This window comes from Rhizobium acidisoli, from assembly GCF_002531755.2.
GTDB lineage: Bacteria > Pseudomonadota > Alphaproteobacteria > Rhizobiales > Rhizobiaceae > Rhizobium > Rhizobium acidisoli.
Genome location: NZ_CP034998.1, coordinates 2597473 through 2655143, shown reverse-complemented (window position 1 = coordinate 2655143; position 57671 = coordinate 2597473). Strand labels below are relative to the sequence as shown.

General features: G+C 62.1%; 50 protein-coding genes and 1 pseudogene (2 of these 51 only partly in view). 36 read left to right on the top strand and 15 right to left on the bottom strand.

Annotated elements, in window-relative coordinates; genetic code table 11:
- Together murC and murB are read left to right on the top strand one after the other, a co-directional pair.
- A protein-coding gene (murC, locus tag CO657_RS13145) for a UDP-N-acetylmuramate--L-alanine ligase (RefSeq protein ID WP_054182686.1) crosses the window boundary here: on the top strand, positions 1 to 328 show its end. 1088 nt of this gene lie to the left of the window's left edge; the window shows 328 of its 1416 coding nt (coding positions 1089-1416); the start codon falls outside the window, past its left edge; the stop codon is at positions 326 to 328.
- Positions 325 to 1299 carry a UDP-N-acetylmuramate dehydrogenase gene (murB, locus tag CO657_RS13140; protein WP_003593364.1) on the top strand — a complete coding sequence of 325 codons (975 nt, stop codon included), beginning with the start codon at positions 325 to 327 and terminating at the stop codon, positions 1297 to 1299. Before murC ends, murB begins: the two co-directional genes overlap by 4 nt.
- A gap of 4 nt (positions 1300 to 1303) precedes the next feature.
- Here the strand turns inward: murB and CO657_RS13135 are convergent, their stop codons facing one another.
- Positions 1304 to 2233, bottom strand: a complete 930-nt coding sequence (locus CO657_RS13135; RefSeq protein WP_054182687.1) for a UDP-glucose 4-epimerase family protein — start codon at positions 2231 to 2233, stop codon at positions 1304 to 1306.
- Positions 2234 to 2439: 206 nt separating this feature from the next.
- On the opposite strand from CO657_RS13135, the gene aqpZ reads away from it, so the two are divergent.
- The 12 genes from aqpZ (at position 2440) to ligA (ending at position 16217) form a co-directional block, all read left to right on the top strand.
- Positions 2440 to 3126 (top strand): aquaporin Z, encoded by a 687-nt coding sequence (aqpZ, locus tag CO657_RS13130; RefSeq protein ID WP_003593367.1) that lies wholly within the window; start codon positions 2440 to 2442, stop codon positions 3124 to 3126.
- A 295-nt stretch (positions 3127 to 3421) separates the two neighbouring features.
- Positions 3422 to 4348, top strand: coding sequence for a D-alanine--D-alanine ligase (locus CO657_RS13125; protein ID WP_054182688.1), 927 nt, complete (start codon positions 3422 to 3424; stop codon positions 4346 to 4348).
- Positions 4336 to 5268 carry a cell division protein FtsQ/DivIB gene (locus CO657_RS13120; protein ID WP_054182689.1) on the top strand — a complete coding sequence of 311 codons (933 nt, stop codon included), beginning with the start codon at positions 4336 to 4338 and terminating at the stop codon, positions 5266 to 5268. The genes CO657_RS13125 and CO657_RS13120 overlap by 13 nt, the downstream gene beginning before the upstream one ends.
- On the top strand, positions 5265 to 6596 hold the full coding sequence (ftsA, locus tag CO657_RS13115) for a cell division protein FtsA (protein ID WP_003565034.1): 1332 nt from the start codon (positions 5265 to 5267) through the stop codon (positions 6594 to 6596). The genes CO657_RS13120 and ftsA overlap by 4 nt, the downstream gene beginning before the upstream one ends.
- 55 nt (positions 6597 to 6651) lie before the next feature.
- On the top strand, positions 6652 to 8367 hold the full coding sequence (ftsZ, locus tag CO657_RS13110; protein ID WP_012558365.1) for a cell division protein FtsZ: 1716 nt from the start codon (positions 6652 to 6654) through the stop codon (positions 8365 to 8367).
- Between the two features lie 260 nt (positions 8368 to 8627).
- A complete protein-coding gene (gene lpxC / locus CO657_RS13105) occupies positions 8628 to 9584 on the top strand; it encodes a UDP-3-O-acyl-N-acetylglucosamine deacetylase (RefSeq protein WP_054182690.1) in 957 nt (318 codons plus the stop codon).
- A gap of 244 nt (positions 9585 to 9828) precedes the next feature.
- Positions 9829 to 10698 (top strand): outer membrane protein assembly factor BamD, encoded by an 870-nt coding sequence (locus CO657_RS13100; protein WP_197283880.1) that lies wholly within the window; start codon positions 9829 to 9831, stop codon positions 10696 to 10698.
- Between the two features lie 5 nt (positions 10699 to 10703).
- Positions 10704 to 12377 carry a DNA repair protein RecN gene (recN, locus tag CO657_RS13095; RefSeq protein ID WP_003593378.1) on the top strand — a complete coding sequence of 558 codons (1674 nt, stop codon included), beginning with the start codon at positions 10704 to 10706 and terminating at the stop codon, positions 12375 to 12377.
- Positions 12378 to 12453: 76 nt separating this feature from the next.
- Positions 12454 to 12981 carry a DUF6886 family protein gene (locus CO657_RS13090; RefSeq protein ID WP_003593380.1) on the top strand — a complete coding sequence of 176 codons (528 nt, stop codon included), beginning with the start codon at positions 12454 to 12456 and terminating at the stop codon, positions 12979 to 12981.
- Between the two features lie 186 nt (positions 12982 to 13167).
- Positions 13168 to 13455 carry a type II toxin-antitoxin system TacA family antitoxin gene (locus CO657_RS13085; protein WP_003593382.1) on the top strand — a complete coding sequence of 96 codons (288 nt, stop codon included), beginning with the start codon at positions 13168 to 13170 and terminating at the stop codon, positions 13453 to 13455.
- A complete protein-coding gene (locus CO657_RS13080) occupies positions 13452 to 13952 on the top strand; it encodes a GNAT family N-acetyltransferase (protein ID WP_054182692.1) in 501 nt (166 codons plus the stop codon). Before CO657_RS13085 ends, CO657_RS13080 begins: the two co-directional genes overlap by 4 nt.
- A 108-nt stretch (positions 13953 to 14060) precedes the next feature.
- Entirely contained in the window at positions 14061 to 16217 is a 2157-nt protein-coding gene (gene ligA / locus CO657_RS13075; RefSeq protein WP_054182693.1) for an NAD-dependent DNA ligase LigA, read from the top strand.
- Positions 16218 to 16248: 31 nt separating this feature from the next.
- On the opposite strand, the gene CO657_RS13070 is transcribed toward ligA, so the two are convergent.
- Entirely contained in the window at positions 16249 to 16785 is a 537-nt protein-coding gene (locus CO657_RS13070; protein ID WP_054182694.1) for a GNAT family N-acetyltransferase, read from the bottom strand.
- Positions 16786 to 17070: 285 nt separating this feature from the next.
- On the opposite strand from CO657_RS13070, the gene CO657_RS13065 reads away from it, so the two are divergent.
- Positions 17071 to 17661 carry a 3'-5' exonuclease gene (locus tag CO657_RS13065; RefSeq protein ID WP_054182757.1) on the top strand — a complete coding sequence of 197 codons (591 nt, stop codon included), beginning with the start codon at positions 17071 to 17073 and terminating at the stop codon, positions 17659 to 17661.
- A 79-nt stretch (positions 17662 to 17740) separates the two neighbouring features.
- Positions 17741 to 18235 (top strand): CreA family protein, encoded by a 495-nt coding sequence (locus tag CO657_RS13060; RefSeq protein ID WP_054182758.1) that lies wholly within the window; start codon positions 17741 to 17743, stop codon positions 18233 to 18235.
- A gap of 285 nt (positions 18236 to 18520) precedes the next feature.
- Here the strand turns inward: CO657_RS13060 and CO657_RS13055 are convergent, their stop codons facing one another.
- A complete protein-coding gene (locus tag CO657_RS13055) occupies positions 18521 to 18991 on the bottom strand; it encodes a chemotaxis protein CheW (protein WP_003541378.1) in 471 nt (156 codons plus the stop codon).
- Positions 18992 to 19310: 319 nt separating this feature from the next.
- On the opposite strand from CO657_RS13055, the gene CO657_RS13050 reads away from it, so the two are divergent.
- The gene (locus CO657_RS13050; protein WP_012558357.1) at positions 19311 to 19913 is read left to right on the top strand and encodes an SCO family protein; all 603 of its coding nucleotides are present in this window, start codon (positions 19311 to 19313) and stop codon (positions 19911 to 19913) included.
- A gap of 68 nt (positions 19914 to 19981) precedes the next feature.
- The gene (locus tag CO657_RS13045) at positions 19982 to 20860 is read left to right on the top strand and encodes a 50S ribosomal protein L11 methyltransferase (protein ID WP_054182696.1); all 879 of its coding nucleotides are present in this window, start codon (positions 19982 to 19984) and stop codon (positions 20858 to 20860) included.
- 419 nt (positions 20861 to 21279) lie between these two features.
- On the opposite strand, the gene CO657_RS36735 is transcribed toward CO657_RS13045, so the two are convergent.
- Complete coding sequence (locus CO657_RS36735) at positions 21280 to 21453, bottom strand: hypothetical protein (RefSeq protein ID WP_003593393.1); 174 nt, start codon at positions 21451 to 21453, stop codon at positions 21280 to 21282.
- A 278-nt stretch (positions 21454 to 21731) separates the two neighbouring features.
- On the opposite strand from CO657_RS36735, the gene CO657_RS13040 reads away from it, so the two are divergent.
- Positions 21732 to 23567 carry an aminopeptidase P family protein gene (locus CO657_RS13040; RefSeq protein ID WP_054182759.1) on the top strand — a complete coding sequence of 612 codons (1836 nt, stop codon included), beginning with the start codon at positions 21732 to 21734 and terminating at the stop codon, positions 23565 to 23567.
- A gap of 23 nt (positions 23568 to 23590) precedes the next feature.
- Here the strand turns inward: CO657_RS13040 and CO657_RS13035 are convergent, their stop codons facing one another.
- Positions 23591 to 23899: an AzlD family protein gene (locus CO657_RS13035; protein ID WP_054182697.1), complete on the bottom strand. Its 309-nt coding sequence runs from the start codon at positions 23897 to 23899 to the stop codon at positions 23591 to 23593.
- A 3-nt stretch (positions 23900 to 23902) separates the two neighbouring features.
- Positions 23903 to 24634, bottom strand: a complete 732-nt coding sequence (locus tag CO657_RS13030) for an AzlC family ABC transporter permease (RefSeq protein ID WP_054182698.1) — start codon at positions 24632 to 24634, stop codon at positions 23903 to 23905.
- A gap of 133 nt (positions 24635 to 24767) precedes the next feature.
- On the opposite strand from CO657_RS13030, the gene CO657_RS13025 reads away from it, so the two are divergent.
- Positions 24768 to 25013: a DUF2164 domain-containing protein gene (locus tag CO657_RS13025; RefSeq protein WP_054182699.1), complete on the top strand. Its 246-nt coding sequence runs from the start codon at positions 24768 to 24770 to the stop codon at positions 25011 to 25013.
- A 39-nt stretch (positions 25014 to 25052) separates the two neighbouring features.
- Here CO657_RS13025 and CO657_RS37280 read toward each other — a convergent pair whose 3' ends face one another.
- Positions 25053 to 25307 (bottom strand): hypothetical protein, encoded by a 255-nt coding sequence (locus CO657_RS37280; RefSeq protein ID WP_245487154.1) that lies wholly within the window; start codon positions 25305 to 25307, stop codon positions 25053 to 25055.
- Here CO657_RS37280 and CO657_RS13020 point away from each other — a divergent pair.
- Complete coding sequence (locus tag CO657_RS13020; RefSeq protein ID WP_245487152.1) at positions 25188 to 26699, top strand: hypothetical protein; 1512 nt, start codon at positions 25188 to 25190, stop codon at positions 26697 to 26699. The two genes, CO657_RS37280 and CO657_RS13020, sit on opposite strands and share 120 nt — an antisense overlap.
- A 91-nt stretch (positions 26700 to 26790) precedes the next feature.
- On the opposite strand, the gene pncA is transcribed toward CO657_RS13020, so the two are convergent.
- Together pncA and CO657_RS13010 are read right to left on the bottom strand one after the other, a co-directional pair.
- Positions 26791 to 27417, bottom strand: coding sequence for a bifunctional nicotinamidase/pyrazinamidase (pncA, locus tag CO657_RS13015; protein ID WP_054182701.1), 627 nt, complete (start codon positions 27415 to 27417; stop codon positions 26791 to 26793).
- A gap of 250 nt (positions 27418 to 27667) precedes the next feature.
- Positions 27668 to 28171, bottom strand: a complete 504-nt coding sequence (locus CO657_RS13010) for an EF-hand domain-containing protein (RefSeq protein WP_054182702.1) — start codon at positions 28169 to 28171, stop codon at positions 27668 to 27670.
- A 371-nt stretch (positions 28172 to 28542) separates the two neighbouring features.
- Between CO657_RS13010 and CO657_RS13005 the strand changes: the two genes are divergently transcribed.
- Positions 28543 to 28890, top strand: coding sequence for a hypothetical protein (locus tag CO657_RS13005; protein ID WP_054182760.1), 348 nt, complete (start codon positions 28543 to 28545; stop codon positions 28888 to 28890).
- A 28-nt stretch (positions 28891 to 28918) separates the two neighbouring features.
- Here the strand turns inward: CO657_RS13005 and CO657_RS13000 are convergent, their stop codons facing one another.
- Positions 28919 to 31396, bottom strand: coding sequence for an ATP-dependent helicase (locus CO657_RS13000; protein WP_054182703.1), 2478 nt, complete (start codon positions 31394 to 31396; stop codon positions 28919 to 28921).
- A 229-nt stretch (positions 31397 to 31625) separates the two neighbouring features.
- Here CO657_RS13000 and CO657_RS12995 point away from each other — a divergent pair, with 229 nt between their 5' ends.
- The 9 genes from CO657_RS12995 to CO657_RS12950 all read left to right on the top strand — a co-directional run bounded on the left by CO657_RS12995 (position 31626) and on the right by CO657_RS12950 (position 45393).
- On the top strand, positions 31626 to 32102 hold the full coding sequence (locus CO657_RS12995) for a VOC family protein (protein ID WP_054182704.1): 477 nt from the start codon (positions 31626 to 31628) through the stop codon (positions 32100 to 32102).
- A 407-nt stretch (positions 32103 to 32509) separates the two neighbouring features.
- Positions 32510 to 34453 (top strand): PrkA family serine protein kinase, encoded by a 1944-nt coding sequence (locus tag CO657_RS12990; RefSeq protein WP_003593409.1) that lies wholly within the window; start codon positions 32510 to 32512, stop codon positions 34451 to 34453.
- A 12-nt stretch (positions 34454 to 34465) separates the two neighbouring features.
- Entirely contained in the window at positions 34466 to 35740 is a 1275-nt protein-coding gene (locus CO657_RS12985) for a YeaH/YhbH family protein (protein ID WP_003593411.1), read from the top strand.
- Positions 35737 to 37287, top strand: coding sequence for a SpoVR family protein (locus CO657_RS12980; RefSeq protein WP_054182705.1), 1551 nt, complete (start codon positions 35737 to 35739; stop codon positions 37285 to 37287). Before CO657_RS12985 ends, CO657_RS12980 begins: the two co-directional genes overlap by 4 nt.
- 169 nt (positions 37288 to 37456) lie before the next feature.
- On the top strand, positions 37457 to 38365 hold the full coding sequence (locus tag CO657_RS12975; RefSeq protein ID WP_054182706.1) for an adenylate/guanylate cyclase domain-containing protein: 909 nt from the start codon (positions 37457 to 37459) through the stop codon (positions 38363 to 38365).
- 266 nt (positions 38366 to 38631) lie between these two features.
- Positions 38632 to 39843, top strand: coding sequence for an efflux RND transporter periplasmic adaptor subunit (locus CO657_RS12970; protein ID WP_054182707.1), 1212 nt, complete (start codon positions 38632 to 38634; stop codon positions 39841 to 39843).
- Entirely contained in the window at positions 39840 to 42995 is a 3156-nt protein-coding gene (locus CO657_RS12965) for an efflux RND transporter permease subunit (protein WP_054182708.1), read from the top strand. The genes CO657_RS12970 and CO657_RS12965 overlap by 4 nt, the downstream gene beginning before the upstream one ends.
- Positions 42996 to 43272: 277 nt before the next feature.
- Positions 43273 to 44271, top strand: a complete 999-nt coding sequence (locus tag CO657_RS12960; RefSeq protein WP_003593421.1) for a flagellin N-terminal helical domain-containing protein — start codon at positions 43273 to 43275, stop codon at positions 44269 to 44271.
- 456 nt (positions 44272 to 44727) lie between these two features.
- Complete coding sequence (locus CO657_RS12950; RefSeq protein WP_003593423.1) at positions 44728 to 45393, top strand: YiaD family glycine zipper/OmpA-like lipoprotein; 666 nt, start codon at positions 44728 to 44730, stop codon at positions 45391 to 45393.
- Between the two features lie 49 nt (positions 45394 to 45442).
- On the opposite strand, the gene CO657_RS12945 is transcribed toward CO657_RS12950, so the two are convergent.
- A complete protein-coding gene (locus tag CO657_RS12945; RefSeq protein WP_012558342.1) occupies positions 45443 to 45850 on the bottom strand; it encodes a DUF2000 family protein in 408 nt (135 codons plus the stop codon).
- Positions 45851 to 45890: 40 nt separating this feature from the next.
- Between CO657_RS12945 and CO657_RS12940 the strand changes: the two genes are divergently transcribed.
- Positions 45891 to 46802 (top strand): AraC family transcriptional regulator, encoded by a 912-nt coding sequence (locus tag CO657_RS12940; protein WP_054182710.1) that lies wholly within the window; start codon positions 45891 to 45893, stop codon positions 46800 to 46802.
- Here CO657_RS12940 and CO657_RS12935 read toward each other — a convergent pair.
- Together CO657_RS12935 and CO657_RS12930 are read right to left on the bottom strand one after the other, a co-directional pair.
- Positions 46762 to 47856 (bottom strand): AbrB family transcriptional regulator, encoded by a 1095-nt coding sequence (locus tag CO657_RS12935; protein ID WP_054182761.1) that lies wholly within the window; start codon positions 47854 to 47856, stop codon positions 46762 to 46764. The genes CO657_RS12940 and CO657_RS12935 overlap by 41 nt on opposite strands.
- Positions 47857 to 48109: 253 nt before the next feature.
- Entirely contained in the window at positions 48110 to 49012 is a 903-nt protein-coding gene (locus CO657_RS12930) for a LysR family transcriptional regulator (RefSeq protein WP_054182711.1), read from the bottom strand.
- Between the two features lie 92 nt (positions 49013 to 49104).
- Here CO657_RS12930 and CO657_RS12925 point away from each other — a divergent pair, with 92 nt between their 5' ends.
- On the top strand, positions 49105 to 50139 hold the full coding sequence (locus CO657_RS12925) for an aldo/keto reductase (protein ID WP_054182712.1): 1035 nt from the start codon (positions 49105 to 49107) through the stop codon (positions 50137 to 50139).
- A 15-nt stretch (positions 50140 to 50154) separates the two neighbouring features.
- On the opposite strand, the gene CO657_RS12920 is transcribed toward CO657_RS12925, so the two are convergent.
- Positions 50155 to 51162, bottom strand: a complete 1008-nt coding sequence (locus CO657_RS12920) for a zinc-dependent alcohol dehydrogenase family protein (protein WP_003593434.1) — start codon at positions 51160 to 51162, stop codon at positions 50155 to 50157.
- Between the two features lie 95 nt (positions 51163 to 51257).
- Between CO657_RS12920 and CO657_RS12915 the strand changes: the two genes are divergently transcribed.
- The 3 genes and pseudogenes from CO657_RS12915 (at position 51258) to CO657_RS12905 (ending at position 57509) form a co-directional block, all read left to right on the top strand.
- Positions 51258 to 52184: a LysR family transcriptional regulator gene (locus tag CO657_RS12915; RefSeq protein WP_054182713.1), complete on the top strand. Its 927-nt coding sequence runs from the start codon at positions 51258 to 51260 to the stop codon at positions 52182 to 52184.
- Between the two features lie 119 nt (positions 52185 to 52303).
- Positions 52304 to 53716 (top strand): FAD-binding oxidoreductase, encoded by a 1413-nt coding sequence (locus CO657_RS12910; protein WP_054182714.1) that lies wholly within the window; start codon positions 52304 to 52306, stop codon positions 53714 to 53716.
- Positions 53717 to 53805: 89 nt separating this feature from the next.
- Positions 53806 to 57509, top strand: a pseudogene (locus CO657_RS12905) (AsmA family protein).
- A 17-nt stretch (positions 57510 to 57526) separates the two neighbouring features.
- Here CO657_RS12905 and CO657_RS12900 read toward each other — a convergent pair.
- On the bottom strand, positions 57527 to 57671 hold the 3' portion of the coding sequence (locus CO657_RS12900) for a ribbon-helix-helix domain-containing protein (protein WP_012558335.1). It continues 80 nt past the right edge of the window; 145 of the gene's 225 nt are visible here — the last part of the coding sequence; the start codon falls outside the window, past its right edge — the gene reads right to left on this strand; the stop codon is at positions 57527 to 57529.

Genomic DNA, 57671 nt, shown 5'->3' with positions numbered 1-57671 from the left:
CCAGCCGCACCGCTACAGCCGCCTGGCAAGCCTGTTCGAGGAATTCGCCGCCTGCTTCAACGATGCCGACAGCATTTTCCTGGCGCCGGTCTATGCGGCAGGTGAAGATCCGATCGCGGGGATCGATTCCGTGTCGCTGGTCTCGCGGATAAAATCCGGCGGCCATCGCGACGCCCGCTTTCTGAACTCGGCGGAGCTTCTGCCGCAGATGGTTGCGGAGGTTGCAAAGCCCGGCGATTTCGTGGTTCTGTTGGGGGCTGGGAGCATCACATCCTGGGCGGCGGCGCTGCCCAAGCAACTGGAAGGCCTATCGGGAAAGTCCGTATGAAACAGGTGAATGGGGAAAAGCTTCTCGCGTCTCTCGGAGACGGTGTAAAGGATATCCGCGGTCGCATCACGCCGGATGCCCCAATGGACCGCGTCACCTGGTTCAGGGCAGGCGGCCTCGCCGAGCTGATGTTCCAGCCGCATGATATCGACGATCTCGTCGCCTTCCTGAAAATCTTGCCGGAAGAGGTGCCGCTGACGGTGATCGGCGTCGGCTCCAACATCCTGGTGCGCGACGGCGGCATTCCCGGCGTCGTGCTGCGCCTGTCCGCCAAGGGCTTCGGCTTCGTCGAGCTTGCCGGCGAAAACCGCATTCTGGCCGGCAGCATCTGCCCCGATAAACATGTGGCGGCGATGGCGATGGATAACGGCATCGGCGGCTTTCATTTCTTCTACGGTATTCCGGGCAGCATCGGCGGCGCAGCGCGCATGAATGCCGGGGCCAATGGCGTGGAGACGCGCGAGCGGCTGATCGAGGTCAACGCGGTCGACCGCAAGGGCAACAAGCACGTGCTGTCCAATGCCGAGATGGGCTATTCCTATCGTCATTCGACCGCATCCAGCGAGCTGATCTTCACCTCCGTGCTGTTCGAAGGCTATCCGGAAGAGCGCGCCCAGATCCGCGCCGAGATGGACGCCGTGCGCAATCACCGCGAGACGGTGCAGCCGGTGCGCGAAAAGACCGGCGGCTCGACCTTCAAGAACCCTGCCGGCCATTCGGCCTGGAAGCTGATCGACGAGGCGGGCTGCCGCGGTCTCGTCATCGGCGGAGCGCAGATGTCGTCGCTTCACTGCAACTTCATGATCAATATGGGGCAGGCGACCGGTTACGATCTCGAATATCTCGGCGAACAGGTGCGCCGCGAGGTCTTCGAGAAAGAGGGCATCAAGCTCGAATGGGAAATCAAGCGGCTCGGCGTCTTCATGCCCGGCCGCGAAGTGCGCCCGTTCCACGGCGTCACCAGCGAATAGCTTTTTACTTCACGGCAAGCTTCAGACCTTCGCGCGGCGTGACGATGGGCGACCAGCCGAGCACGTCGCGGGCGTGGGATATGTCGACCTGCAGGGAACCGCAAAGACGCTGGTAGACGGCGTCTTTTCCCGTCAATTTTGCGCCCAGCTGCAGCAAGGCGGGGGGGAAGGGGAGCAGCATCGGTTTGAGACCCAAGCCTGCGGCAATGCCCTCGATGAGCCCGGGCGTGGAGAGATCTTCTCCGTCGCCTGCGAGAAAGGTTTGGCCGGTCGCATCCCGATGCGTCATGGCCGTGACGATCAGGTCGACGAGATTTGGAAGCGCAACCAGTGTGCGGTGGTTCTTCAGCGACGCGAAGGGGAGCGGTATCTTCTTCCGGACAAGTCCGACGAGCAGGGCGAAGTTGCCCCTGGCGCCAGGCCCGTAGACGAGGGGCGGGCGAATGACGACGACTTCCATGCCTGTTCGGGCTGAGATTTCATGCAGGCCGATTTCGCTTTCCAGCTTCGAAACGCCATAGGGATCGAGCGGCATCGGCGTATCGTCGTGGCGGAAGGGCCGTTCGGTTTCTTCACCATTGACTTTGATGCTGCTGATGAAAACGAACCTTTTTACCCCGGCGCGTGCGGCCTGCTCGGCGAGATTGAGCGTGGCGGCGGTGTTGATCCGGCGGAATTCCGTCAGAGGATCGGCCGCGCGGTCATTCATGATGTGCACCCGGGCGGCGAGATGGACAACGACGTCGACACCGTCGAGCGCGGCCGTCCAGTCCGTTTCGCTGGATATCTCGATGGGGAAATGCCGCATCTCTGCCGGAAAGCCGGCGGCTGCGGATCGCGTCGTCACCCGAACCTCCCACAGCCTCTCGCCATGCAGTCTTTCGACGAGAGGCCCGCCGACAAAGCCGGCCGCGCCGGTGATGAGGCATCGCATGATATGTTCCCCGCTTGACCTTGAGTGCTCCGGTTAGCCGGAAGTGCCGAGCGCATCAATAAAAAAGCCGCGCTGGCTGTGTTCCTCGGATACACAGTTTCTCGATCCTTGCGCGAAGCTTGCCGCAGCATTTGCAGCCAGCTTGACCGGACTCGAATTGTGGCAGATTCACTATGAACTCTCTGGTTGAGATATAGGAGGCGCGCATGCAAAAGAGTCTTGTTGCGGAGTTTCTCGGCACGTTCTGGCTTGTCTTTGGTGGATGCGGCAGCGCCGTCCTTGCCGCGGCCTATCCCGAATTGGGCATCGGTTTTGTCGGGGTGGCCTTTGCATTCGGCTTGACCGTGCTCACCATGGCCTATGCCGTGGGCGGTATTTCGGGCGGTCACTTCAACCCGGCCGTCTCCCTCGGCCTGACGGTCGCCGGACGGTTTCCTGCCGCACGCCTGCTTCCCTATATCGGCGTCCAGCTTGTCGGCGCCGTCGCCGCGGCCGCGCTGCTTTATCTCATTGCCAGCGGCAAGGCGGGTTTCGAACTCGGCGGCTTTGCCGCCAACGGCTATGGCGATCATTCCCCGGGCGGTTATTCGCTGCTTTCGGCACTGCTGATCGAAGTGCTGCTGACCATGTTCTTCCTGATCATCATCCTCGGATCGACCAGCAGCAGGGTGCCTGCGGGCTTCGCACCGCTTGCGATCGGCCTCGGGCTGACGCTGATCCATCTCATCTCCATCCCGGTGACAAATACCTCGGTCAATCCGGCGCGTTCCACCGGTCAGGCGCTTTTCGTCGGCGGCTGGGCATTGCAGCAGCTCTGGCTGTTCTGGATTGCACCGCTTGCTGGCGGGGCGCTCGGCGGCCTGGTGTGGAAGGTTCTCGACGACGCCGACTGACTGCAAGACTTGAGGTTATCTCTTTGAGCCCGCGTGGTTTTTCCATGCGGGCTTTTCTGATTTGACAGATCGGCTGGGGTGTCCGCCCTGACACTTCGAAGACGTGAAGCTTCGAAAAATCAAGTGCGCGGCACGGACAAATGCCGCGCCTGGGAAGAAGAAGTTAACGAAAGTAAACACTTCATTAACCATAATGATGCTCTAATGCATGCAGGTCGGACAAAGGCCCGAAACGGCGCAGACAGCTTCGCGCAAGCGTCGATTTCGACAATAAAAGTTATTTTTGGGGGTGTTGATGAGTCGCAAGCATGTCGCTGTCCTGATGGGCGGATTTTCCTCGGAACGGCCTGTCAGCCTTTCCTCGGGAAAGGCTTGCGCAGAAGCCCTCGAAGCGGAAGGCTTCGACGTGACGCGCATCGATGTGGCGCGCGATGTTTCGGAAAAGCTTGCCGCCTTGAAGCCCGACGTGGTCTTCAATGCGCTGCACGGCCCCTTCGGCGAGGACGGCACCATTCAGGGCATCCTCGAATATCTCGAGATCCCTTATACGCATTCGGGCGTGCTTGCCTCGGCGCTGGCAATGGACAAGGACAAGGCGAAGCTTGTTGCTGCCGCTGCCGGCATTCCGGTCGCCGAATCGCAGGTCATCAACCGTTTCGCCTTTCCCTCGACGCATCCGATGAAGCCGCCCTATGTGGTGAAGCCGGTGCGGGAAGGGTCGAGCTTCGGCGTCGTCATCGTTACGGAAGATCAGGCGCATCCGCCGCAAATCGTCAGCTCGTCCGAGTGGCGCTACGGCGAGGAAGTGCTTGTCGAGCGCTATGTCTACGGCCGCGAACTCACCTGCGGCGTCATGGGCGAGACTGCGCTCGGCGTCACCGAGGTGGTGCCGCAGGGACACAATTTTTATGATTACGATTCCAAGTATGCAGCGGGCGGTTCAAAACACGTCATCCCGGCAAAAATTTCACCGAATATTTACCAAAAAATACAAAGATTGGCCCTAAGGGCGCATCAGGCAATCGGTTGTCGCGGCGTCAGTCGGTCCGACTTTCGTTACGACGATCGTTTCACCGAAGACGGCGAAATCATCTGGCTGGAAGTCAATACCCAGCCAGGCATGACTCCAACCTCGCTTGTGCCCGAAATGGCCGGTCATGCCGGTTATTCCTTTGGTGAGTTTCTCCGGTGGATGGTGGAGGACGCGTCTTGTTTGCGTTGACAGTCAAGAGGATAGGGCGCCCCAGCCATCATGCCGTGCTTCCGGCCATGGAAGCCGAAGAGCGATTCGTCCTGCCGCGTCCGCTGCGCCGCGTTACCCGTTTCCTCATCAGCCTCGGCAGCGGCCGCATCTACATCCCGGCCCATGCCGGCACGATCTCGGCGCTGGCTTTCCTGGCCGCGACCGGGCTTTACGGCATGTCGCTCGGCGGCCACACCGAAGCCGTTGCGCAGGCGACGACGACGGCGGCGGGTTTTGCGATCGAGGACGTGAAGGTCTCCGGCAATTCGGAGACGTCTGAAATCGAGATCCTGCAACTGATCGGCCTCGACGGCACGACCTCGCTGGTCGCCCTCGACGTCGATGCCGCCCGCCGGAAGATCGCCCATCTTGCCTGGGTCGAAAGTGTCGAGGTTCGCAAGATCTATCCGAAGACGATCGAGGTGAAGCTCAAGGAGCGTCAGGCCTATGCGATCTGGCAGCACGGGCAGGAGCTTTCGCTGATCGAAAAGAACGGCAGCGTCATTGCGCCGCTGCGCGACAATAAATTTTCGTCGCTGCCGCTCGTTGTCGGCCGCGATGCGGAAACGGCAGCGGCGTCGCTCGACGAGGCCTTCTCGAAGTGGCCCGACGTCAAGGCTCGCGTGAAGGCCTATGTCTGGATATCAGGCCGTCGCTGGGACCTGCATATGGATAACGGCGTCGTCGTCAAATTGCCGGAAGACGGTATCGACCAGGCGCTGGCGACGCTTTCGAAGTTCGACAAGGAGCACCAGCTCCTGGAGCGGGACATTGCCGCGGTCGATCTCAGGCTGTCCGACAGAACCGCGATCCAGCTGACGCCGGAGGCGGCAGTCCGCCGTCAGACGGCTGTGACGGAGCGCACCAAGGAATTGAAGAAGGCGGGGCAGAATATATGAGCTTGTTCGGTTCATCCCATTTCGGATTGCCGCGCCTGAAGCCGCTTTCGTCGAAGCGGTCGCATGTCGTTTCGGTGCTCGACATCGGCTCGACCAAGGTCGTCTGCATGATCGGCCGGCTGACGCCGCGCGAGGAAAGCCAGATCCTGCCGGGCCGCACGCACAATATCGAGATCATCGGCATCGGGCACCAGCGGTCCCGCGGCATCAAGACCGGCGTGATCGCCGATCTCGACGCGCTGGAAGGCGTCATTCGCCTCGCCGTCGACGCGGCGGAGCGCATGGCCGGGCTGACTGTCGAGAGCCTGATCGTCAATCTGACGGCCGGCCGCCTCGGCAGCGACATTTACACAGCCACAATCGATCTCGGTGGCCAGGAAGTCGAACTCAACGATCTGAAGAAGGTGCTGTCGGCCGCCTGCCAGCAGTCGCTGCGCCAGGACCGTTCGGTGCTGCATTCGCTGGCAACCGGCTTTTCGCTCGACGGCGAGCGCGGCATTCGCGATCCGCTGGCAATGTATGGCGATGCGCTCGGCGTCGATATGCATGTGGTCACCGCCGAGCGCTCGGCGCTGAAGAACCTCGAGCTCAGCGTCAACCGCGCGCACCTGTCGGTCGAGGGCATCGTCGCGACGCCCTATGCATCGGGCCTCGCCGCTCTCGTCGATGACGAAGTCGAACTCGGCTGCGCGGCGATCGACATGGGCGGCGGCACCACGACGATCTCGGTCTTTGCCGAAGGCAAGCTCGTTCATACGGATGCCGTCGGCCTCGGCGGCCATCATGTGACCACCGATCTCGCGCGCGGCCTTTCGACCCGTATCGAGGATGCGGAGCGGCTGAAGGTCGTGCATGCCACGGCCCTTTCGAATTCCTCCGACGAGCGCGAGCTGATTTCGATTCCGCCGATCGGCGAGGATGATCGCGACCAGCCGTCGCAGGTGCCGCGGGCGCTGGTCTCGCGCATCGTTTCGGCCCGAATCGAAGAAACAATGGAACTGATCCGCGACCGCATTCAGCGCTCCGGCTTCAGCCCGATCGTCGGCAAGCGTGTCGTCCTGACCGGCGGCGCGAGCCAGCTGACCGGCCTTGCCGATGTGGCGCGGCGCATTCTTGCCCGCAACGTCCGCATCGGCCGCCCGATGGGCGTCTCGGGACTGCCGACGGCGGCCAAGGGCCCGGCCTTTTCGACGGCCGTCGGCCTGATGATCTATCCGCAAGTCGCGGACATGGAGACACATGCGTCACAGAGCGGTCTGCTCATGTCGCTGGGTGGAAATAACAGCCGCATAGCCCGGATGGGCCAGTGGCTGAAGGAAAGCTTCTGAAATTGAGTGATTGGCCGGCGTGGCGATGCGGCCAGAGAGAGAAGGAACAGGTACCATGACCATCAAGCTGCAAAAGCCTGACATCACAGAGCTGAAGCCGCGCATCACCGTATTCGGCGTTGGCGGCGGTGGCGGCAACGCCGTCAACAACATGATCACTGCCGGTCTCCAGGGCGTCGACTTCGTCGTCGCCAACACGGATGCCCAGGCGCTGACGATGACGAAGGCGGAGCGGGTCATCCAGCTCGGCGCCAACGTCACTGAAGGCCTCGGCGCCGGTTCGCAGCCGGAAGTCGGCCGCGCGGCCGCCGAAGAGTGCATCGACGAAATCATCGATCACCTGAACGGCACGCATATGTGCTTCGTCACCGCCGGCATGGGCGGCGGCACCGGCACGGGTGCAGCGCCCGTCGTCGCACAGGCCGCCCGCAACAAGGGCATCCTGACGGTCGGCGTCGTCACCAAGCCTTTCCATTTCGAAGGCGGGCGCCGCATGCGCCTGGCGGAGATGGGCATCCAGGAACTGCAGAAGTCTGTCGACACGCTGATCGTCATTCCGAACCAGAACCTCTTCCGCATTGCCAACGACAAGACCACCTTCGCCGACGCCTTCGCGATGGCCGACCAGGTTCTCTATTCGGGCGTTGCCTGCATCACCGACCTGATGGTGAAGGAAGGTCTCATCAACCTCGACTTCGCCGACGTCCGCTCGGTCATGCGCGAAATGGGTCGCGCGATGATGGGCACCGGCGAAGCCTCCGGCTCCGGCCGCGCGTTGCAGGCCGCCGAGGCCGCGATCGCCAACCCGCTGCTCGACGAAACCTCGATGAAGGGCGCCCAGGGCCTGCTGATCTCCATCACCGGCGGTCGCGACCTGACCCTCTTCGAAGTCGACGAAGCCGCGACCCGCATCCGCGAGGAAGTCGATCCCGACGCCAACATCATCCTCGGCGCCACCTTCGACGAATCGCTTGAAGGCATCATCCGCGTCTCGGTCGTCGCAACCGGCATCGATCGGGCGATCAGCGAAGCCGCCGAGCGCAACGTTCAGCCGGTCGCAAGGCCTGCTATCCGTCCCTCCGCGGCTGTTGCTCCGGCAGCGGCCGCAGTTCAGCCTGCCCCCGTGATGCAGGCACCGAAGGTGGTGGATCCGATCGCGCAGACCATCCGCGAAGCCGAGATGGAACGCGAACTCGAATTCCCGGCCCCGCGTGCCAGCGCCCCGGTACAGCAGCCTGTGGCACAGCAGGAAACCTTCCGTCCGCAGAGCAAGATCTTCGCGCCTGCGCCGGAAGCTCCCGTCATGCGTCCTCAGGTACAGCAGCAGGCTCCGGCGCCCGTGATGAGCCAGCCGGTGATGAGCCAGCCCGTCCAGCAGCAGCCGGTCCGGCAGGAGCCGATCATCCGCCAGGCGCCCGAGCCGATGCGCATGCCGAAGGTCGAGGATTTCCCGCCGGTCGTCCAGGCCGAACTCGACCACCGCACGCAGCCGGCTGCCGCGCATGCAGCGGAAGAGCGTGGTCCGATGGGCCTGCTCAAGCGAATCACCAATTCGCTCGGCCGCCGCGACGACGAAGCCGTTGCCGCCGACATGACTGCCGCACCGCCGGCCGCTTCGCAGCAGCGCCGTCCGCTGTCGCCTGAAGCAAGCCTCTACGCACCGCGTCGCGGCAACCTCGACGACCAGGGTCGGGCGGTTCCGCAGGCCCGGATGATGCAGGAAGACGACCAGCTGGAAATCCCGGCATTCCTGCGTCGCCAGTCGAATTGAGCGGCTGAATCAGCACCGTTCATGCCCGGGACCAAGGTCCCGGGCATTGCTGTTTTTCAGTCGGTGATTCGCAAGCGATTTCAATCGTGTGACTTCGTAACAAAGCGAAAGAAACAGTGATTTGGATTGGAGCGCCGGGGCACGTAAGTATGATGCAAGGAAACTGCCCCACGAGTCCTTCTAAAGGCTCGTTGTACAGAATGAACGATAACCGCGCCGATTGGGCAGACTGCCGGTGCGGAAGAATAAAGGCAGAATTTATGGCAATTGGCTTGCTGGGTTTTCAAACGACGGTATCGCGTCCCGTGACGCTTTCGGGCATCGGAGTCCATTCGGGCGCTAACGTCTCGATCACGCTGAACCCGGCCGAATCGGATACCGGCGTCATTTTCCAGCGCATGCATGCCAATGGCGATATCACCGAACTCAAGGCCGTCTCCTCGCAGGTCGGCAATACCGACCTCTGCACCGTGCTTGGCTTCTCGCCCGCCCATTCGGTCGCGACGATCGAGCATGTGATGGCGGCGATCTATGCGCTCGGCCTCGACAATGTGGTGATCGAGGTGCAGGGCTCCGAAATGCCGATCATGGACGGCAGTTCGCTGCCCTTCGTCGAGGCTATCGAGCAGGTTGGCCTGGTCTCGCTCGGCGTCAAGCGCCGCTATATCCGTATCACCAAGCCGGTGCGAATCGAGCATGGCGGCTCCTGGAGCGAATTCCGTCCCTATGACGGCACGCGCTTCGAAGTCGAGATCGATTTCGACTGCCCGCTGATCGGCCGGCAGAAGTGGGCCGGCGACATGACCGCGGCCGTCTTCAAGGCCGAGCTTTCCCGCGCCCGCACCTTCGGCTTCATGCGCGATGTCGAGCGTCTCTGGGCCTCGGGCCACGCGCTCGGCTCCTCGCTCGAAAATTCCGTCGTGATCTCGGACGACAATACCGTCATCAACGTCGAAGGGCTGCGTTACGCCAAGGACGAATTCGTCCGCCACAAGACGCTCGATGCTGTCGGCGATCTATCGCTTGCCGGCGCCCCGTTCATCGGCTGCTACCGTTCCTATCGCGGTGGCCATAAGATGAATGCCAATGCGCTGAAGGCGCTGCTCGCCGATCCCTCCGCCTATGAGGTTGTGGAGACGTCGACACCGCGCCAGCGCGTCGCCGCCCGCGAACTGATCGCGGTCAGCGCTTCGGAATTCGCTCCCTGGTCGGCATGACCTCCAGCACATTCTCAAGACCAGGCCGCCTCTTTCCCGGAGGCGGTTTTTTTATGTCCGCCTGGTCAGATGCTTTCCTGTCACAGGTCGGGGAAGAAGAGGAAAAGCCGGTCATTCCCCGGCCGCTGCCACAAAAATGCGTTAATGCCTTATCATTGCGTTGCTCTTGATGCACATTTATGGCTAGAAACGCCAGCGAGGCGTGGCTGCCGTGGAGCGAGCGGCGGCAGTGGGGTTCTTTCGAATGGGTTATGCAGGATCTGACGGTATGATGAAGACAGCGCGTGCTTTGTTCGCATCGCTTCTGGTGCTCAGCGCAGGCGCCTCGATATCCGGTTGCCAGTCGGATCCCGATATCGACATCACCAAGCTCGGCCTCGAAACCGATCCGCCGGATGTGCTCTACACCCAGGGCCTTGCCAACATGAAGGTCGGCAACATGGCGGAAGCGGCGCGCAAGTTCGACGCCATCGACCGCGAGAACCCGTTCTCCGAATGGGCGCGCAAGGCGCTTGTAATGAGCACCTTCGTCAAATACCGCCAGGGCCGCCTGGACGATGCGCTTACATCCGGCAACCGCTACATGTCGCAATATCCGAAATCGCAGGATGCGGCCTATGTGCAGTATCTCATCGGTCTCACCTATTCCAAGCAGATCGTCGACGTGACCCAGGATCAGCGCGCCTCGGCCAAGACGATCGAAGCGATGCAGGCCGTCATCGACAATTATCCGAACTCCGAATATGTCGACGACGCGCAGGCCAAGATCCGCTTTGCGCGCGACCAGCTCGCCGGCAAGGAAATGCAGATCGGCCGCTACTACATGGAGCGGAAGGAATATCTCGCCGCGATCTCGCGCTTCCGTATTGTCGTCGAGAAATATCCGAATACGAACCAGATCGAAGAGGCCTTGGCGCGTCTCGTCGAGGCTTATTACGCCATGGGCATCGTCGACGAGGCGCAGACGGCGGCTGCCGTCCTCGGTCACAATTATCCCGACAGCCAGTGGTACGCCGATTCCTACAAGCTGCTGCAGACCGGCGGTGCCGAGCCGCGTGAAAACAAGGGCTCGTGGATCGCTGCGGCAGGCAAGAAACTCCTGCTCGGTTCCTGAGGCCAATGCTGATCCAGCTTTCGATCCGCGATATCGTCCTGATCGAGCGGCTGGATCTTGCCTTCGAGACCGGCCTCTCCGTGCTGACCGGCGAGACCGGAGCGGGCAAATCCATCCTGCTCGACAGCCTGTCACTGGCGCTCGGTGGGCGCGGTGATGGCGACCTGGTGCGCCACGGCGAGGACAAGGGCCAGGTGACGGCGGTGTTCGACGTCGGCATGGACCACGGCGCCCGCAAGCTGCTGCGTGAAAACGGCATCGACGACGAGGGCGACCTGATCTTCCGGCGCCAGCAATCGGCGGACGGGCGCACCAAGGCCTATGTCAACGACCAGCCGGTCAGCGTGCAGCTGATGCGCCAGGCCGGCCAGATGCTGGTCGAAATTCACGGCCAGCACGACGACCGCGCCCTTGTCGACACCAATGCCCATCGTACTCTGCTCGATGCCTTCGCCGGTCTCACCGATGAGGTCTCGGAGGTTTCCCGGCTGTATCGTCTGTGGCGCGACAGCGAGCGGACGCTGAAGAAGCACCGCGAGAAGGTGGAAGGTGCGGCGCGCGAAGCCGACTACCTCCGCTCGTCCGTCGAGGAGCTCGAGAAGCTCTCGCCGCAGGATGGGGAGGAGGACGAACTCGCCGATCGCCGTCAAAAAATGATGAAGGCCGAGCGAATCGCCGGCGATATCGCAGAGGCGTCCGAGTTCCTCAACGGCAATGCCTCGCCAGTGCCTCATATCGCCTCGCTGGTGCGCCGGCTGGAGCGCAAGAGCCATGAGGCGCCGGGCCTGCTTGAAGACACCGTGACGCTGCTTGATGCCGCGCTCGACCAGCTTTCCAACGCGCAGATGGAAGTCGAGGCAGCGCTGCGCAAGACCGAATACGATCCGAGGGAACTGGAGCGGGTGGAGGAGCGGCTTTTCGCGCTCAGGGCGGCCTCGCGCAAATATTCCGTGCCCGTCACCGAACTGCCGGCTCTTGCGGTCCGCATGATCGCCGATCTTGCCGACCTCGACGCGGGCGAGGAGAGGCTCGCCCGGCTCGAAGCCGAAGTCGGCCTGGCGCACGAAAATTACGATGCGGCGGCGCGCTTGCTCTCCGACAAGCGCCATCACGCCGGCACCGCACTGGCTGCGGCCGTCATGACGGAGCTGCCGGCGCTGAAGCTCGAACGCGCCCGTTTCATGGTCGAGATCAGCACGGATGCGCAGGAGGCGCTCGCCGAAGGCATCGACGTCGTCGAGTTCCATGTTCAGACCAATCCTGGCACGCGGCCGGGCTCGATCATGAAGGTTGCCTCCGGCGGCGAGCTGTCGCGTTTCCTGCTGGCGCTGAAGGTGGCGCTCGCTGATCGGGGATCGGCCCCGACGCTCGTTTTCGACGAAATCGATACCGGCGTCGGCGGGGCCGTCGCCGATGCGATCGGCCAGCGGCTGAAGCGGCTGTCGGAGCGGGTGCAGGTGCTGTCGGTCACGCATGCGCCGCAGGTCGCCGCGAGAGCGGCGACGCATCTTCTGATCTCCAAGGGGCCGGCCGCCGAGGGATCCGAAAAGATCGCCACGCGGGTGGCGACGATGGCGCAGAAGGACCGCACCGAGGAGATCGCCCGGATGCTGGCCGGGGCTTCGGTGACCGAAGAGGCGAGGGCGGCGGCGAAGCGGCTGCTCGCCGGCAACGGCTGATTTTCCAGCCGCCGGCGGTGACAAAGATTCCGCTTCGCGTTATGCGCATCATTCCGAACATCGGCGATCCGGTGCCATGCGCCTTTTCCATTTCAGCGATGATCCCGATATTGCGGTGTTCGAGCCACGGCCAGTCCGTGTGCCCTCGATGCGCCCGGCAAGCCAGGAATGGCTGAACGGCCCGCTCGTCTGGGCGATCGATGGTGAACATGACTTCATGTATCTCTTTCCGCGTGATTGCCCGCGCATCCTGATATGGGCGACGCCCGAGACGCCGGAGACCGAGCGGCGGCAGTGGCTCCGAGATTTCCGGGCTGCGGCCTATGTCGAGCGCCATTGGCTGGAACGGCTCGAGGCGGAGACCATCCATCGTTATGAGATGCCGGCTGAGGACTTTGAGGATTTGGCTGATGCTGGCATGTGGGTCTCTCGCAGACGCGTCGTTCCGATGGAGAGGATCGCCATGGTCCGGCTCGATCGGGAGTTTGCGCTGCGCTGTGTGGAGTTGCGGGTTGTCGATAGCCTGCGGCCGCTGAAGAGCCTGTGGAACACTCGCCTGCATGTCAGCAGTATCCGGCTGCGCAATGCGACGGATTGGGATTAGAGCGGGCAGGGCGATCCGTTTGGCGCGAACGCTGACCCCACCCTCCCTCATTCCTGTGACAGGCACAGGAATGAGGGTGGAGAGGTGAATGCTCCAACAACGGTCCGAGAGAGGTTTCGTCCTTGGCATTTTCATCCTTGCCTTTGTCCGGCGTTTTACCGTACAATTCGAGAAAGGAGAAAATCCATGCCCCAGCAAAACAGCCGCACGACCCGATTGGAAGCCCGCATCAGTCCGGAGGCGTTGGCGGTCGTCAAGCGAGCTGCCGAGATGGAGGGGCGCAGCCTTAGCGATTTCGTTGTCTCTGCGGCACAGGACGCGGCGCGGCGGACGATCGAGGAAAACCAGCTTATCCGTCTGTCAATCGAGGATCAGTCGCGTTTCGTCGACATGCTGCTCAACCCGCCGGAGCCGACAGATGCGCTGAAACGCGCCAAAACGGCTCATGACGCCGTCATTCGGAAAGCGCAGTGACGGTGCAATTCACAATCGAGGGCTTGAATTCCGGGCATGACCGCAAAAGCTTTGTTTGCGGCGTATTCGTGCTGGACCGCTATTTGAAGGAGCGGGCAGGACAAGATATCAAACGCCGCGCCGCGCTTTGCTATGTCGCCTGTCCGGAGGGTTCAGCTCGCATCGCCGGATATTATACGCTTTCGGCCGGAGACGTGGCATTGAAGGATATTCCCGAAGACAAGGCTCGCCGCCTGCCGCCTTATCCGGCCATTCCCGTTGCACGCATCGGGCGGCTGGCGATCGACAAAGATTTCCAAGGCAGGCGACTTGGCGCAGCTTTGTTATGGGACGCCGCAAGCCGTGCCTTGCGTTCGGAACTGGGCGTTTTTGCTTTGGCCGTAGACGCGAAAGACGAGCAGGCTGCCGCTTTCTATCGGCATTTCGGATTTATTGCTTTCGACACGAAGCCCTTGCAGCTTTTTCTTCCGCTGGCGACCGTGGCGAAATTGATCTGATCTTTCGCGTCATCCCTGATGTTCGACTTCGGGCCTCTCTTTTCATCCGGCGATTTTGCTCTAAAAACAATCGAGATTTTCTGACCAGATTCTCTGGAGTCACGTTCCATGCCCACCGAAGGTTCCGCCGTCGACACGTTGACGATCGAAGAGGCTGCCGCCGAGCTTGAGCGGCTGGCAAAGGAGATCGCGCATCACGATGCGCTCTACCATGGCAAGGACCGGCCGGAGATTTCGGATGCGGATTACGACGCGCTGAAGCGCCGCAACGACGCACTGGAAGTGCAGTTTCCCGAGCTGATCCGAGAGGATAGCCCGTCGCGGCGGGTGGGTGCTGCGCCCTCCGTCACCTTTTCGCCCGTCGTCCATGCGCGACCGATGCTGTCGCTCGACAACACGTTTTCGCAGGAGGACGTGCAGGATTTCGTCGCCAGCGTCTATCGCTTCCTCGGCCGCCTGCCGGACCAGTCGATCGCCTTTACCGCCGAGCCGAAGATCGACGGTCTGTCGATGTCGATCCGTTACGAGAACGGCAGGCTGGTGACGGCAGCGACGCGCGGTGACGGCACGACGGGGGAGAATGTCACCGCCAACATTCGCACTATTGCCGAAATCCCCAACGAGCTGCCAAAGGGCGTGCCCGCGGTGGTGGAGATCCGCGGCGAGGTCTATATGGCCAAGAGCGACTTTCTGGCGCTGAACCGCCAGATGGAGGCGGAGGGCAAACAGACCTATGTCAATCCGCGCAATACCGCCGCCGGGTCGCTGCGCCAGCTCGACGCCAAGGTGACGGCCAGCCGCAAGCTGAAATTCTTCGCTTATGCCTGGGGTGAAATGTCGGAAATGCCCGCCGACACCCAGTTCGGGATGGTGCAGGCTTTCAAGGATTGGGGTTTTCCGGTGAACCCGCTGATGAAGCGGCTGAATTCGGTTGCCGACATTCTGGCGCATTACGACGAGATCGGTCTGGAACGCCCGGATCTCGACTACGACATCGACGGCGTCGTCTACAAGGTCGACAGCCTCGAGCTGCAGGCCCGTCTCGGCTTCCGTTCGCGTTCGCCGCGCTGGGCGACGGCGCACAAATTTCCGGCCGAACAGGCCTTCACCGAGGTCGAGAAAATCGAGATCCAGGTCGGCCGCACCGGCGCGCTGACGCCGGTGGCGCGACTGAAGCCGATCACCGTCGGCGGCGTCGTCGTCACCAATGCGACGCTGCATAACGAGGACTACATCAAGGGTATCGGCAATAGCGGCGAGCGCATTCGGCCTGAAGATCACGATATCCGCGAAGGCGATACCGTCATCGTCCAGCGTGCCGGCGACGTCATTCCGCAGATCCTCGACGTGGTGATGGAGAAACGCACGGCCGACGCCCGGTCGTACGAATTTCCGAAAACCTGCCCGGTCTGCGGTTCGCATGCGGTGCGCGAGGTCAACGAGAAGACCGGCAAGATGGATTCTGTGCGCCGATGCACCGGCGGCTTCATCTGCCGGGCACAGGCGACCGAGCATCTGAAGCACTTCGTCTCGCGCAACGCCTTCGATATCGAGGGGCTTGGATCGAAGCAGATCGACTTTTTCTTCGAACACGAGGATGCGTCGCTGCAGATCCGCACCGCGCCCGAAATCTTCACGCTGGAGAAGCGCCAGCAGGCTTCGCTGACCAAGCTGGAAAATATCGACGGCTTCGGCAAGGTCAGCGTCGGCAAGCTTTATGCGGCGATCGACGAACGGCGCAGCATTGCACTCCACCGCTTCATCTACGCGCTCGGCATCCGTCATGTCGGCGAGACCACGGCAAAGCTGCTGGCGCGCTCCTATGGCACTTACGAAGCCTTTGCGATGGCGATGAAGGAGGCGGCACCGCTTTCCGGCGACGCCTGGAACGATCTCAACGCCATCGAGGGCATCGGCGAGGTGGTGGCGCGCGCCATGGTCGAATTCTACAAGGAGCCGCGCAATGTCGAGGTGATCACCCGGCTCATCGAGGAAGTGACGCCCCAGCAGGCCGAACAGCCGGTAACGACCGGCAGTCCGGTGGCCGGCAAGACCGTGGTCTTTACCGGCTCGCTGGAAAAATTCACCCGCGACGAGGCGAAGGCGAGGGCGGAAAGCCTCGGCGCCAAGGTGGCGGGATCGGTCTCCAAGAAGACCGACATCGTCGTCGCCGGCCCCGGCGCTGGCTCCAAGCTCGATAAGGCGCGCGAACTCGGCGTGCAGACGATGGACGAGGACGAGTGGCTGGCGCTGATCAGCGGGTGAGGGCTGACGGCAAGCCGCCAGCCTCGTTTGCTCATAGCCTGAGCCGGGCCATCGTATAGGCGTCGACATACTCTCCCGATCGAAAACCGAAGGCCCTCAGCAGGCCTTCGCGCTCGAAGCCGAATTTCTCGTAGAGGCCGATGGCGGCATCGTTGTCGGTGTAGACGGTCAGTTCCAGCCGTTTGACATCCAGCCAGTCGTCGGCGGCATCGACCATGGCGCCGAGCAGGATGCGGCCGAACCCGCGGCCGGTGAAATCGTCATGTACGCCCATGCCGAGGCTGGCTGCGTGTTGCCTGCGGCCGGAGAGACGGTTGAGGCCGCAATTGCCGACGATCTTGCCATCCAGGGTAACGACGAGGTTCAGCGCACCCGGCGCTGGGTTTTCCAGGTATTTGCGGACCTCTTCGATCCTCTGGTACGGCGGCCTCAAGGTGCCGGCCCGATAGCCCGGCAGATTTATCAGATCGGTGATTTCCTCCGCATCGGAAAGGCGCACGGCGCGCACGAGGATGCCCTCCGGCAGGCGCGACCGGCGGCTCGGTTCATTCTCTTCGTTTTCGGACATTGGCTGCTCTCCGTTGGTTTCAAAAGGAGAGCCGAGTTTTTCTGAAAACCCTGCTCGCCTCGGCAGGGTTTTCGGGATGATCGGATCGCTGCTAACGCGCCATCGCTCCCGCGCACCCTTCAAGGGTCGTGGTGTGATGGATAAGCGCTGCTATGGTCACGGAGCCGATCATGACGGCAAGTTTCGATATGCGGGGTGAAATGTCAACCGTGCGTCGTATCGAATTTGCGCGGCCGGGAGCGGGACGGTATTTCTGTTTCGGAAAGAAACGATTCGGGTGCCGATTTGAAGACCATCGCGATTGACTTCGAGACGGCGAACGAACAGCGCGGCAGCGCCTGTTCCGTCGGCCTTGCCTGGATCGAGGAGGGCAGGGTCACGCGCGTCGAGGAGCGGCTGATCCGGCCGCGGGACATGCGTTTTGCCGGGATGAACATAGCGATCCACGGCATCCGGCCTGAGCATGTCGAGGATGCGCCTGAGTTTCCCGAGGTGATGGACGAGTTTCACGAGGATATCAGCGGCGCGACGATGATCGCCCATAATGCCGCCTTCGATTTCAGCGTCTGGCGGGCGAGCCTCGATCTCTACCGGCAATCCTATCCGGAGCTGACCTATCTCTGCAGCCTGAAGATGGCGCAGCGGATCTGGCCGCACTTCCTCTCGCATCGGCTGAACCTGATCGCCGAGCACCTCGGCCTGCGTTTCGTGCACCACAACGCCGCCGAGGACGCCGTCGTCTGCGCGGCTGCGGCCATCGAAATGGCAAAAGCGGTCAAGGCCAATGCCGTCCACGCCATACCGGCGCTGATCGGCATGAGGCCCGGCCGGCTAACGGCGGGGGCCTACGAGCCCTGCACCTGCCGGAAAGGCTGATCGTTTCCCTGCAGACGGCCATTTCTTGCAAAGAATGGGGGCGCACTTATCTAAAATGCGGATCATTCAGGGAGCCGCCATGTCCAAGCCTCGCAATCTTCTCCTCGCCGCCTTCTCCTTCGCCGCCCTTTCCGCCGGCGCCGCCTCGGCCGAGGTCGTCGGCAAGGTCGGGGTCGACTGGATCGGCAACGACATCATCGTCGAGGCGGTCTCCGATCCGGAGGTCAAGGGCGTCACCTGCCACGTCACCTATTTCGACCGTAGCCTGATCGACCGGTTCAAGAACGGCAACTGGTTCGAAGACCCGTCGAACAATTCTATCGCCTGCCGGCAGACGGGGCCGATCGAGATCGGCAATATCGACCTGTCCAAGGATGGCAGCGAAGTGTTCCGGCAGGGCATGTCGCTGATCTGGAAAACACTGGTCGTCAATCGCATCTACGACAAGGCCAACGACACGCTGATCTATCTCGCCCATTCCAGGGAACTGACGGATGGCTCTGCGAAGATGTCGATCTCGACGATTCCGCTCTATGGGCAGAATGTCACGTGGAAGAATGGGAAGCCCCAATAAGCTGCAGGTTTGTGTGCGACGCACGTTTCATCTCGAGTAGTGCATCTCTCCGAGCTCCCTCATGCCTGTGCTTGTCACAGGCATCCAGCGCGCCCAAGTCCTTGGGCGCGGGAGACCCCATTTGACAAGCAAGTCATTCACCGCGCTGACGCGCGGTGGCTGGATCTCTGTGACGAGCACAGAGATGAGGGAGGAGAGGATGGAGAGATCGGCGACGAGTCGGTCTTTTTCAAACGAAAAAGGCCCGGACGAGCCGGGCCTTCGCATTCCGTTTTGCGATAAATATCAAGCCGCCTGCGTCAGTTCGTCGGCAATAACCGTATCGAGGTTCAGGAAGCAGACCATGGTCTTTTCGAGCGCGACGATGCCGCGGCAGAAGGCGCGCTGGGCTTCCGGGATGATTTCCGGCGGCGGCTGCAGGTCTTCGCTCTTGATGGTCATCATATCGGATACCTGCTCGACCAGCAGGCCGACGAGCTTGCCGGCGATGTCGGTGACGATGATCGCCGAGCGCTCCGAGGGCTCGGTCATCTTCATGCCGAGGCGGCAGGCCATGTCGATGACGGGGATAACCGCGCCGCGCAGGTTGATGAGGCCGAGCACGTAGGGTGGGGTGTGCGGCATCGGCGTCACCGGCGCCCAGCCGCGGATTTCGCGGATGGCCATGATGTCGATGCAGAATTCCTGGTCGCCCAGGTGGAACGAGACGATTTCGAGATAAGCGCCCGACTGCTTGATGGCGTTGTTGTTGTTCATGGTCAGAATTCTTCCCAGTTATCCCCGGCGGAGTAGCGATGCAGAACCGCCGTTAAATATAGATGTGACGGCTTAAGTCTTTCCTAACGATATGTATTTTGGGATTGCCCGTCGCTCTGAAGGCAAGCTATTCACAAACATCGCTTTTTTTGATCCGTGCTGATTTCCGGGGCTGATTTCCGATTGGGGACGGCCGCGGCCGATGAGACAATTAATCACGGGTCAGAAAACATATTGTTGAGTTGCGCGCCTTCGGTCGAGACTATAATCACGCCGGCAGAGGCGGGCGACGCATCCGCCTGGATCGAGGATCTCGCCAATGAAGACATTTCGCATCGCCGTCTGGGTCGGTGTCCTGATACTTGCCGGGGTTCTCGGGTTCTTCAGGTGGTATCCTTTAAAATCGGGGGATGTGGCGGTGGAGGCGCCCTTCGGTGTTCCATTTACCCTGGTCTCGCAGAGCGGACGGCCGATTACCGAAGAAGCGTTACGCGGCAAGCCGACGGCGCTGTTTTTCGGCTTTACCCATTGCCCAGAGGTCTGCCCGACGACGCTTTTCGAGTTGAACGGCTGGATGGAGAAGGTCGATCCGAAGGGTGACAAGCTGCAAGCCTATTTCGTGACCGTCGATCCGGAGCGCGACACGCCCGAGATCATGAACGAATACGTCTCCAACGTTTCTAAGCGCATCACCGGCATCTCGGGTCCGCCCGACAAGATCGCCGAAGTCATCAAGGGCTTCCGCGTCTACGCCAAGAAAGTGCCGGTCGATGAGAAGGATCCGAACGGCGATTACACGATGGATCACACCGCCTCGGTTTTCCTGCTCGATTCTGCGGGACGGTTTGCCGGAACGATCGCCTATGGCGAAAACCCGGACACGGCGGTAAAGAAGCTGGAGAATCTCGTCAACAAGGGGTGATGGTTTCAGCGTGATGGGGCGTTGGCTCGACCGGTGGCGGGCAACGGAAACGGGAAAGACCGCCTATCGTGAGTGAAATCCGCCTTTACGTGACGACGACCGAGAGCAAGGCCGAAGAGATCCTCGATCTGCTGAGCTCGGTCTTCGGCGAAGAAGACTTTGCCATCGGGACCACCGAGATCGATGAGAAGAAAGACATCTGGGAAGCCTCGATCTATATGATGGCCGAGGACGAGGCCGAGGTGCATTCCCGCGTCGAGGACGCATTGAAGGCCTCTTTCCCCGATGCCCGGCTGGAGCGGGAAGTCATCCCCGATGTCGACTGGGTGGTGAAATCGCTGGAGGGGCTGAAGCCTGTCAGGGCGGGGCGCTTCCTGGTGCATGGCTCGCATGACCGCGACAAGGTCCGCCCCGGCGATATCGACATCGAGATCGATGCCGGCCAGGCCTTCGGAACCGGCCATCACGGCACGACCGCCGGCTGCCTCGAGGCGATCGACGCCGTGGTGCGTTCGCGCCGGGTCCGCAATGCACTCGATCTCGGCACCGGCAGCGGCGTGCTGGCGATTGCGGTGCGCAAGCTCAAGAACATACCGGTGCTGGCAACCGACATCGATCCGATCGCGACGCGGGTTGCGGCAGAAAATGTGTGCCGCAATGGCATCGCCTCGGGCATCGTCACCAGGACCGCGCCGGGCTTTCATTCGACGGCCTTTTCCGAGCATGGTCCTTTCGATCTGATCATCGCCAACATTCTCGCCCGGCCGCTGATCCGCATGGCACCGAAGCTTGCGACGCATCTGGCACCCGGCGGCTCGGTCATCCTTTCGGGCATTCTCGCCGCGCAGCGCTGGAAGGTGATCGCCGCCTATAGCGGCGCGAGGCTTCGGCATGTCCGGACGATTTGGCGGAACGGCTGGGTGACGATTCATTTCGATCGGCCGTGATTCTTCGAGACGCTGAGCAGGCAAGTGCCTGTCTGATGGCGCATCCGACGCGGTGTTTCGCTGCGCCGGCGGCGCGTTTGGCGAGATCGTCACCTCACTCTCCGTCTTCCTCGGCCTTGAGCCGAGGAACCATGCCACTGCTGCTGATGGATGCCGCGTGGATGCTCGGCTGAAGGCCGAGCATGACGGAGCGTGGGGTCGGCGGGAGGAGCCATTCACCGTACAGGCAACCGTATCAGGAACCCTGTCCGCCAGCTAAACCCTACCGACGACAAAGAAAAAGGCGGTGCCGATGGCACCGCCTTGGACCGGTCTATCCGGCCAATGCCCGCGAGCTCAAAGGGGAGGAGCGCTCGAGCGGGCTCTACTGCATTCCAATAGGCCGGTCCGGGAGGGAGGAGACGGACGGGCTTTCAGATTTAGAACGCGTAGCTGGGGGCGCCGTTGTGGCGCGTGGCGCGCTGGCCGGCGCCGAGCAGCTTGAGGCTGTCGTCGTTCTGCGGCCGGCGGGCGCCGATGACGTGACGTACGGTCTGGCGTTCGCCAGCCTGCACCGGGCTGCTATATGCGAAGCGCGAGAGAGAGGCGGTCATTTCAAAAATTCCTTAGTTGCAGGTTCATCGCGAACCGTTCGATGCCGCCTATATAGCTATTCTGAAAGGCGGAGGCAGAGGGTTTCGCTCATGGGAGCCATGCGGCTAATGCATAAAGCGTGCCAAATTAACTTTTCGCGTCACAGTTCTGTCAAAATATTGGGCGGCACCCAGGGTTTCGACTCGTTTCGTCGCTTTTTCTCCCCATCGATTGAAATTTCGCTAACATGGCCGGCATCCTATTTACCGTATTCGTTTCAACCATTCGGGTTTCCAGCATGTTCCAGTCCTTCGAAGTCACCTCCACGCCCCAATTCGGCAGGGATCGGGTATCGGCGCTGCGCGCTGCTTTCGATTCGCTCGGGATCGACGCCTTCCTCGTGCCGCGCGCCGACGACTTCAACGGCGAATATGTTCCGGCATGTTCGGAGCGCCTGGCGTGGCTGACGGGCTTCACCGGCTCTGCAGGCATTGCAATGGTTCTGCGCACGCAAGCGATCGTCTTCGTCGACGGGCGTTATGTGACGCAGCTTGCCGAACAGGTCGACGGTTCGGTCTTCTCGGGCGGCGATCTCGTCAACGAGCCGCCGCATCTCTGGCTGGCGGCAAACGGCGCCAAGGGGCTTCGGCTCGGCATCGATCCCTGGCTGCATGCCGGTGCCGAGGTGCGCCGTCTGGAACGAGCGCTTTCGCAGATCGGCGGCACGCTCACCTTTCTGCCGCACAATCCGCTCGACAGGCTCTGGAGCGACCGGCCGGCCGAGCCGCTCGGCGCGGTCAGCATCCAGAATGTCGCGCAGGCCGGCGTGCTTGCCAGGGATAAAATCGCGACGATCGCCGCCGACCTTTCGAAGAAGGCCCTGGCGGCAGTGCTGATCGCCGATCCCTCCTCGGTCGCCTGGACCTTCAACATTCGCGGCGCCGACGTGTCGCATACGCCGCATCCGCTGGCGCGCGCCATCGTCTATGCCGACGGGCGGGCCGATCTTTTCCTCGACAAGCGCAAGACCGGCATCGAGCCGGAGGCCTATCTCGCGCAGATCTGCACACAGCTGCCGCCCTCGGCGCTGGAGGAGAGGCTCGCTGCCGTTTCAAGGGATGGCGGCCGTGTGCTGATCGACCCGGATATCGCTTCCTATGCGCTGGCCGAGATCATCCGCAAGGCGGGCGGCGAAGTGGTGGAGGGGACTGATCCCGCCAAGATGCCGCGCGCGGTGAAGAACGACGTCGAGATCAACGGCTCGGCCGCCGCGCATCTGCAGGATGGCGCGGCGATGGTGGAATTCCTCTATTGGCTGTCGCAGACAAAACCCGGCACGGTGAGCGAAATTGCTGCCGCCGAGCATCTCGAAGCGGTGCGCGCCCGCGTCGGCCAGAGCATGCAGAACCCGCTGAAGGACATTTCCTTCGACACGATTTCCGGCGCCGGCGAACATGCGGCGATCATGCATTACCGCGTGACGACCGAGACCAACCGGATGATCGAAGGCGGCGAACTCTTCCTGATCGATTCCGGCGCGCAATATATCAACGGCACGACCGACATTACCCGTACCGTTGGCATCGGGGCGGTTTCAGAAGAGCATCGCCGCTTTTTCACACTGGTGCTGAAGGGGATGATCCAGATCAGCACGGCGCGTTTTCCGAAAGGCACACGCGGCTGCGACCTCGACCCGCTGGCGCGCATCGCGCTGTGGCGGGCAGGGGCCGATTTCGCCCACGGCACGGGCCATGGTGTCGGCTCCTATCTCTCGGTGCATGAAGGGCCGCAGCGCATCTCCAGGCTTTCGACGCAGGAACTGCTGCCCGGCATGATCCTGTCCAACGAGCCGGGCTATTACCGGCCCGGCAGCTTCGGCATCCGTATCGAAAACCTGATCTATGTGCGCGCAGCCGAGGAGATCGACGGCGGCGACGCGGCGATGCTCGGCTTCGAGACGCTGACCTTCTGCCCGATCGACCGCAGCCTCGTCATTCCGGAACTTCTGACCCATGACGAGTTGCATTGGTTCAACGACTATCACCGCCGCACACGCGAGGCGCTGATGCCGCTGATCCATGAACACGATGTCCGGGCGTGGCTCGAAAACGCGACGCTGCCGCTGGAATATTAAAGTGATGGCGCTGAACGCCGGCGTTAAACGCCGGCGGTATGGCGCCAGATCATTACGACGATCCAGGCAGCGACCAGCATCCATGTATGGGTGAAACGCAGGCCGACGAAGAGGGCGACGATCAGCGCCAGCTTCGAATCCCAGCCGCCGATGAAGAAGGCAGGTGCGACCAGCGTCGTCAGCACGGCTGCCGGCACGGCATTCAGCGCCGCCTCCATGCGCGGCGGGATGCTTTTCATCCGGGTGATGAGGATGTAGCCGCCGATGCGGGTGGCGAAGGTGGCGGCTGCGGCAGCGAGGATGACGAGCGCCATGTTAAGATCGAATTCCATGGCTCAGACCTCATGCACTTCGGATTGAAGGGCGTCGGCTTCGAGGTCGGGCTCCTGCGGCGGTAATGGCAGCAGGGCGGCGAGCACGATGCCGGCAGCGGCGCCGAGGCTGACATGCCAGGGCGAGCCGACATAACGATAGGCGAGCACGGACGCCACAGCGCTGACGAGCGCCACGGGCAGGAAATTGGCACGCTTCCGGAAGCCGAGGACGATGCCGAGGAAATAGGCCGGCAGCAGGATATCAAGGCCGATCGCCTTCGGATCGCCGATGAAGCCGCCGAGCATGCCGCCGATGACGCTGATCAGCACCCAGGGGATATAGATGATGATGCCGAAGCCGAAATACCAGGCGAAGGTCAGCGGTTTGCCGGCCTCGCTGCGCTTCACCGCCTCGGCAAATTGCGGATCGACGAGCAGGAAGAAGGTGAAAAATTTCTGCATCGGCGTGAAGTGGCCGATATAGCGCGCCAAGGCCGCCGAATAGAGCACGTGGCGGAAATTGACGGCGAGGATCGACAGCACGATCAGCCAGGCATGGACATTGTGGCCGAAGAGTTCGATGCCGACCATCTGGCTGGCGCCGGCATAGACCGTGGCGCTCATGAAGGCAGCTTCGGAAAGCGACATGCCGTTTTCGACTGCGAGCGCACCGAACAGGGCGGCAAAGGGCGCCGATGCCAGCGCAACGGCGGAGCCACCCCGCAAACCTTCAACAAAGTCGGCGCGATTCATATGGGTGATCCTGTTGGAAATTCAGCTTTCCCTTATGGTCTAAGGGTTGCCGCGGCAATTGAATTTCGTTGATTGACCAATCGATTTCGCTGAAGCATCAACGTGCTGATCGCATCCGGCAAAGAGAGAGCCCATGAAGAAGATCGAATTTTCGAAGGAAGAAAAGGCTGAGATCGTTTCGCGCATCCGCGCCTATTTCGACCAGGAACTCGATCCGATCGGCGCCTTGCCGGCCGAGTTCCTGCTTGACTTTTTCGCCACGGAGATCGGTCCATACCTTTACAATCGAGGGCTGAGAGATGCTCAAGCGGCCCTATTGAAGAGGATGGAAGACTTGAGCGAGGACATCCATCTTCTCGAGAGGGAGAGCAAAAGCTAGCGCCTGAGAATCAAATGAGAGCCTTCATTTAACGCCAAATTATGTCACGGCCGATATGGTCGTCACGCTGTCATTCACCGGGTTGCGTGTCATTTGGCCTCGATTGTCTCTGTTGTTGATGAACCGCGTTTCGCCAAGCTCGGCAAGCCGTTGATCTTTTTGATCTGGCTTGCGCTGGCGTCTGCTCTTTGCTGGTCCGAAACCGTTTGGCGTGACGAGGTTCGTGCATTGTCGCTGGCCCTTCAGGGGGACAATTTCGCCGATATGCTTCGCCAGCTGCATGGCGAGGGTCATCCTGCTCTCTGGTATATCCTGCTGCGCGCCGCCTATGTCGTGGTCGGCTCACCCGTCGTCCTGAAGGTCGTGGCGCTGGTGGTTGCAGCGGCAGCAACCTATCTTCTTGTTTTCAGGCTGAAACTGCCGCTTCCCATCATGATGCTGTCGCTGTTCGGCAGCTTTTCGATTTTCGAATACGCTGCGATGTCGCGAAATTACGGCATCAGCATGCTGGTGACTTTCCTGATCGTCCTGACCTGGGAGAAAGGAGCGCGCAACGGACTATGGATCGGCCTGTTGTTTGCCTTGCTGGCGAATACCAACGTCCATTCGGTCGTGCTTGTCGGCGGCTTCCTGGCTTATTGGTTTTTTGATTTGGTTCTGGCGCGGCCAAGGCCTCCTTTGAGGGAGTATCGAGCCTTGGTGACAGCCGCTGCCATCGCCACGGTTGGAATTGTTACATGTTTCCTGACGGTCTATCCGACCTTCAATGATACGGGCCAGAACAATCTCAGCGGCGAGAATTTCGCTTTGCTCGCCCTTCGTGCTCTTGCCCTGCCCAGTTCGTATTTTATGTCGTTCTATCCCGACAGTATCCTTGAACTGATGGTGGCCTGTCCGTTGGCGTTTCGCATCTTCGCCGCGTTGATGTCCGTACTCATCTACGGCAGCCTGTTTGCGTTGGCGAACCGACGGCCGGCAATGATCGCGGCCGCACTGGTGCTTTTGGGGCTGTCGCTGCTTTTTACGCTTGTCTACCCCGGCGGATACAGACATCAGGCGCTCTGGCTGGTTTTCATGATCGCGATGACCGCCTTGACCGCACAGTTCCAGCGTGAAGGGGCGGGCGTTGCCGGCATGGAAGCTGCCGGCGGCGGCGTAAAGTTCGGGCGTCTCTGCTTCCTGATATTGCTGGCGCTGCAAGTCGTGTCCGGTATCGAAAAGGTCAATCGCGCCTTCGTGGCCCAAATACCCTTCAGCCGAAGCAAGGATTTCGGTGCGTTCATGCAGTCGCGCCCCGATCTCAAGGATGCGATCATCATGGCCGATCCCGACTATCTCGTGGAAGCGCTGCCTTATTATGTTTCCAATCGCACTTATCTTCCGCGCGAGGAGCGGTTCGGCGCCATCGTGCGATATACCCGCAACGCGCGGCTTTCGCTCAGCCTTGCCGATATGCTGCAAACGGCACGTGGATTACAGCAGAGTGAGCAGGTGCCTGTCGTCATTCTGCTTTCGCAGCGGCTCGACCAGATTACGGCACCCGTCTCCCTGCGTGAAAGCTACGTTTGGCGGTTGTCGCTGACGCCGGAGGATATGTCGGCTTTCCAGAATGCGACAGAGCTCGTCAAACGCTTCGGCCCGACTGCCGGGAGCGATGAGAGCTACGACGCCTACGTACTGAAATAGGACGCCGGACAGCAGCCCCTCTTGTTGTTCAGAGCCATGGACTGATGGGCGTGCGCCAATCCGATATTTCCCACATTGTCTTTGGCGTGAATCAGCCGGCCAGCACCTCAGCGCTGTCGACGATCGCGATGCCACGCGAACGCATCTCCTCGATGGCGGCGGCGACGCCTTCGGGGGTGATGCCGCGGCTTGCATCCTCGATGAAGCGGACGCGGACACCGGGGATCATTTCCAACGCGTCGAGCGCGGAGAACTTGACACAATAGTCGGTCGCCAGCCCGCAGACGTCGAGATCGGTGACACTCTGGCCCTCGAGGAATTCGGCAAGGCCGGTCGAGGCATCGCGGTCGTTGTCGCGGAAGGCGGAATAGCTGTCGATGTCGGGATCCTCGCCCTTCTGCTGGATCAGGTCGATCTCTTCGGATTTCAGCGCGGGATGCAGTTCGGCATCGAGCGTGCCCTGAATGCAGTGGTCGGGCCACATCATCTGCGGCTTGCCCGACAGTTCGCCCATCTCGAAAGGTGCCGCACCCGGATGGGCGGAGGCGAAACTGCCATGGCCCGACGGGTGCCAATCCTGGGAGGCGACGATCAGATCGTATTTGCCGCTGTCGATCAGGCTGTTTGCGATAGGAACCACCTTATCGCCATCCGGGACCGGCAGATTGCCGCCCGGGCAGAAGCCATTCTGAATGTCGACGAGCAGCAGCGCTTTCATCAAGGCCAATCCCTTCGCTTATTCCAGTGTAAAGACGCCAAGCATATTGAACGCATCAACTAGTGGATTTCCAGGCGCCGACGCGCAAGTGTTAAATCTGGTGCTAGCGGTAGTAAGTGGCTGAAAAAGAATACGCTAATGCAATCAGCTCGAGAGTTGGCGACGACTCTCGTGTCGAAATGGAAGGGAAGGCGGAAGAGGCTTTTGCGTCTGGCGGATCGAGGCTCCCCCGGCGGAGCCTCATGCCGAACTATGCCGCGGTCATGCCTTCGGCTGCGGAATCACTTGCCGCGGGGGATGCGCCGTAGGTATTGCGATGGGCTTGGAGGGCCGTCTGCATGTCGCTCAGCACTTTGGTGAGCAGCGGATCGCTGTCGCCTGAGGTGCTGATCTTGTTCGGATCGGCGGCGAGGAATTCGGCCTCGGTCAACTTGCCGTCGCCATTGGTATCCATCGCGGCAAAGACGCCCTTGGAGGTGTCGTCGCTTTGATCGCTGTCGTCGCTCTGATCGTCGCTGCCGTCGGTCTTCTGAAGGGACAGCATCAGCGACAGTATGTCGGCGGTGATTTTCTTGACGATATCGGCACTGCTGTCGTCGCTATCGGCGGTGGTCGCAGCCGCGCCGGATGATGAAGACTGCGATGCGGCGGCGAGTTCGTCCGCCGAAACGACGCCGTCGCCATTCTTGTCGAGGCTGGAAAGCGGAGACTGGTACTGGGATAATGTGCTGCCGAGAGATGAAACACTGGTCACTTGAACCTCCTTCGAAAAGTTCGTCGTGAAGCCCGCCTTTCATGGACGGGCAGGTTCCGGGCTAAGCTGATTTGCGCAAAGCGTCAAAGCGACGTTTTGACACGTTAACTTCTTGGTTGCCAAAGATATCCTATTGGAATTATTGTATTTTCATAGTCGCTGAGTTCAGCCGAACGGCGCTCCGCGCCGATGATCGCATGAGATCGCGCCACCACGGCGTTTCGGTCGCGTCCCGGAGCGTGATACTGGAACAGGCGTTGGTGATGTTGCCCGAAAACCGCTCGCACTTTTCGGCATCAGGCTTTGGGCCGACCTTGCTCCCGGCCGCGATTTCTGCCTTTCTTGCTCAGACACAAGCCGGAAGCGAAACCATGTCCGAGGCAGAGCCGAACGAGAAGATCGATGCGACGTTCCGCAACGGATCGCTGACGGCGACCGGGATCATCCTCGGTTTCTCGCTCAATTTCATCAGCCTCTGGGTTTCCAATCCCAATGACTGGAGCCGCGTCGATCTGCTGCCGATGTCGTTCCTGATGGTCGGCATCGCCATTCAGGTGAAGGTGTTTGCCGATCTCTTGGCGCGGGACTCGCTGCTTGCCGTCAAATACGACCGGTCGCGCCGGCTCTTCCTGATCGGATTGTCGATCGTCGCCGTCGGGATGGGGATCGCCCTGATGAACGATATCCTCGGGCTCGGCAGCATGCGGATGCTCGGGTAAAGGGTCTCGTGTCGCGCCGAGGTGATTATCACACGCGCTCGACGAACCCGTCCAGCACCCGCTTCTGCCCGGCCCGGTCGAACTCGATCGTCAGTTTGTTGCCTTCGATGCCGGTGATATTGCCGTTGCCGAATTTCAGATGGAACACGCGGTCGCCAAGGGTGAAGCGTGAAGGCTCCGACGAGGTGGATTTTGCCACCAGCTCGCCTTCGATCGTCCGTCCCTTCGGGCCGCTTTCGCCATAGCCGATGCGTTCGACGGCGTGGCCGGAGCGGGAACCCCAATTGTCGCGCGTGGCATCGGTCTTGTTGGCCTGGGCGCGTTTCCAGCCGGGGGTAGAATAGGAATTGGCAAACGGCTCGGCCTTGTCGAAGCGGGACTGGCCGTAGCCGCCGCGGCCGTAGCCACCATAGCTCTGCTCCATTTCGGCAACCTCGACATGGGTTTCCGGCAGCTCGTCGAGGAAACGCGAGGGCAGGGTCGATTGCCATAGCCCATGGATGCGGCGGTTGGAGACGAACCAGATGTGGCAGCGGTGCTTGGCGCGAGTGATGCCGACATAGGCCAGCCGACGTTCCTCCTCCAGGCCGGCGCGGCCGCTTTCATCGAGCGAGCGCTGATGCGGAAAGAGGCCTTCCTCCCAGCCGGGCAGGAAGACGGTGTCGAATTCCAGGCCCTTGGCCGAATGCAGCGTCATGATCGAGACGGCATCGAGGTTCTCGTTGGTCTCGGCATCCATGACGAGAGAGACGTGCTCGAGAAAGCCGCGCATCGACTCGAAGCTTTCCATCGAGCGGATCAGTTCCTTGAGGTTCTCAAGGCGCCCGGGCGCTTCGGCGCTCTTGTCGTTCTTCCACATGTCGGTATAGCCGGACTCTTCGAGGATCTGCTCGGCAAGTTCGGTATGCGGTGTGTTTTCAAGCAGTTCCTGCCATCGGCGGAAGGATTGAATCACGTCGAAGAGGGCTTTTCGCGCCTTCGGCTTCAGCTCGTCCGTTTCGATGATGTCGGCGGCGGCCGCCAGCATCGGGATATCGCGGGCTCGCGCGTAGTCGTGCAGCGCGCGCACCGTCGTGTCGCCGAGGCCGCGCTTCGGCGTGTTGATGATGCGCTCGAAGGCGAGGTCGTCGGAGGCTTGAGCGACCAGGCGGAAATAGGCCATGGCATCGCGGATCTCCAGGCGCTCGTAGAAGCGCGGGCCGCCGATGACGCGATAGTTGAGGCCAAGGGTGACGAAGCGGTCTTCGAATTCGCGCATCTGGAAGGAGGCGCGCACGAGGATCGCTATGTCGTTGAGCAGATGTTTGCCGCGCTGAAGCTGCTCGATCTCTTCGCCGATGGCGCGGGCTTCCTCCTCCGAATCCCAGGAGGCGTGCACCTGCACCTTGACGTCGTCAGGATCGGAGCGGTCGGTGAACAGCGTCTTGCCGAGCCGCCCTTCATTATGGGCAATCAGATGGGCAGCGGCACCGAGGATATGTTCTGTCGAGCGGTAGTTGCGCTCGAGCTTGATGACCTTGGCGCCGGGGAAATCCTTTTCGAAGCGCAGGATGTTGTCGACCTCGGCGCCGCGCCAGCCATAGATCGACTGGTCGTCGTCGCCGACGCAGCAGACGTTCTGCGGCTCGCCCTTGGCGCGCTGGGCGAGGAGCCGGAGCCACATGTATTGAGCGGTGTTGGTGTCCTGGTACTCGTCGACGAGGATATAGCGGAAGCGGCCGTGATATTCCTTCAGGAGATCCGGGTTCTTGCGGAAGATCGCGATCGGATGCATCAGCAGGTCGCCGAAATCGCAGGCGTTCAGCGTCGTCAGGCGCGCCTGATAGGCGAAATAAAGGTCGCGGCCGCGGCCGTTGGCAAAGGCGCGGGCGTCGCCCTCGGGGATATCGGCCGGACCGAGCCCCTTGTTCTTCCAGGTGTCGATCATGCCGGCGAACTGCTTGGCCGGCCAGCGCTTGTCGTCGAGACCTTCGGCCTGGATCAGCTGCTTGATCAGGCGGACGACGTCGTCAGTGTCGAGAATGGTGAAATCGGAGCGCAGGCCGACCAGCTCGCCATGGCGGCGCAGAAGTTTGACGCCGATCGAGTGGAAGGTGCCGAGCCAGGGCATGCCTTCGACGGCGCCGCCGACCAGTAGCGCGATGCGCTCCTTCATCTCGCGGGCCGCCTTGTTGGTGAAGGTGACGGCGAGGATCTGTGAGGGGAAGGCGCGGCCGGTATTGAGGATATGGGCAATGCGGGTTGTCAGCACGCGCGTCTTGCCGGTGCCGGCGCCGGCAAGCACGAGGACAGGGCCTTCCAGGGTTTCGACGGCTTCCGTCTGCTCGGGGTTCAGCCCGGCGAGATAATCCGGCCGGCTGCCGCCGTCGCGGGCGGCCATGGCGCGGGCGGCAATGCCGCCGGTGGCGGGCGCCCTTCCGGCGGGCGCGGCAGGCGGCTGCGGCTTGCGCGCCATCTCGCCCGGCTCTTCGTCGAAGAAGGGAATATCGTCGAAACTATTGCTCATGGCGCGTAATGTAGTGATTCGGGAAGGAAAGACCAGAAAAGATGTTCTGCTTTCATTCCCGAACCGCCGCTATCCCAAGGGGTTTGCGCATGGCGGCAGCGGCGCCGCGCGCGACGGCTACTCCATGACGGAAAAATTTCGGCAGCACTCTGTCGGAACCCGCGCCGGCGGGGCGTCCTTGGATCGTCGGACAGGGGTCCGGGTCAACCGTCAGCAAGGAGGCTGTATCATGGCGAAGGTCGTTTCAAATCTCTGGTTCGCGGAGGAAGCACGCGAAGCCGTCGAATTCTATGTGTCCATCATCCCGGATTCCAGGGTCGGCCGCACCACCATCCTTCCGGCGGAAACGCCGAGCGGGCCTCCCGGCAGCGTCGAGCTGATCGAGTTCACGCTTGGCGATCAGGCCTTCCTGGCGATGAAGGCCGGCCCGCTCGACAGCTTCAACCATTCCTTCTCGATCGCGATCCTGCTGGAAAACCAAGCCGAGATCGATCGGGTCTGGGAAGCATTCCTCGCCAAGGGCGGCACGCCGGAGGCCTGCGGCTGGCTGAAAGACCGTTGGGGACTTTCCTGGCAGATCGTGCCGCGCATGCTTTCCGAGATGATTGCCGACAACGACCGCGAGCGGGCCAAGCGCGTGACCGAGGTAATGCTTGGTATGGTCAAGATCGATGTCGCCGCGCTGGAGAAGGCATTCAACGGCTGAATTTTGCCGGCGGCGAATGATTCGAACGATTGGCTCGCGGCCGGCATGCGGCCGTTTCCACCACCTCGGGCGTCGATCGGCACATGCTGTCCAGCATCGACTCTGCGCAGATTTGGCTGCCAATCGTCGATTTTTCCGGAACTCGAATCACGGGCGACATTGCACACCCTTTTCATCTTTCTGTCACGTCGCGAAATGTGCTGATACCGCACGGGTGCTTTTTTCAACTATAATGAGAAACAGTTTCGTAGAGTAAAAATAACCGGTGCATGCACGTTTTTGTGCGTTGCAAGAAACAGCCGGTGAGCGTCGAATATACCTACGAAATTATTGATTCTTAGGAACGTCGTAGCCATCTCGATGGTTATACGACTTTGAGCCTGCGGCATAACCTTACTGGAGGGCCCATGCTGAACGAATCCGTATTCGATGCGTTTACGCGCAGTTACGAAGCGCGCCGCGAAACCGATATGTCGGTGGCCGAGTATCTCGATCTCTGCAAAAAAGACCCGATCGCCTATGCCAATGCGACCGAGCGCCTGCTCGCCGCCATCGGCGAGCCGCAGATGGTCGACACTGCGAGAGATGCGCGGCTCGGCCGAATCTTCATGAACAGGACCATCCGGATCTATCCGGCCTTTGCCGGCTTCCACGGCATGGAAGAGACGATCGAACGCATCGTTTCCTTCTTCCGGCACGCCGCGCAGGGGCTCGAAGAGCGCAAGCAGATTCTCTACCTCCTCGGCCCGGTCGGCGGCGGCAAGTCGTCCCTGGCGGAACGGCTGAAGCTGCTGATGGAGGTTCATCCGATCTATGTGCTGAAGGCGGGCGACGAAATCAGCCCTGTTTTCGAAAGCCCGCTCAACCTCTTCGATCCGGAGACGATGGGGTCGCTGCTCCAGGAGCAATACGGCATCCCGCTGCGGCGCCTGAACGGGCTGATGAGCCCGTGGTGCCTGAAGCGGCTCGACGACTTCGGCGGCGACATTTCCCGCTTCCGCGTCGTCAGAATTCAGCCTTCGCGGTTGCGCCAGATCGCCATCGCCAAGACCGAGCCCGGTGACGAGAACAATCAGGATATCTCGTCGCTGGTCGGCAAGGTCGACATTCGCAAGCTGGAAACTTACTCTCAGAACGATCCCGATGCTTACAGCTATTCGGGCGGGCTCAACCGGGCCAATCAGGGCGTGCTTGAATTCGTCGAAATGTTCAAGGCACCGATCAAGATGCTGCATCCGCTGCTGACGGCGACGCAGGAGGGGAATTATATCGGCTCCGAGAATATCGGCGCCATCCCCTTCTCGGGCATCGTCCTTGCCCATTCGAACGAAGCGGAATGGCAGACCTTCAAGGCCAACAAGAACAACGAGGCCTTCATCGACCGCATCTGCGTGATCAAGGTGCCCTATTGCCTTCGGGTAATGGAGGAGCAGAAGATCTACGAGAAACTGATCGAAGGATCGGAGCTGGCGGATACCCCGTGCGCTCCGGCAACGCTCGAAATGCTGGCCCGTTTTTCGGTGCTGTCACGCCTGCGCAAGCACGAGAACTCGACGTTCTTCTCGAAGATGCGCACCTATGACGGCGAGAGCCTGAAGGAAACCGACCCGCGCGCCCGCAGCGTTCAGGAATATCGGGATGCGGCCGGCATCGACGAGGGCATGGACGGCATATCGACCCGCTTCGCCTTCAAGGTGCTCGCCTCCACCTTCAATCACGACACCACGGATATCGGCGCCGACCCTGTGCATCTGATGTATGTGCTGGAACAAGCGATCCGCCGCGAGCAGTTTTCCGACGATGTCGAGAAGCGCTATTTGGAATTCATCAAGGCCGATCTTGCGCCGCGCTACGCAGAGTTCATTGGCAACGAGATTCAGAAGGCTTATCTTGAATCCTATGCGGACTACGGACAGAATCTGTTCGACCGCTACGTCGACTATGCCGATGCCTGGATCGAAGACGTGGACTTCAAGGATCCCGATACCGGCCAGCTTCTCGACCGCGAGCTCCTCAACCAGGAACTGACGAAAATCGAAAAGCCGGCGGGAATTGCCAATCCGAAGGATTTCCGCAACGAAATCGTCAAATTCTCGTTGAGGTCGCGGGCAGCTAACGGCGGAAAAAATCCGTCTTGGACGAGCTACGAGAAGATCCGGGAAGTGATCGAGAAGCGTATGTTCTCGCAGGTCGAGGATCTTTTGCCGGTCATTTCCTTCGGATCGAAGAAGGATTCGGAAACAGAAAAGAAGCACAGCGAATTCGTCTCGCGCATGGCCGCGCGGGGTTACACGGAGAGGCAGGTTCGGCGCCTCGTCGAATGGTACATGCGCGTCAAACAGGCAAGTTAATGCGGAGCCACCATGCACATTGTCGACCGTCGGCTAAATCCGCGCGGTAAAAGTCTGGAAAATCGGCAACGGTTTCTTCGGCGCATGAAAGGCGCCGTGCAGCAGGCGGTCAAACGTTCTCTGCAAAACCGCAACATCCGCGATGTACTCGACGGCGGGGAGATCAGCCTGCCGATCGACGGAATGGCCGAACCGAGCCTTCGCAAAGGCGAAGGCGGCACCGCAGATCACATCCTGCCGGGAAACAGAGCCTTCGTCGAAGGCGATATCATTCCGCGCCCGCCGGGGGGCAGGGGTGGAAAGCCAAAGGATGCGGGCGAGGGCGACGGTGAGGACGGTTTCCGTTTCGTGCTGACGCGCGAGGAATTCCTCGATGTCTTTCTCGACGACCTGGAACTGCCCGATCTTGCCAAACGGCGTCTAGCCGAAACCGAAGAGGAAACGCCGCTGCGGGCCGGCTATTCGGTGTCCGGATCGCCGTCCAACATCGCCGTCGGCCGCACGACAAGGTTGGCGATGATGCGCCGCGTCGCACTTCACCGTCCGCGCCGCGAAGAGATCGAAGCCCTGCAGCGGCAGATCGAGGAATGCGAGGACGACGAGAGCCGCCTGGCGCTCGAGGCGAAACTCAAATCGCTGACGGAAAAAAGCCGCCGCATTCCCTATATCGATCCGCTCGACGTGCGGTACCGCCGTTTTGAAAACGAGCCGAAACCCGTGGCCAAGGCCGTGATGTTCTGCCTTATGGACGTCTCCGGCTCGATGTCGGAACACATGAAGGACCTCGCGAAGCGGTTCTACCTGCTGCTCTATCTCTTCCTGTCGAAGCGCTACAAGAAGGTGGAGATCGTCTTCATCCGCCATACCGACAAGGCCGAGGAAGTCGACGAGGAAACCTTCTTCTACGGCCCGGCAACCGGCGGCACGCTGGTGTCCAGCGCCCTTGCGGCCATGCGCGGGATCATCGCGGCGCGTTTCGATCCGGCAGAGTGGAACATCTATGGCGCCCAGGCCTCGGACGGCGACAACGCCCATTCGGACGGAAACCTGAGCGGACAGCTGCTGCGCGAGATTTTGCCGCTCTGCCAGTATTTTGCCTATATCGAGGTCGGCGAAGAGGGCGGCGACTCGTCGGTATCGCGTTCACCGCTTTGGATGCTCTATGACGGGATCCGCTCCGAGCTGCTGCCGCTTTCGATGCGCAAGGTCTGCCGGCGAAGCGAAATATTCCCGGTTTTCCACGATCTCTTCCAGAAGCGTGACGCACAGTCGAGGGTGACGCCATGAACACGACGATGAGGCCAAGAGAGCGGCTGTTGTTCGAGGGGGCCGACTGGGACTTTTCGACGCTCCAACGCATCCACGACGCCTGCGAGGAAATCGCGCTCGGCGAACTCGGCCTCGACGTCTATCCGAACCAGATCGAAGTCATCACCTCGGAGCAGATGCTGGATGCCTATTCCTCGACCGGCATGCCGCTGTTTTACCGCCATTGGTCCTTCGGCAAACATTTCGCGCATCATGAAGCCTTCTACCGCCGCGGTATGCGCGACCTCGCCTATGAGATCGTCATCAACAGCTCTCCCTGCATCTCCTACCTGATGGAGGAGAATACGGCGACGATGCAAACGCTCGTCACCGCGCACGCGGCCTTCGGCCACAACCATTTCTTCAAGAACAATTATCTCTTCAAACTTTGGACCGATGCGGAAGGAATCCTCGATTACCTCGATTTTGCCAAAGGTTATATCACCCGCTGCGAAGAGCGTTATGGCGAAACGGCCGTCGAGCGGACGCTCGATGCGGCGCATGCGCTGATGTCGCACGGAGTGCATCGCTACGCGGGCAAGACCACCATCGACCTTCGCCAGGAGGAGAAGCGGCAGCAGGAGCGCCGCGCCCACGAAGAGCAGATGTTCAACGATCTGTGGCGCACGGTTCCGGTCGGCAAGGCCAAAAAGGCAAGCGACGGCGGCCTGGAAAAGCGCCGCGCCGCACTTGGTCTGCCTCAGGACAACATCCTCTATTTTCTCGAGAAAACTGCGCCGCGGCTGCAGCCATGGCAACGTGAGATCCTTCGCATCGTCCGCCATGTCGCCCAATATTTCCATCCCCAGCGGCAGACCAAGGTGATGAATGAGGGGACCGCGACCTTCGTCCACTATCAGATCATGAACCGGCTCCACGAGCGGGGGCAGATCAGCGACGGCAACTTCCTCGAATTCTTGAAGTCGCACTCCAACGTGGTGTTCCAGCCGAGCTACGACGATCGGCGGTTCTCGGGCTTCAACCCCTATGCGCTCGGTTTTGCAATGATGCAGGATATCGAGAGGATCGTCACGCAGCCGACGGAAGAAGACCGCACATGGTTTCCCGATATCGCCGGCCGCGGTGATGCGATGGCCGTGCTGCGCGATATCTGGGCCAATTACCGGGACGAAAGTTTCATCAGCCAATTCCTCAGCCCGAACCTGATCCGCCAGTTGCGGCTGTTCCATCTCTACGACGACCCGGAACAGACCGAGGGTGTGCTGGTTTCGGCGATCCACAACGAGCGCGGATATCTGCGCATCCGCCGCCAGCTTTCCCGCGAATACGATATCGGCTGGACCGATCCGGCAATCGACATCGTCGATGTCGACCTCGCTGGTGACCGCCGCCTGCTGCTGCAACATATCATGATGAGCGGCAGCTATCTTCAGGAGGCCGACACGAGGGCTGTCCTGCAGCACCTCGCCGATCTCTGGGGCTACGACGTGCTGCTTCAGGAAATCGATAGTTCGAACAGCGTGGCGAGGGAGCACACGGCGAGCCCGCGCAAGATCGTTCAATGATCCCCGATCTTTCTCCAAGCCGCATTCGTTACCATCGATAGTTTGCAATTATCGATGGTAACGAAGACAAAGGCTTAGTAACTTACCGCCGCTGCAATCGCCGATCACTCACCCACATTCCACGTTTGCAGCGACCTTGCGGGAGCAGACAGCGCGGAGACGAGAGACCATGAGTGAAACGCGGCGCAAGCTGACGACGATCTTCTGTGCTGACGTGCAGGACTATACCCGGCTGATGGGGGCCGACGAGGAGGGGACGCTTGCGGCGCTGAAGCGCTGCCGGGAGGCGATGGGGCGCTTGATCGAAAGCCATGGCGGCCGTGTCGTCAACACCTGGGGCGATGGGCTGATCGCCGATTTCCCGAGCGTGGTCGAGGCGGTGCGCGCCGCCGTCGATACCCAGAACGAACTTGCCGGTTTCAACGCCCGCCGCCCGGAAGACGGACGCATGCTGTTCCGCATCGGCATCAATCTCGGCGATGTGATCGTCGAAGACGACGACATCTACGGCGACGGCGTCAACATCGCCGCACGGCTGCAGGCTTCGGCTTCGGCCGGCGGCATCGTCATCTCAAGCACTGTCTACGACCAGGTCCGCAACAAGGTCGCGGTCGGGTTTGAGTTTCTCGGGCCGCTGATGGTGAAGAACGTCGATGAAGGCGTGCCGAGCTACGCGGTGAAGATCGGCGATGCCAAGGACGAGACGCCGCCGCCCCAACGACCAGCGCCCGCGCAACCGCAGCCGGCGGCTCAAATTGCCGACGCAAGCGCGCACCCTGGCAGACGCAGACTGTTCGCTGTGCTCGGCGTCATCGCGGCGGTGCTGATCGGCATCAATCTTCTATCGTGGCAGGGCGTTTTCTGGGCGCGCTTTCCGGTGCTTGCGCTTGCCGTCGTCGCGGCCTTCGCCTGGAATCGCAATCAGACCCTGTTCAACCGGAAGATCACCTCGCTGGCGATCGTGGCGCTCGGCATTGTCGGCATCAACCTCTTCACCTGGACGGGGCAGTTCTGGGCGGTGTGGCCGATATTGGGAATTGCAGCCGTCATGGGCTTGCGATGGTCGATGAGGCGATAGACATTTAGGCCGCATCGGCAGAGATATTGCATGGCGTCTCGCCCGCCAATCGGCGGTGTCAAAGACACGGCGAGTGTTCGTTCAAGCAAAAGTGAGCGGTCGGGTTATTCCCATTCTTTGCTGATATTACAAATCGGTAATGCCGGCTGCTTATGCTTGCCGGTAAACTGTAAACGCGCGATATTGTCGCATCAGACGGGACCGTCATCCCGCAGCGCCTCTTTCGACCGACCCTGGTCCAACCTCGAGTCCCTCCGGAGACGTGAATGGCCTTTTGGAAGCAGTTTATACTTTCGCTCATCGTCATTGTTGCCGGCTTTGCCGCGTGGGTTTTCTTTGTCCCGGGCGCCGGCGACATGATGCGCGATGCGGGTATTCCAGACGGCATCGTTTCCAGGATCGCGCCGAAGGCTGAGCGGACGGCGGATGCCGACGCTCCCGCGCGGGCGCAAGGCCAACAGCGTGGCGAGGGGCAGGGACAAGGCCAGAACCGCCGCAATGGCGGCGGGCGCAACGGCGCCATTCTCGTCGCAACGCAGGCGGTCGTCCAGGGCGTCGTCAACGACCGGCTGAACGCCATCGGCACGGGGGATGCGATCCGCTCGGTCGCGGTCACGCCGCAGGCATCGGGTACGATCCGCGAAATCCTCATCAAGTCGGGCGACAGGGTGAAGGCCGGCCAGGTGCTCGCCAAGCTCGACAGCGAGGAGCAGGTGATTGCCCGCGGCCAGGCTGACGTGGCGGTCAAGGCCGCCGTCGAGAAATCCAATCTCTATCACAACATCAAATCAAGCGTATCGCGCATGGACGTGTTCGATTCCGAGATCGCCGAGCAGGGCGCGCGGCTGCAGCTGCAAGTCGCCGAGCTCAATCTCGCACGACGCAACATTGTTGCGCCGATCGATGGCATCGTCGGCATCGTGCCGGTCAATATCGGCGACAATGTCACGACGAGCATTCCGATCGTCACACTCGACGACCGTTCGGAAATCCTCGTCGACTTCTGGGTGCCGGAGCGCTTCGCCAACACAGTGTCGGTCGGCCAGCCGGTCGAGGCGATGTCGGTCGCAAAGCCGGGGCAGGTGTTTTCCGGGGAAGTCGAAGCTGTCGACAACCGCATCGACGCGGCAAGCCGTACGCTTCGACTGCGCGCCCGCATCGACAACGCTTCCGACGAGCTGCGCGCCGGCATGTCCTTCAGCGTCAGCATGAAATTCCCTGGGGACAAATATCCGGCGGTCGATCCGCAGTCCGTGCAGTGGGATTCGCAAGGGTCCTTCGTCTGGCTGGTCAACGACGACAAGTCGCATAAGGTGCGGGTCAGCGTCGTGCAGCGCAACCCGGATTTCGTCCTCGTCAAAGCCGATCTCAAGGACGGGGACAAGATCGTGACGCAAGGCCTGCAGCGCGTGCGCGAGGGTGGAGCGGTGCGCGTTTCCGCCGACGTGGCCGCGAATGGCGAGGTCGCCACGCAATGAGTGTGACCGAGATTCATCAGGACAGGGCCTCGGGCAAGCAGAGCTTCACCGCGCTTTTCGTTCGCCGGCCAATCCTGGCACTGGTGTTCAATACGCTGATGGTTGTCGCCGGCCTTGCGGCTTACGTTGGCGTCGAGGTGCGCGAACTGCCGGATGTCGACCGTCCCGTCGTCACGGTGCGCACGACCTTCGACGGCGCATCGCCGCAGACCATCGACCAGGAACTGACCAAGGTGATCGAGGGCGCCGTCGCGCGCGTCAGCGGCCTGAAATCGATCTCGTCCACCTCTTCCTTCGGCCAGAGCCGGGTGACGCTTGAATTCTCGGATGCGATCGATCTTGCGGTCGCCGCCAACGACGTGCGCGACGCGATCGGCCGCATCACCCAGAATCTGCCTGATGAGGCGGATGCACCGCAGATCGTCAAGGCGGATTCGGACTCCTCGGCGATCATGCGCCTTGCCGTCACCTCCACCAGGCTCAACATGGACGATCTGACGCAGCTCGTCGAAAACGAGGTGATCGATCGCCTCGCCTCCGTCGACGGTGTCGCCGACGTCGAGGAATATGGCGACCAGGAGAAGGTCTTCCGCGTCGATGTCGACCAAGGCGCGCTGGCAAGCCGCGGGCTGACCATCGGCGACCTGACCAAGGCGCTCGACAATGCCGCACTCGACGTGCCGGCGGGATCGCTGAAGAGTAACACGCAGGATATCGTGGTGCGTGCCACTGCAAACTTGCAGACGCCGGCGGATTTTTCCAAGGTCATGCTGCAGGACCGCGTCCGGCTCGGTGACGTCGCGACGGTGACGCTGGGCCCACGCGACGGCGAAACGGCGCTGCGATCGAACGGTAAGCCGGGCATCGGCCTCGGCATCATCCGCCAGGCGCAATCCAACACGCTGAACATTTCGACCGGCATCAAGGCCGCCGTCGAGCAATTGTCGAAGACGCTGCCCGAGGGCACGACGATCGCGATCACCAGCGACGACGCCGTCTTCATCCAGGGGGCGATCCATGAGGTGGTGCTGGCGCTGCTGCTCGCCGCCGTCATCGTTACCGCGGTCATCTATCTCTTCCTGCGCGACTGGCGGGCGACGCTGATCCCGGCGGTCAGCATGCCGGTGGCGCTGATCGGCACGCTGGCGGCAATCTACATGGTCGGTTTCTCGATCAACATCCTGACGCTGCTGGCGATCGTGCTGGCGACCGGCCTCGTCGTCGACGACGCGATCGTGGTGCTCGAAAACATCGTGCGGCGCCGCGCCGAGGGCATGGGGCCGCGGGCGGCCGCCGTGCTTGGAACGCGCGAGGTGTTCTTTGCTGTTGTCGCGACGACCGCGACGCTCGCGGCGGTGTTCATCCCGCTCTCCTTCCTGCCGGGACAGGTCGGCGGCCTTTTCCGTGAATTCGGCTTCGTGCTCGCCTTCTCCGTCGGCCTGTCGTCGATCGTGGCGCTGACGCTCTGCCCGATGCTGGCCTCGCGCATGCTGACGAAGCCGATGATCGAGGATCACGGCGCGCTCGGCCGTTTCGGCGGAGCGCTTGCCCGGCTCTATAAATGGGCGCTGCACGGCTGCCTCAACGCCCCCTTTGTCGTTATTCTCTTTTCGGTGATCTTCGCCGGCGCGGCGCTCGTCGCCTTTTCCACAGTCAAGAGCGAGCTGACGCCCGAAGAGGATCGGTCGATGGTGATGATGCGGCTGACGACGCCGCAAGGATCGAGCCTCGAATACACCCGCGACAAGATGCAGCTCGTCGAGGAGAATCTACAGCCGCTCGTAGACAGCGGCGACATCCGCAACGTCTTCTCGATCTCCGGCCAGGGCGGTTCGCTGGATAGCGGCTTCATGGTGCTGACGCTTGCGCCCTGGGGAGAGCGCCACCGGACGCAGGCGGAGATCGTCGGCGACATCAACCAGGCGGCAGCAAGGGTGCCGGCGCTGCGCGGCAACGCCATCTCCTCCAACAGCCTGCGCATCCGCGGCGCCGGCAGCGGCGTGCAGATGGCGCTGATCGGCAATGATCACGAGGCGCTGACGGCGGCCGCCGCCAAGCTGGTGCAGGCACTCGACGCCACCGGCCAATACGATACGCCGCGCCTGACCAACGAGCCGAGCCAGGCGCAGGTCTCGGTGGCGATCGACCGCGAACGTGCCTCCGATCTCGGCATCGATATTACGGGGCTTTCGACGGCGATCCAGTCGCTGCTCGAAGGGCGCTCGGTGGTCGACGTGTTTGTCGACGGCGAGTCCTATCCCGTGCTTTTGACCTCGACGACGCGGCCGATCGACGATCCGACCGACCTCGAAAACGTCTTCCTGAAAACCGGCGATGGCAAGATCGTGCCGATGTCGGTCATCGCCACGATGAAGGAAGGTTCGGTTGCGCCGCAGCTCAACCGCGAGCAGCAGCTTGCCTCTGTCGCGATCACCGCCGGCCTGAAGAACGGCATGTCGCTCGGCGATGCGGTCAAGCAGGTAACGCAGCTTGCGCAGCCGCTGCTGCCGGCAGGCGCACGCCTGCTGCCGCTTGCCGAAGCCGCGACGCTGGAGGAGAATTCAAGCGGTATGGCGCTGACCTTCGGCTTCGCCATTGTCATCATCTTCCTGGTGCTGGCGGCGCAGTTCGAAAGCGTGCTGTCCTCGCTGATCATCATGTCGACGGTGCCGCTCGGCCTTGCCTGCGCCGTCTTCGCGCTCATCATCACCGGCTCCAGCCTCAATATCTACAGCCAGATCGGCCTGGTGCTGTTGGTCGGCGTCATGGCGAAGAACGGTATTCTGATCGTCGAATTCGCCAATCAGCTGCGCGATCGGGGCGAGGACGTGCGCTCGTCGATCGAAAAGGCCTGCGCGCTGCGCCTTCGCCCTGTGATGATGACGATGATCGCCACCATTCTTGGCGGCGTGCCGCTGGTCTTTGCCCATGGCGCCGGCGCCGAAGCGCGCGTGGCACTCGGCTGGGTGATCGTCGGCGGTCTCGGCTTCGCGACGCTGGTGACACTGTTCATCACCCCGGTCGCCTATCTGCTGCTTGCCCGCTTCGGCAAGCCGCACGCCCATGAGGAAGCGCGGCTGCACGAGGAGATGGCGGTTGCCACGCGTCCACGCGCCGTGCCGGACGATGAGCAGTTGCAGGCTGCCGAATAGACTTTTTATCCGAATTGACCACGCCGCCGGATCGCCATTCGGCGGCGTTTCTTATGGTGTATGAAACCTTGCGAAATAAGATAAATTACTTCTGAAGTTTAGCCGTTTGTTAAGCATAAACGGCAATGATCGTGACCAGCAACCGGCTGGTCTTCTTCGTTTCTTGAAGGCTGCAACGCGCTGGAGTCTCCAGCGACCCCGGACATGAATGTCCGCGCGGCAACGGTTCATTTCTTGTGCAGTTTGCGTTCTGTTTGCGTTTTGGAGTTTAGTTCCCGTGAGTATTTATCAGCGCGTCTCCGTGGACGCGGCGCTTCATGTGCTGCGCGATATCAACCGGAATATGACGGTCACCCAAAACCACATCACCACCGGCATGCGTGTCGCAAAAGCCGCCGACAACGGCGTCTATTGGTCGGTCGCCACCACCGCGCGCACCGACAACAAGGCGGTTTCGGCGATCCAGGATGCGCTCGGCATGGCGGCGGCGACGATGGGCACAGCCTATACCGGCGTCGAGAACGTCATCGACGTCGTCTCCGAGATCAAGGCCAAGCTGGTTGCCGCGACCGAAGACGGAATCGACAAGAACAAGGTCAACGAAGAGATCAAACAGTTGCAGGAGCAGCTGCGCAGCGTTTCGGAATCGGCGACCTTCAACAGCGACAATTGGGTGATCCTCAACAATGACGCGACGCCGACGCAGCCGCGCCAGATCCCGGCCTCCTTTATCCGCAATGCGGACGGCACGGTCTCGGTCGGCATGCTGAGCTATCACATCGACAACACGCCGGTGGGAGCGACGAGCTCCAAGGACGCGCGCTATTTGATCGACGACCGCGCCACCGGCTCTGGCGAATACGGCGTGCTGACATCGGCCTATTTCGCCACCGAGCTCGGCGCCTCGCAGAATTATGTGCTGATGGAAAGCAAGAACGGCACCACCACCGGGCAGGTGGTGATCTCGCTTTCGGACGCCACGACGAAGGGACAGATCGGCGAAATGATCAGTGTCGTCGATGCCGCGCTGACGCAGCTGACGACGGTCGGTTCGGCCTTTGGCGCGCTGGAGAAACGCATCAACCTGCAGAACGATTTCGCCTCGAAACTGCACGACAATAACACCGCCGGAATCGGCCGGCTCGTCGATGCCGACATGGAGGAAGAGTCGAGCAAGCTCAAGGCGCTGCAGACACAGCAGCAGCTCGGCCTGCAATCGTTGAACATCGCCAATGCCACGTATGATACGGTCAGGCAGTTGTTCCAGAATTTCTAAAGGTGCGATTGTATGCTGAGAGCGGCGTTGCACTGCCTATCCCATTATTGATCTCCCGAGATATCGGCGGTCGATTTTGGGGCGGTGCTATCCCACTCTCCCTCATTCCTGTGCTTGTCACAGGAATCCAGTGCGCCCAAGTCTTTGGGCGCGAGAGACTTTTCTATTGTCGTATCGAGCTATTCACCGCGCAGAAGCGCGGTGGCTGGATTCCTGTGACGAGCACAGGAATGAGGGAGGAGAAAGTGGGCGCTCCCAAAGATGCCTGTGGAGATGTCAGTGGCGAAGCTAGCCGCAAGCTCTGCCACTTCGCGAAAACTGGTGATATCAGCGCAATCCCGCAACATGGCGCCTATTTCGGCGCCTGAAATTCCCCTATCACGAGAGCATCTTCATTTTCTTGCCGCAATCCTTGCCATTTGCTCGCATCAGCTTCGAACGGAGACCATCCTGTCCATGATCAAGAAATTCGTACTTTTGGCTGTCGCAGCAAGTTATCTCACCGCCTGCACGACGACCGATCCCTATACCGGTGAACAGAAGGTTTCCAATACGGCGGGCGGCGCGGCGCTTGGTGCGCTTGGCGGTGCTCTCGTCGGCGTGGCTGTCGGCGGCGGCGGCCACGGCAAGCGCAACGCAGCGCTGATCGGCGCCGGCGTCGGCGCGCTCGCCGGCGGGGCGATCGGCAATTACATGGATCAGCAGGAATCCGAGCTTCGCGCCCAGCTCGAAGGCACCGGCATTTCGGTGACCCGCAACGGCGACAACATCATCCTCAACATGCCGTCGAACATTACTTTCGACGTCGACCAGGATGCGGTAAAGCCGGGCTTCTATCCGACGCTGAATTCGGTGGCGATCGTGCTGCGCAAGTTCAATCGCACGCTGATCGACGTCAACGGCCATACGGATTCGACCGGTAGCCTGCAGCACAATCAGGACCTGTCGCAGCGCCGCGCGCTTTCGGTCGCCGATTATCTCGGCGGCCAGGGCATCGACCAGCGCCGCGTCTCGGCCGTCGGCTTCGGCCCGTCGCAACCGGTCGCCTCCAACGCCAGCGAGGCTGGCCGCGCCCAGAACCGCCGCGTCGAGATCCAGATCGCGCCGATCACGCAGGGCTGAGCCGGATTTTCCCATCTTTTAAGCGGCCGGGTTATGCCCGGCCGTTTTGTTATTGCTGCATCGCCGCACCCTTGGTGATCTTGTCGACGATCTTCTTTTCGGCCCGTACTGCGATGCCGACCACCTTGGCATCGTCGGGAGTGAATTCTGCGAAGACGGCGCGGTTGGCGGCGTCATGGCCAGTCGCAAACATCTCCTCGATGAAAAGAGAAGCGGTGACCTCACGGTCCAGCGCGCGGCGATGGATGGCTGACATCGTCGCCTCGTCGGCGGAGAGCACGATGATCGGCTGGATCGACAGCGGATTATAGAGATTGCCGGCGCGGTCCTTGTAGGGCTCGCCGATGATTTCGGGATGGCCGCCGGCGATGCCGGTCATCAGGAAAGCGGTAACGTTCAGCTTCTGCCAGCCTGCAAGATTGTTTCGCAGGACGACGGCAATTTTGGTATCAAACATCGGACAGTCTTTCACCTCGGGTTATGGAGTATCGGGCGCGTTGAGCCAGGATCTACATCCGCAGGCCTTCGAAGGTCTTGAACGTTTGTGCGCGGGACCATCCGGCAACGCCATCCTGGCGGCCCCGGCCTTTCCCGGTATCGAGCGCATCGAGGCGCAGTTTTCCGGCAATGCCTTCGAGCCGCATCGACACGACACCTATGCGCTCGGCGTGACGCTGAAGGGCGTGCAGACTTTCGGCTATCGCGGCGAGCGACGCTTCAGCCTGCCGGGCCAGGTGATCGTGCTGCATCCCGATGAGGAGCATGACGGCGGGGCGGGGACCGAAGACGGGCTGCACTATCGCATGCTTTACCTGGAACCATCGCTGCTGCTCGAATGCCTGGAGGCCGATGGCGTCGGCCTTCCCTTCGTCAGAGAACCTGTTATCGGCGATCCAACGCTCGCCGGCGTGCTGCTTGCCGCGCTCGGCGAACTCGACCGCGAGTTGGACGAGCTTTTCGTCGACGACTTCGTCTTGCGGGTGACGGATGGGCTGTCCAAGCATGCGCTGATGCCACGCCGGCCGCTCGGCGGCGTCGCCTGGCGGCAGGCGCGGGCGGCGCGGGATTATCTCGAGGCGCATGCGTCGCGAACGGTACGCTCAGGCGAGCTGGAAGCGGTGACCGGGCTTGACCGTTTCGCGCTGTCGCGGCATTTCCGTGCGGCCTTTGCCACCAGCCCGCACCGCTATTTGCTGATGCGGCGGCTGCAGCAGGCCCGCGCCATGATCGGTGCAGGAGAGGGGATTTCCGACGCGGCCGCGGCGACCGGCTTTGCCGACCAGAGCCATCTCAACCGGCATTTCAAGAAGGCCTATGGCATGACGCCTGGCCAGTGGGCAACGCTCGCCCACAATTCCGCCCCGCGCTTTATACGGGATTTTCCGCAAGGCCGGAGCGGCGGGCGATGAAGCGGGCGAGCGTCGGGCCGATCAGTAGAATGACGAGGAAGCGGCCGGTCTGCATCGCCATGACGAAAGGCACGTCGACATCGCTGGAGGCGGCGATGATGGCGACGGAATCGGCGCCGCCGGGGCTGGTGGCGAGATAGGCCGTCAGCGGATCGATGCCGGCGAAGATATGGAGGGCCGCCGCCATGCAGCCGCAGAGCGCCATCAGCAGCACGATGCAGGCCGACACCCGCGGCAGGGCGCGCGCCACGTGTTCAAGGATCGAGCGGGTGAAACGCAGGCCGATGCTCCAGCCGACGAGCGCATAGGCGATGGCGAGCAGCCACATCGGCAGCTCGATCTTCAGGAGGCCGACGCCTTGCAGGAAGGCGCCGAGGAAGAGCGGCACGATGATCGTGCCACCCTGGATACGCAGGCGCCGGACGCCATAGGCGCACAAGCCCGCAAAGGCGATCGTCGCCGCAAAGGCCGGCCAGTCGACCTCGGGAAAGAGGATAAGCGGCGGCGGTTCGGCCCCGTCGGCGGCCACCCACAGCCGTGAGATCACCGAGGCGCCGACGGCAACGAAGACGACGCGCAGATATTGCATGAAGGCGACGAGGCGGGCATCGGCGCCATAGGCCTCAGACATGATGACCATGGCCGACGCCCCGCCCGGCGAAGAACCCCAGACGGCGGTCGTTCCCGGCAGCACCTGCCAGCGCGTCAAGAGCCAGCCAAGGCCGGTGGCAATGGCGATGACCGAGAAGATGAACAGCAGGAAAAGCGGCGCGTCCTTCGCCATGGTGCCGAGAATGTCAGGAGTGATGGTGCGTGCCATCATCAGGCCGACGAGGACCTGGCCGAATTGCAGCGGCCAAACCGGAATGCGAAGCTTTCCCTTGCCGACCGTCAGCGCCAGCAGGATGGCCGCGGCCATCGGTCCGATCAGCAGCGAGGCGGGCAGGGCGAAGAGTTCGAGGAAGACGACGAGAGCGGTGGAGAGCGCCAGCAGCAGCGCCCATTTCGGCAGGCCGGCATCGCGCAGCAGGCGGCGTGCGTCGCTGAAAGGCATGATCCCCATATCTTTCCCGGCCGGTGCCAAGCCCTGAGGCTGAAGATGGGAGGAGGCTCCGGCATGACGAAGAGAGGCCGGCTGCAAGGACCGGCTGGCGCGGGTCCGGTATAGGTGGGTGCGAGGCGCGCGGTCAATTGCGAAATCTGGCGTCTCGCCGCTCGCGGATGCCAAACTGATACATCTGGCCGCTTCAAGCGATTGTTTTTCCATGTCATCGCGTCAAGTCGCCAAACGGTTTGGGCGGAATTTATCAGAGGCGCACATGGCTGGCGAGAAAATCGAGCAGGGCGCGCACGCGCGCCGGCAGCGGGCCGCCCTGGCCCATGTAGAGGGCGTAGAATTCTTCGAGATCGCCGGGATTGGCCTCATCGAGCACCGGCATCAAGCGTCCGGCATCGACGTCGGCGCGCACGGTGAAGGCGGCAAGGCGGGCGAGGCCGGTGCCTGATAAGGCGAGGTGGCGCATGGCTTCGCCGTCTCCCACCTGGACGCCTGGGGTGATCGGAACCGTCACCGTTTCGCCGTCCTCGCGTAGCGGCCAGCCCTCGACGGCGCGGGCATAGGAAAAGCCGATGCGGCAATGGCGGCGGAGATCGGCGACCGTGCGCGGCTCGCCGTGACGCCTGAGATAATCCGGCGAGGCGACGATGATCTTGCCGGTGGCGCCGAGCTTGCGGGCGATCAGGCTGGAATTCTTCAAGGGGCCGGCGCGGATCGCGACATCGGCGCGCTCCTCCATCAGGTCGACGATCCTGTCGGTATGGGAGATATCCAGGGTCACGGCGGGATGAAGCGCCATGAAGGCCGGCATCAGCGGCGCCAGCACATGATTGCCGAAAGAGCCGCTGGTGTTGATACGGATGCGGCCCGAAGCCTGTTCGCCTGATGAGGCCTGGCGCTCCGCCTCGGCAATATCGGCCAGGATGGCGATGCTGCGCTCGTAGAAGGCGCAACCCTCCGGCGTCAGCTGCAGTTTTCGCGTCGATCGATTGACAAGGCGGGCGCCGAGGCGTTGCTCCAGCCTAGCGACGAGCTTGCTGACGGCCGACGGCGTCATACGCCGGGCGAGGGCGGCCGCGGTAAAGCCGCCGCGCTCGACGACGCTGACGAAGACCTCCATTTCGCCGGAGCGGTTGATGTCCTGACGGCTCATGATGAATTTAAGTCACAGATGATTTGCTGGCAGGCAATCTATATCACCGCGCGGTCGAGGTCTATCTTAGCGGAAACGAAGGAGACAGATCCATGGACTACAGAAATGTCGGTGCATCCGGGCTCAGAGTGCCGGTGTTGAGCTTTGGCGCCGGCACATTTGGCGGCAGCGGCCCGCTGTTTGGCGCCTGGGGTAATACCGAGGCGGACGAGGCGCGGCGGCTCGTCGACATCTGCCTCGAAGCCGGCGTCAATCTCTTCGACACCGCCGACGTCTATTCGGCCGGCGCTTCCGAGGAGGTGCTCGGCCAGGCGATCCGCGGCCGGCGCGACGCCGTGCTGATCTCGACGAAGACGGCGCTGCCGATCGGCGAGGGGCCGCAGGACTGGGGAACGTCGCGGGCGCGGCTGATCCGTGCCACCGAGGCTGCGCTCAGCCGGCTCGGAACCGACTATATCGACCTCCTGCAACTGCACGCCTTCGATGCCTCGACGCCGGTCGGCGAGGTGCTGTCGACGCTCGACGGGCTCGTGGCATCCGGCAAGATCCGCTATGTCGGTGTGTCCAACTTTGCCGGCTGGGAGTTGATGAAGTCGCTCGCCGCCGCCGAGCGCCATGGTTATCCGCGTTACGTCGCCCATCAGGTCTATTATTCGCTGGCGGGGCGCGATTACGAATGGGAGCTGATGCCGCTCGGCGCCGACCAGGGCGTCGGCGCCCTGGTCTGGAGCCCGCTCGCCTGGGGACGGCTGACCGGCAAGATCCGCCGCGGCCAGCCGCTGCCCAGGGAGAGCCGGCTGCACGAGACGGCGCAATATGGCCCGCCCGTCGACGACGAGAAGCTCTTCGATATCGTCGATGTCCTGGATGCCATCGCAACGGAAACCGGCAAGACGGTGCCGCAGATCGCCATCAACTGGCTGCTCGGGCGGCCGACGGTATCGAGCGTCATCATCGGTGCCCGCAACGAGGAGCAGCTCAGGCAGAACCTCGGCGCGGTCGGCTGGAGCCTGTCGAAGGAGCAAATCGAAAAGCTCGACGCCGTCAGCGCGGTGACAGCGCCCTATCCCTATTTCCCCTATCGGCGGCAAGAGGGTTTCGCGCGGCTCAATCCGCCGATCGTCTGAGCCGCCCCGCTGCCGTCAGTGCAGCAGCACCACCTTGCCGAAGCGGCCGCCCCGTTCGAAATGGCGCATGGCGGTCGCCACTTCCGTCCAGGGAAAGGTCCGGTCGATGACCGGGCGGAGGCGGTTGACGTCGATCGCCCGGTTCATCGCCTCGAAGGAGGCGCGTGAGCCGACGGGGATGCCTCGGACGCGGGCCTGGCGGCGGAAGATATCGAGCGGGTCGATCGTACCGGCCGTACCACCGAGATAGCCGATGACATCGATCTGGCCGCCGCGCCGGACTGAGCGCAGCGAGCGGGCAAAACTCTCCGGACCGCCGACCTCGATAATATGGTCGACGCCGCTGCCGCCGGTGAGCCTCAGCACCTCTTGATCCCACGCGGGATGGCTGACGTAGTTGATGCCATCGGCAGCGCCGAGTGTGCGCGCGCGGGCGATCTTCTCGTCAGTGCTCGAAGTCACGATGACTCTGGCGCCCGAAGCTGCGGCAAATTGCAGGGCAAACAACGAGACGCCGCCGGTGCCCTGCACCAGCACCGTGTCTCCTGCCTTCAGTGCGCCCTCGGTGACGAGCGCATGCCAGGCGGTGACGCCCGCGCATGGCAATGTCGCTGCCTCGGCATCGGTCAGATGCGGGGGAACGGCCACGGCCGCCTGCTCGTCGATCCTGGTATATTCGGCCAGCCAGCCGTCGATCGGTCCGCCGCGCTGGTATTGCGCTTCCGCCATGTCGAAGCCGCCGGCGACCCAGCGCTCCCAGAAAGTGCCGCTGACCCGGTCGCCGATCTTCCAGCGCGTCACGTCCTCACCGATCGCCACCACCTCGCCGACACCGTCGGAAAGAGGGATGAGAGGGTGCGGGAAGGCGGTGTGATAGCTGCCGCGGGCGATCTCGATGTCGCGATAGTTCAGCGCGGTCGCCGTGACGCGCACGACCACCTCGTGCCGGCGCGGTTCCGGCTGCGGGCGGTCGACTAGCGCCAGGCTGTCGAAGCCGATGCCTTCCAAAGTTATGGCTTTCATTGAATGTCTCCGGGATCAGGTTCCGGCTGGACATGTACCGCCCGAAGCGGCTATTCTCAAATTCATAATATCCATAATGATTATGTTTTTGAAGAATGATTGACGAGATCAGGACGTTGGTTGCCTTCGCCGAGGAGGGCTCTATCCAGAGGGTGGCGGATCGGGTCAGGCTGACGCAGCCGGCCGTCAGCCGGCAGGTGCAGCGCCTCGAGGCGCTGCTCGGCGGCGCGCTGCTCGACCGCCGCCAGAAGCCGCCGCAGTTTACGGCCCTCGGCGCAAGGGCCGTCGAGAAGGGCAGGGAGATCCTTGCTGCATTCGAGGAGATGAAGGCGCTGGCGCACGGAGCGGAGCCGCAGGGTGTCTTCCGGCTCGGGCTTGCCAACGGCCTCTCCGACGATGGCGTGTCGAGTATCGTTGCCGAGGTCGTCGATGGTTTCGGTGGCATATCGCTGCACCTCAAGACCGGCTGGAGCGGCGAACTTGCCGAATTGTACCGGCAGGGGCAGCTCGATGCGGCAATCGTGCTCGGCGAGGCACCGCCTGGCGGTGGGGCAGTCATCGGTCACGAGGAGCTTGCAGTGATCGCCGCATCGCAATTCGCCGATCGATGGCGGGCCGGGGACTTCACGCTTGCCGACATGCCCTGGGTTTTGAGCCCCGAGCCTTGCGATGCCCGGCGACTGCTGGCAAGCCGCGTCGGCCGCAGGCATCTGCCGGTGACGGGCGAGCTCGACGATCCGAGACTGCAGCTTGCCTGGGTGCGCAGAGGCGCCGGCGCCAGTCTGTTGCCGCGGCGGCTTCTTCATGCCGTGGGCGAGGGCATCGAGGAGATCGAGGCCGCCAGCCTCGCGCTGACGCTGCCGGTCGTCCTGCTGGCCTCGCCGCATCTCGGCGCCCGCGGCGTCGTCGCAGACACGCTGGCGGCAAGACTTGCCGATGTCTTCGACAGGGCTTTCGAGGCGCCGGACAGCCGACCCGGCCGGAATTCACCGAAGCGCTCCCGGCCGAAGACGGTTCTATAACAAAAAGGGAATGAGATCTTCTCCCAATCTTAACTGGACAGTCGCTTTGACTTGCCGCATACCCAGCCTGACCCCATGGGACACGACATGCCCCGTGGAATGGCAGGGAGATCAAAGGGATGGCGCTGAAGGACGCGAAGGCCGGCACACGCAACGAGGCGGGGATATCAGCCGTGCTCGGCATTCTCAAGCAGAGCTTCGGCGAGCGCTTCCAGACCGGCCAGTCCTTCCGCGAACAGCATGCCCACACGACCACCTATATTCCGCCGCAGCTGCCTGATGGCGTGCTCTTTGCCGAGAGCGCCGACGATGTAAAGGCGGTGGTCAGGGCGTGTGCGATCCACAAGGTGCCGGTGATCGGTTTCGGTGTCGGGACCTCGCTGGAGGGCCAGGTCAATGCCGCCAATGGCGGTATTTCGATCGATTTCAGCCGCATGAACCGGGTGCTCGAGGTCAATCCCGAGGATCTCGACTGCACCGTCGAGCCGGGTGTCACGCGCGAGGCGCTGAACATCCATCTGCGCGATACCGGACTGTTCTTCCCGATCGATCCCGGCGCCAATGCCTCGATCGGCGGCATGGCCTCGACGCGGGCCTCCGGCACCAATGCCGTGCGCTATGGGACGATGAAGGACAATGTCCTTGCCGTGACCGCCGTTACCGCCAATGGCGAGGAGATCCGCACGGCCCGGCGCGCCCGCAAATCTTCTGCCGGCTACGACCTGACGCGGCTCTTCGTCGGCGCCGAGGGCACGCTCGGCATCCTGACCTCGGTGACGCTGCGCCTGCAGGCGATCCCGCAGAAGATCGCCGGCGGCGCCTGCGCTTTTCCGAGCATCAAGGCCGCTTGCGATGCCGTCATCATGACGATCCAGATGGGTATTCCGGTGGCGCGTATCGAGCTGCTCGATACGGTGCAGATTCGGGCCTGCAATGCCTATTCCAAGCTTTCCTATGCCGAAAGCCCAACGCTCTTCCTCGAATTCCACGGCACTGACGAGACCGTGCCGCTGCAATCGGCAGGCTTTGGCGAGATTGCGGCGGAATGCGGCGGGGGCGAGTTCTTGTGGACCGCCAATGCCGAGGAGCGGACCAAGCTCTGGAAGGCGCGCCACGATGCCTATTGGTCCGCAAGGGCGCTGGCGCCGGGGCTTGCCGCACTTTCGACGGATGTTTGTGTTCCGATATCGCGGCTTGCCGATTGTGTTTCCGAAACGCAGGCCGATATCGAGACCCATGGAATGCTCGGCCCGATCGTCGGCCATGCCGGCGACGGGAACTTCCATGTGCTGCTGTTGTTCGATGACAAAAGCGCCGAAGACATCGCCAAGGCCGAGGGCTTCGTGCAGCGGCTCAATAAGCGAGCGCTCGACATGGACGGGACATGCACCGGCGAACACGGGATCGGGCAAGGCAAGATGGCGTTCCTCGAACAAGAGCTCGGGGGCACGGTGGATCTGATGCGACAGGTGAAACAGGCGCTCGATCCGGACAATATCTTCAATCCCGGCAAGATTTTCCACCAGGGCTGAAAACGGAATATTCTCATGAACTTGGGCCTTGCCCCCGGCATGAATAGCGCTAGTGTCGGCAACAGAATGCTGAATGGAGAATCCTTGCATTGGTAGGCCGGTTCCTCGTCTTTCTGGGGGAGTGATCGTCGTAGTGCTGTTTGTGGCGCTGCTTGCGCCGCTGTTCATCGACTGGACGGATTTCCGCAAGAATTTCGAGGATCAGGCAAGCCGCATCATCGGCAAGAAGGTCACCGTCTACGGCACGGTGGATGCGCGCCTCCTGCCGTTTCCGTCGGTCACACTGCATGACGTGCGCGTCGGCCAGGAGGCGGACGGCACGCCGATCGTCAAGGTCGAGCAATTCTCCATGGATGCGGAGCTCGCGCCTTTCCTGTCGGGTGAAGCGCTGATCTTCGACATGCGCGTCGTCAATCCGAAGGTGCGCCTGAGATTGCTCAAGGACGGCACGCTCGACTGGATGCGCGGCAGCCGCGCCGAAATACCGGCGAAAAACGTCGTTCTCGAAAACGTGCATGTCAATGGCGGCGAGGTCGAGTTCATCGACGACCAGTCCGGCCGCTCACGCCGCATCACCGGCCTCAATGCGGAAATGTCGGCCAAGTCGCTGGCCGGCCCCTGGCGCATCGAGGGCAACGCGGCGCTTGACGGCGAGCACGGCAGCTTTTTGATCTCGAGCAGCCAGCCGGACGAAAAGGGCGTGCTGCGCATGCGCACGAAGCTTTCGCCGGACAAGCACCCCGTCAGCATCGATCTCGATGGCGAACTGAAGCTCGTCGACAGCAAGCCGAACTATCAGGGGCAGCTTTCAGCAGCGATCGAAAGCGGCAACAGCGCCAAGCCCGCCAACAAGAAGGAGCAGCCGCCGCGCGTCAAGGGCCGCTTCGAGCTCACCAATGAACGCATCCGCATTCCCGAATATCGGATGGAGATCGGACCGACGGACGATCCCTACGTCATAACCGGCGAGGCGACGCTCGATACCGGCAATGCGCCGGAATTCCTGTTGACCGCCGACGGGCAGCAGATCGACGTCAACCGCATCGGCAATCAGGGCGAGGCCGGCAAGACGACCCGCGATCCGGCGGTTTCGGCGCGCCAGCGGCTGAATTCGTTGATCGATGTCATCGCACAGGTGCCAATCCCGCAGGTGCCGGGCAAGGCAAGTGTCAAGCTGCCGGCGATTGTCGCCGGCGATACGACGCTGCGCGACGTGCAGCTGGAGCTCGAACCGGCCGGTACCGGCTGGATGATCGACAGCGCCACCGGTACGCTGCCGGGGCGCACGCAGGTGGAAGGCAAAGGCAAGCTCCTGCTGCAGGGCGAAGCCTCGTTCAATGGCCAGATCGTGGTGGCGTCCAGCCAGCCGACCGGGCTCGCCTCCTGGCTTGCCGGCTCGGTCGATCCGGCCATCCGGCAATTGCGGCAGGCTGGCTTTTCCGCCAATGTCAGCCTGACACCCGAATTGCAGCGTTTCGAAAATCTTGAGATCGCCATGGGGCCGGCGACGCTGAAGGGCCGGCTGGAGCGGCAGGCGATCTCCGGCCAGACGCCGACACTGTCGGTGGCCCTGAATGGCGACACGCTCGATCTCGATGCGCTGCAGGCCCTGAGCGGGCTGATGACCGGACAGGATGCCGGCGACAACGTGCTCGATCACAAGATCGCCGCCCAGCTCAAGGCCGATAAGTTCACTGCCTTCGGCGTCGATGCCGAGAATGTCGAGACCACCTTCACGATTGCCGACGGAGAGCTTGCCGTCGACCGGCTGTCGATCAAGAATATTGCAGGCGCCGAACTGACGGCGACGGGCAGGGCGGAAGGCTCGCTGCTCGATTATAAGGGCGCCGGCGAGATCACCTTCAAATCGGCCGATCCCGGTGGCTTTTTCACCATGCTGCGCGAGCACCTGCCGCATCACCCGGTGCTCGACCGGCTGGTGCGCAATGCCGGCTGGTACGGCAATACGGCGCTGCGCGGCGCGCTGACGCTCGGCGGCGACGAAGGCAACGCGCTGACGGTTACGCTTGCCGGCGTCTCGAACGGCAGCCGCGTCAATCTCGACTACCGCATGTCCGACCTGCTGGCGCTGACCGGCAACGGTACGACGAGCCTCGAGGCGACGCTCGAAAATGCCGTGCCGTCCATCCTGTTCGGCCAGGCCGGGCTCGATCCGCTGCCGGTCGATGTCGGCGCCAACGGCCGCCTGACGCTGAAGGTGAAGGCATCGGGCAACGATCCCGCCGATGCGGCGCTGACCTTTGCGACCGACCGGACCTCGTTCACGGCCAATGGCAAAGTCGATGTCCGGCCGGAAACTTTCATGAACGGCAAGATCGCGCTTTCGCTCGACAGCGCCGATATCGACCCCTATCTCATTATGAACGGGATCGCCTTGCCGCAGACGGGGGCCGGGCTGCCGTTCGGCCTGCAGGTCAATGCCCGCGTCGACAGCGACAAGATTGTCTTTTCCGATCTCAAGGGGCATGCGGCCGACAACGAGTTTTCAGGCGCGTTGAGCTTCGACCGGAAGGCTGCGAAGACGACCGCGACCGGCGATCTGACGCTCTCCAAGGCGGATGCCGGCTGGCTTGGCGAGGCAGTGTTCGGCCAGATCGTCGATCCCGCCAATGGCGCGCTGACGACGGCGCCGCTCGGTCTGCCCGTCTTCAAGGATCTCGACGTCAACGTGAAGCTGACGGCCAAGCAGTTCTGGCCCGGCCTGCCGGAAACGGCGGTCACCGACTTCACCAGCAACGTCGCCTACAGGGGTGACGAGCTGCAGCTCAACGACATGGCCGGCAACTGGGACGGCGGAAAGCTTTCCGGCAATCTGCTGTTCACCAATGCCAACGGCACCGGCTTCCTGCAGACGAAACTTGCACTTGCCGATTCCGATGTTGCCGGCGTCGTCTGGCTGCGCGACGGCGCGCCGATTGCCAACGGCAAATTCGGATTGTCGCTGTCGATGGAAGCCTCGGGCAAGACGATCGGCGAGATTGCCAGTTCGCTGAACGGTTCGGGCGAGCTGAGGCTCGGCGATACCAGTATACGCGGGCTGAACCTCGCCATCCTTCCGCCGCTGCTTGCCGCGACCGATACGATGCAGGAGCAGATCAATGCCGGCAAGGTGCATCCGATCATCGAGACGTTGCTCAGCAACGGAGAGGCGAAGCTGCCGCCGCTCGGCATCCCCTTCAATATTGCCGACGGGACATTGCGCGTGCAGAATGTCACTGTCGCCAACGATCTCGCCCGCATCACCGCCGATGCGCAGATCGCGCTGCCGGAGCAACGGATCAGCGCGACGCTGGGCGTCGGTCTCAATCCGGGCACGGAAGTGCTGTCCGGCGCTGAGCCGTCACTCAGGCTGAATTTTTCCGGCATGCTGCCGTCGCCCGGCAAGACGATGGATGTGACCGATATCACCAGCTACCTGTCGCTGCGCGCCTTTGAACGCGAGCGCCGGCGCGTCGAGCGGCTGCAGGCGATCGTGCTCGAAAAGCAGCGGCTGCGCCGCGAGGCGGCGCTCTACCGGTTCAACGACGCTGAGCGCGTCAGGGCGGCCGAAATCGAGCAGCAACGGCAGGCAGAGGAAGAGCGGCTGCGCGCATTGGCGCAGGCGGCGGCCGCGCAGAAGGCTCTCGCGGAAGCAGAGGCTGCACGCGCGGCGGAAGCCAAAGACAAGGCGGATGCGCAGGCGAGGGCCGCCGCCGAAGCGGAAGCAGCGCGGCGCGGCGGGCCGCCCGGTTCGCTTAATTTCGACCAGGTGCCGGGCGTTCAGGCGCAATGATAATGCGTGGAATTTGATTATAATCCGCGGCCAGCGGCGGCCTTCGCCCAGGCCAGTACGTGAAGCCGCAGCGCCGAGGACAGGTTGCTGTCCGGCGGCCGATGGTCATCGATTTCGGAAATCAGAGCGGCGAGCGGCATCGAACGGCTAGCAGCGATCACC

Coding starts and splice junctions, on each gene's coding strand:
- CO657_RS12995 (WP_054182704.1), top strand. CDS start 31,626: ATGGCGAAGGTCGTTTCAAATCTCTGGTTCGCGGAGGAAGCACGCGAA.
- CO657_RS13135 (WP_054182687.1), bottom strand. CDS start 2,233: ATGCGATGCCTCATCACCGGCGCGGCCGGCTTTGTCGGCGGGCCTCTC.
- CO657_RS12970 (WP_054182707.1), top strand. CDS start 38,632: ATGGCCTTTTGGAAGCAGTTTATACTTTCGCTCATCGTCATTGTTGCC.
- CO657_RS12915 (WP_054182713.1), top strand. CDS start 51,258: ATGATTGACGAGATCAGGACGTTGGTTGCCTTCGCCGAGGAGGGCTCT.
- CO657_RS13005 (WP_054182760.1), top strand. CDS start 28,543: ATGTCCGAGGCAGAGCCGAACGAGAAGATCGATGCGACGTTCCGCAAC.
- CO657_RS36735 (WP_003593393.1), bottom strand. CDS start 21,453: ATGACCGCCTCTCTCTCGCGCTTCGCATATAGCAGCCCGGTGCAGGCT.
- CO657_RS13035 (WP_054182697.1), bottom strand. CDS start 23,899: ATGGAATTCGATCTTAACATGGCGCTCGTCATCCTCGCTGCCGCAGCC.
- CO657_RS13055 (WP_003541378.1), bottom strand. CDS start 18,991: ATGAACAACAACAACGCCATCAAGCAGTCGGGCGCTTATCTCGAAATC.
- CO657_RS13050 (WP_012558357.1), top strand. CDS start 19,311: ATGAAGACATTTCGCATCGCCGTCTGGGTCGGTGTCCTGATACTTGCC.
- CO657_RS12975 (WP_054182706.1), top strand. CDS start 37,457: ATGAGTGAAACGCGGCGCAAGCTGACGACGATCTTCTGTGCTGACGTG.
- CO657_RS12945 (WP_012558342.1), bottom strand. CDS start 45,850: ATGTTTGATACCAAAATTGCCGTCGTCCTGCGAAACAATCTTGCAGGC.
- CO657_RS12910 (WP_054182714.1), top strand. CDS start 52,304: ATGGCGCTGAAGGACGCGAAGGCCGGCACACGCAACGAGGCGGGGATA.
- CO657_RS13030 (WP_054182698.1), bottom strand. CDS start 24,634: ATGAATCGCGCCGACTTTGTTGAAGGTTTGCGGGGTGGCTCCGCCGTT.
- CO657_RS13085 (WP_003593382.1), top strand. CDS start 13,168: ATGCCCCAGCAAAACAGCCGCACGACCCGATTGGAAGCCCGCATCAGT.
- CO657_RS12935 (WP_054182761.1), bottom strand. CDS start 47,856: ATGCCTTTCAGCGACGCACGCCGCCTGCTGCGCGATGCCGGCCTGCCG.
- CO657_RS13060 (WP_054182758.1), top strand. CDS start 17,741: ATGTCCAAGCCTCGCAATCTTCTCCTCGCCGCCTTCTCCTTCGCCGCC.
- CO657_RS12920 (WP_003593434.1), bottom strand. CDS start 51,162: ATGAAAGCCATAACTTTGGAAGGCATCGGCTTCGACAGCCTGGCGCTA.
- CO657_RS13070 (WP_054182694.1), bottom strand. CDS start 16,785: ATGTCCGAAAACGAAGAGAATGAACCGAGCCGCCGGTCGCGCCTGCCG.
- CO657_RS13125 (WP_054182688.1), top strand. CDS start 3,422: ATGAGTCGCAAGCATGTCGCTGTCCTGATGGGCGGATTTTCCTCGGAA.
- ftsA (WP_003565034.1), top strand. CDS start 5,265: ATGAGCTTGTTCGGTTCATCCCATTTCGGATTGCCGCGCCTGAAGCCG.
- CO657_RS12950 (WP_003593423.1), top strand. CDS start 44,728: ATGATCAAGAAATTCGTACTTTTGGCTGTCGCAGCAAGTTATCTCACC.
- CO657_RS13090 (WP_003593380.1), top strand. CDS start 12,454: ATGCGCCTTTTCCATTTCAGCGATGATCCCGATATTGCGGTGTTCGAG.
- aqpZ (WP_003593367.1), top strand. CDS start 2,440: ATGCAAAAGAGTCTTGTTGCGGAGTTTCTCGGCACGTTCTGGCTTGTC.
- CO657_RS12980 (WP_054182705.1), top strand. CDS start 35,737: ATGAACACGACGATGAGGCCAAGAGAGCGGCTGTTGTTCGAGGGGGCC.
- lpxC (WP_054182690.1), top strand. CDS start 8,628: ATGGCAATTGGCTTGCTGGGTTTTCAAACGACGGTATCGCGTCCCGTG.
- CO657_RS12925 (WP_054182712.1), top strand. CDS start 49,105: ATGGACTACAGAAATGTCGGTGCATCCGGGCTCAGAGTGCCGGTGTTG.
- CO657_RS13000 (WP_054182703.1), bottom strand. CDS start 31,396: ATGAGCAATAGTTTCGACGATATTCCCTTCTTCGACGAAGAGCCGGGC.
- CO657_RS37280 (WP_245487154.1), bottom strand. CDS start 25,307: ATGACCCTCGCCATGCAGCTGGCGAAGCATATCGGCGAAATTGTCCCC.
- CO657_RS12930 (WP_054182711.1), bottom strand. CDS start 49,012: ATGAGCCGTCAGGACATCAACCGCTCCGGCGAAATGGAGGTCTTCGTC.
- murB (WP_003593364.1), top strand. CDS start 325: ATGAAACAGGTGAATGGGGAAAAGCTTCTCGCGTCTCTCGGAGACGGT.
- CO657_RS13025 (WP_054182699.1), top strand. CDS start 24,768: ATGAAGAAGATCGAATTTTCGAAGGAAGAAAAGGCTGAGATCGTTTCG.
- CO657_RS12965 (WP_054182708.1), top strand. CDS start 39,840: ATGAGTGTGACCGAGATTCATCAGGACAGGGCCTCGGGCAAGCAGAGC.
- CO657_RS12990 (WP_003593409.1), top strand. CDS start 32,510: ATGCTGAACGAATCCGTATTCGATGCGTTTACGCGCAGTTACGAAGCG.
- ligA (WP_054182693.1), top strand. CDS start 14,061: ATGCCCACCGAAGGTTCCGCCGTCGACACGTTGACGATCGAAGAGGCT.
- CO657_RS13100 (WP_197283880.1), top strand. CDS start 9,829: ATGGGTTATGCAGGATCTGACGGTATGATGAAGACAGCGCGTGCTTTG.
- recN (WP_003593378.1), top strand. CDS start 10,704: ATGCTGATCCAGCTTTCGATCCGCGATATCGTCCTGATCGAGCGGCTG.
- ftsZ (WP_012558365.1), top strand. CDS start 6,652: ATGACCATCAAGCTGCAAAAGCCTGACATCACAGAGCTGAAGCCGCGC.
- pncA (WP_054182701.1), bottom strand. CDS start 27,417: ATGAAAGCGCTGCTGCTCGTCGACATTCAGAATGGCTTCTGCCCGGGC.
- CO657_RS12985 (WP_003593411.1), top strand. CDS start 34,466: ATGCACATTGTCGACCGTCGGCTAAATCCGCGCGGTAAAAGTCTGGAA.
- CO657_RS13040 (WP_054182759.1), top strand. CDS start 21,732: ATGTTCCAGTCCTTCGAAGTCACCTCCACGCCCCAATTCGGCAGGGAT.